Annotated in this window: 42 protein-coding genes and 1 pseudogene (1 of these 43 running past the window's edge); 36 read left to right on the top strand and 7 right to left on the bottom strand. The window is 69.4% G+C overall.

Annotation, left to right across the window (positions count from 1 at the left end; translation table 11 throughout):
- The 9 genes from ACI3KS_RS12070 to ACI3KS_RS12030 form a co-directional block, all read left to right on the top strand.
- Positions 1-536 carry the 3' portion of a LacI family DNA-binding transcriptional regulator gene (locus ACI3KS_RS12070; protein ID WP_404918587.1) on the top strand. It extends 490 nt beyond the left edge of the window, so only the last 536 of its 1,026 coding nucleotides appear in the window; the start codon falls outside the window, past its left edge; its stop codon occupies positions 534-536.
- Positions 537-742: 206 nt separating this feature from the next.
- On the top strand, positions 743-4,312 hold the full coding sequence (locus ACI3KS_RS12065) for a glycoside hydrolase (RefSeq protein ID WP_404918585.1): 3,570 nt from the start codon (positions 743-745) through the stop codon (positions 4,310-4,312).
- A gap of 157 nt (positions 4,313-4,469) precedes the next feature.
- Entirely contained in the window at positions 4,470-8,825 is a 4,356-nt protein-coding gene (locus ACI3KS_RS12060) for a family 43 glycosylhydrolase (protein ID WP_404918583.1), read from the top strand.
- Positions 8,826-8,995: 170 nt separating this feature from the next.
- A complete protein-coding gene (locus ACI3KS_RS12055; RefSeq protein ID WP_404918581.1) occupies positions 8,996-10,015 on the top strand; it encodes a LacI family DNA-binding transcriptional regulator in 1,020 nt (339 codons plus the stop codon).
- Entirely contained in the window at positions 10,015-11,547 is a 1,533-nt protein-coding gene (locus ACI3KS_RS12050) for a sugar ABC transporter ATP-binding protein (protein WP_404918579.1), read from the top strand. The genes ACI3KS_RS12055 and ACI3KS_RS12050 overlap by 1 nt, the downstream gene beginning before the upstream one ends.
- Before the next feature lie 178 nt (positions 11,548-11,725).
- On the top strand, positions 11,726-12,727 hold the full coding sequence (locus ACI3KS_RS12045) for a substrate-binding domain-containing protein (protein WP_404918577.1): 1,002 nt from the start codon (positions 11,726-11,728) through the stop codon (positions 12,725-12,727).
- A 72-nt stretch (positions 12,728-12,799) separates the two neighbouring features.
- Positions 12,800-14,431, top strand: coding sequence for a sugar ABC transporter ATP-binding protein (locus ACI3KS_RS12040; protein WP_404918575.1), 1,632 nt, complete (start codon positions 12,800-12,802; stop codon positions 14,429-14,431).
- Positions 14,428-15,507 (top strand): ABC transporter permease, encoded by a 1,080-nt coding sequence (locus ACI3KS_RS12035; RefSeq protein ID WP_404918573.1) that lies wholly within the window; start codon positions 14,428-14,430, stop codon positions 15,505-15,507. Before ACI3KS_RS12040 ends, ACI3KS_RS12035 begins: the two co-directional genes overlap by 4 nt.
- Entirely contained in the window at positions 15,504-16,541 is a 1,038-nt protein-coding gene (locus ACI3KS_RS12030; protein ID WP_404918571.1) for an ABC transporter permease, read from the top strand. Before ACI3KS_RS12035 ends, ACI3KS_RS12030 begins: the two co-directional genes overlap by 4 nt.
- 88 nt (positions 16,542-16,629) lie before the next feature.
- Here the strand turns inward: ACI3KS_RS12030 and ACI3KS_RS12025 are convergent, their stop codons facing one another.
- The gene (locus ACI3KS_RS12025; protein ID WP_404918569.1) at positions 16,630-17,475 is read right to left on the bottom strand and encodes an NAD-dependent epimerase/dehydratase family protein; all 846 of its coding nucleotides are present in this window, start codon (positions 17,473-17,475) and stop codon (positions 16,630-16,632) included.
- Between the two features lie 55 nt (positions 17,476-17,530).
- Between ACI3KS_RS12025 and ACI3KS_RS12020 the strand changes: the two genes are divergently transcribed.
- The 5 genes from ACI3KS_RS12020 (at position 17,531) to ACI3KS_RS12000 (ending at position 23,442) form a co-directional block, all read left to right on the top strand.
- Positions 17,531-18,547, top strand: coding sequence for a LacI family DNA-binding transcriptional regulator (locus ACI3KS_RS12020; RefSeq protein ID WP_404918567.1), 1,017 nt, complete (start codon positions 17,531-17,533; stop codon positions 18,545-18,547).
- Positions 18,548-18,648: 101 nt separating this feature from the next.
- Complete coding sequence (locus ACI3KS_RS12015; protein WP_404918565.1) at positions 18,649-19,383, top strand: L-ribulose-5-phosphate 4-epimerase; 735 nt, start codon at positions 18,649-18,651, stop codon at positions 19,381-19,383.
- Positions 19,380-20,975, top strand: coding sequence for a xylulokinase (locus ACI3KS_RS12010; protein ID WP_404918563.1), 1,596 nt, complete (start codon positions 19,380-19,382; stop codon positions 20,973-20,975). The genes ACI3KS_RS12015 and ACI3KS_RS12010 overlap by 4 nt, the downstream gene beginning before the upstream one ends.
- 8 nt (positions 20,976-20,983) lie before the next feature.
- Positions 20,984-22,501, top strand: a complete 1,518-nt coding sequence (gene araA / locus ACI3KS_RS12005; RefSeq protein ID WP_404918561.1) for an L-arabinose isomerase — start codon at positions 20,984-20,986, stop codon at positions 22,499-22,501.
- Positions 22,498-23,442, top strand: coding sequence for an aldose 1-epimerase family protein (locus ACI3KS_RS12000; protein WP_404918559.1), 945 nt, complete (start codon positions 22,498-22,500; stop codon positions 23,440-23,442). Before araA ends, ACI3KS_RS12000 begins: the two co-directional genes overlap by 4 nt.
- Before the next feature lie 69 nt (positions 23,443-23,511).
- Here ACI3KS_RS12000 and ACI3KS_RS11995 read toward each other — a convergent pair whose 3' ends face one another.
- Positions 23,512-24,177 carry a type 1 glutamine amidotransferase domain-containing protein gene (locus tag ACI3KS_RS11995; RefSeq protein ID WP_404918557.1) on the bottom strand — a complete coding sequence of 222 codons (666 nt, stop codon included), beginning with the start codon at positions 24,175-24,177 and terminating at the stop codon, positions 23,512-23,514.
- A gap of 84 nt (positions 24,178-24,261) precedes the next feature.
- Here ACI3KS_RS11995 and ACI3KS_RS11990 point away from each other — a divergent pair, with 84 nt between their 5' ends.
- From ACI3KS_RS11990 to ACI3KS_RS11915, 16 genes are all read left to right on the top strand, one after another.
- Positions 24,262-25,152, top strand: coding sequence for a LysR family transcriptional regulator (locus tag ACI3KS_RS11990; protein ID WP_404918555.1), 891 nt, complete (start codon positions 24,262-24,264; stop codon positions 25,150-25,152).
- Positions 25,153-25,266: 114 nt separating this feature from the next.
- The gene (rraA, locus tag ACI3KS_RS11985; protein ID WP_404918554.1) at positions 25,267-25,749 is read left to right on the top strand and encodes a ribonuclease E activity regulator RraA; all 483 of its coding nucleotides are present in this window, start codon (positions 25,267-25,269) and stop codon (positions 25,747-25,749) included.
- On the top strand, positions 25,746-26,471 hold the full coding sequence (locus tag ACI3KS_RS11980) for a GntR family transcriptional regulator (protein ID WP_404918552.1): 726 nt from the start codon (positions 25,746-25,748) through the stop codon (positions 26,469-26,471). The genes rraA and ACI3KS_RS11980 overlap by 4 nt, the downstream gene beginning before the upstream one ends.
- A 98-nt stretch (positions 26,472-26,569) precedes the next feature.
- The gene (locus tag ACI3KS_RS11975; RefSeq protein WP_404918550.1) at positions 26,570-27,880 is read left to right on the top strand and encodes an amidohydrolase; all 1,311 of its coding nucleotides are present in this window, start codon (positions 26,570-26,572) and stop codon (positions 27,878-27,880) included.
- 52 nt (positions 27,881-27,932) lie between these two features.
- On the top strand, positions 27,933-29,492 hold the full coding sequence (locus tag ACI3KS_RS11970; RefSeq protein ID WP_404918548.1) for an ABC transporter substrate-binding protein: 1,560 nt from the start codon (positions 27,933-27,935) through the stop codon (positions 29,490-29,492).
- A gap of 55 nt (positions 29,493-29,547) precedes the next feature.
- Complete coding sequence (locus ACI3KS_RS11965; RefSeq protein ID WP_404918546.1) at positions 29,548-30,570, top strand: ABC transporter permease; 1,023 nt, start codon at positions 29,548-29,550, stop codon at positions 30,568-30,570.
- Complete coding sequence (locus ACI3KS_RS11960) at positions 30,567-31,472, top strand: ABC transporter permease (protein WP_404918544.1); 906 nt, start codon at positions 30,567-30,569, stop codon at positions 31,470-31,472. The genes ACI3KS_RS11965 and ACI3KS_RS11960 overlap by 4 nt, the downstream gene beginning before the upstream one ends.
- The gene (locus ACI3KS_RS11955; protein WP_404918542.1) at positions 31,469-32,338 is read left to right on the top strand and encodes an ABC transporter ATP-binding protein; all 870 of its coding nucleotides are present in this window, start codon (positions 31,469-31,471) and stop codon (positions 32,336-32,338) included. The genes ACI3KS_RS11960 and ACI3KS_RS11955 overlap by 4 nt, the downstream gene beginning before the upstream one ends.
- On the top strand, positions 32,338-33,192 hold the full coding sequence (locus ACI3KS_RS11950; RefSeq protein ID WP_404918540.1) for an ABC transporter ATP-binding protein: 855 nt from the start codon (positions 32,338-32,340) through the stop codon (positions 33,190-33,192). The genes ACI3KS_RS11955 and ACI3KS_RS11950 overlap by 1 nt, the downstream gene beginning before the upstream one ends.
- Positions 33,189-34,277: a sugar phosphate isomerase/epimerase family protein gene (locus ACI3KS_RS11945; RefSeq protein ID WP_404918538.1), complete on the top strand. Its 1,089-nt coding sequence runs from the start codon at positions 33,189-33,191 to the stop codon at positions 34,275-34,277. The genes ACI3KS_RS11950 and ACI3KS_RS11945 overlap by 4 nt, the downstream gene beginning before the upstream one ends.
- Positions 34,278-34,339: 62 nt before the next feature.
- Complete coding sequence (locus ACI3KS_RS11940; protein WP_404918536.1) at positions 34,340-35,779, top strand: FAD-binding oxidoreductase; 1,440 nt, start codon at positions 34,340-34,342, stop codon at positions 35,777-35,779.
- On the top strand, positions 35,776-36,861 hold the full coding sequence (locus tag ACI3KS_RS11935; protein WP_404918534.1) for a sugar phosphate isomerase/epimerase family protein: 1,086 nt from the start codon (positions 35,776-35,778) through the stop codon (positions 36,859-36,861). The genes ACI3KS_RS11940 and ACI3KS_RS11935 overlap by 4 nt, the downstream gene beginning before the upstream one ends.
- A 22-nt stretch (positions 36,862-36,883) precedes the next feature.
- A complete protein-coding gene (locus ACI3KS_RS11930) occupies positions 36,884-38,149 on the top strand; it encodes a M24 family metallopeptidase (RefSeq protein ID WP_404918532.1) in 1,266 nt (421 codons plus the stop codon).
- Positions 38,146-39,411: an amidase gene (locus ACI3KS_RS11925; RefSeq protein WP_404918530.1), complete on the top strand. Its 1,266-nt coding sequence runs from the start codon at positions 38,146-38,148 to the stop codon at positions 39,409-39,411. Before ACI3KS_RS11930 ends, ACI3KS_RS11925 begins: the two co-directional genes overlap by 4 nt.
- Before the next feature lie 10 nt (positions 39,412-39,421).
- On the top strand, positions 39,422-40,693 hold the full coding sequence (locus ACI3KS_RS11920; RefSeq protein ID WP_404918593.1) for an amidohydrolase family protein: 1,272 nt from the start codon (positions 39,422-39,424) through the stop codon (positions 40,691-40,693).
- A gap of 196 nt (positions 40,694-40,889) precedes the next feature.
- Positions 40,890-41,846 carry an acetamidase/formamidase family protein gene (locus ACI3KS_RS11915; protein WP_404918528.1) on the top strand — a complete coding sequence of 319 codons (957 nt, stop codon included), beginning with the start codon at positions 40,890-40,892 and terminating at the stop codon, positions 41,844-41,846.
- Positions 41,847-41,920: 74 nt separating this feature from the next.
- On the opposite strand, the gene ACI3KS_RS11910 is transcribed toward ACI3KS_RS11915, so the two are convergent.
- Positions 41,921-44,890 (bottom strand): hypothetical protein, encoded by a 2,970-nt coding sequence (locus ACI3KS_RS11910; protein ID WP_404918526.1) that lies wholly within the window; start codon positions 44,888-44,890, stop codon positions 41,921-41,923.
- A 171-nt stretch (positions 44,891-45,061) separates the two neighbouring features.
- Here ACI3KS_RS11910 and ACI3KS_RS11905 point away from each other — a divergent pair, with 171 nt between their 5' ends.
- The 5 genes from ACI3KS_RS11905 to ACI3KS_RS11885 all read left to right on the top strand — a co-directional run bounded on the left by ACI3KS_RS11905 (position 45,062) and on the right by ACI3KS_RS11885 (position 51,456).
- Positions 45,062-47,188 carry a glycoside hydrolase family 36 protein gene (locus tag ACI3KS_RS11905; protein ID WP_404918524.1) on the top strand — a complete coding sequence of 709 codons (2,127 nt, stop codon included), beginning with the start codon at positions 45,062-45,064 and terminating at the stop codon, positions 47,186-47,188.
- 60 nt (positions 47,189-47,248) lie between these two features.
- A complete protein-coding gene (locus ACI3KS_RS11900) occupies positions 47,249-48,574 on the top strand; it encodes an ABC transporter substrate-binding protein (RefSeq protein ID WP_404918522.1) in 1,326 nt (441 codons plus the stop codon).
- Positions 48,575-48,638: 64 nt separating this feature from the next.
- Positions 48,639-49,577 carry a carbohydrate ABC transporter permease gene (locus tag ACI3KS_RS11895; protein ID WP_404918520.1) on the top strand — a complete coding sequence of 313 codons (939 nt, stop codon included), beginning with the start codon at positions 48,639-48,641 and terminating at the stop codon, positions 49,575-49,577.
- The gene (locus tag ACI3KS_RS11890) at positions 49,574-50,422 is read left to right on the top strand and encodes a carbohydrate ABC transporter permease (protein ID WP_404918518.1); all 849 of its coding nucleotides are present in this window, start codon (positions 49,574-49,576) and stop codon (positions 50,420-50,422) included. Before ACI3KS_RS11895 ends, ACI3KS_RS11890 begins: the two co-directional genes overlap by 4 nt.
- A 35-nt stretch (positions 50,423-50,457) precedes the next feature.
- Positions 50,458-51,456 carry a LacI family DNA-binding transcriptional regulator gene (locus tag ACI3KS_RS11885; protein ID WP_404918515.1) on the top strand — a complete coding sequence of 333 codons (999 nt, stop codon included), beginning with the start codon at positions 50,458-50,460 and terminating at the stop codon, positions 51,454-51,456.
- Positions 51,457-51,462: 6 nt separating this feature from the next.
- Here the strand turns inward: ACI3KS_RS11885 and ACI3KS_RS11880 are convergent.
- Positions 51,463-52,050: pseudogene (locus ACI3KS_RS11880) on the bottom strand (antibiotic biosynthesis monooxygenase).
- Positions 52,051-52,152: 102 nt separating this feature from the next.
- On the opposite strand from ACI3KS_RS11880, the gene ACI3KS_RS11875 reads away from it, so the two are divergent.
- A complete protein-coding gene (locus tag ACI3KS_RS11875) occupies positions 52,153-53,331 on the top strand; it encodes a thiolase family protein (RefSeq protein WP_404918513.1) in 1,179 nt (392 codons plus the stop codon).
- A gap of 199 nt (positions 53,332-53,530) precedes the next feature.
- Here the strand turns inward: ACI3KS_RS11875 and ACI3KS_RS11870 are convergent, their stop codons facing one another.
- From ACI3KS_RS11870 to ACI3KS_RS11860, 3 genes are read right to left on the bottom strand one after another with little or no spacing between them, the layout of a single operon-like run.
- Positions 53,531-54,496: an aldo/keto reductase gene (locus ACI3KS_RS11870; protein ID WP_404918511.1), complete on the bottom strand. Its 966-nt coding sequence runs from the start codon at positions 54,494-54,496 to the stop codon at positions 53,531-53,533.
- A complete protein-coding gene (locus tag ACI3KS_RS11865) occupies positions 54,496-56,538 on the bottom strand; it encodes a beta-galactosidase (protein WP_404918509.1) in 2,043 nt (680 codons plus the stop codon). Before ACI3KS_RS11865 ends, ACI3KS_RS11870 begins: the two co-directional genes overlap by 1 nt.
- A gap of 38 nt (positions 56,539-56,576) precedes the next feature.
- The gene (locus ACI3KS_RS11860) at positions 56,577-57,572 is read right to left on the bottom strand and encodes a LacI family DNA-binding transcriptional regulator (protein ID WP_404918507.1); all 996 of its coding nucleotides are present in this window, start codon (positions 57,570-57,572) and stop codon (positions 56,577-56,579) included.
- Positions 57,573-57,671: the final 99 nt, after the last annotated feature.

The raw sequence follows: 57,671 nt of genomic DNA, 5'->3' as shown, positions 1-57,671 counted from the left end.
TGCACTCGGTGTGCATCGACCAGCGGGCAGGCGCGGCCGCCGCGGTGCGCCACCTCATCGAGCTCGGCCACGAGCGGATCCTGCACATCGCGGGGCCGCCCGACTGGTTCGACGCCAAGGCCCGCACCGAGTCGTGGCAGGTCACGCTCGAGGCGGCGGGGCTGCCGGTCGCCCCTCCGCTCATCGGCGACTGGTCGTCGGACTCCGGCTACGCGTTCGGTCGGGAGCTCGAGCTCGGCGACGCGACCGCCGTGTTCGTCGCGAACGATCAGATGGCGCTCGGACTCATGCACGGGCTCGCCGAGCGCGGCATCCGCGTGCCCGACGACGTCAGCGTGGTCGGCTTCGACGATGTGCCGGATGCTCGGCACTACCTGCCTCCGCTCACCACGGTGCGCCAGCACTTCGACAAGCTCGGCCAGGCCGTGATCGGCGAGCTCGTCGCCGCGATCGAGGGCGAGGAGACCGAGGAGCGGGAGCTCATCCAGCCCGAGCTGCGGGTGCGCGCCTCGACCGCGAGGGTCTCCCCGGCCTGACTCCCGCCCGGGTCTGCGGTCGGGAGGAGATCTGCCTGAGGGAGGTCGGGTCCTGGGGCTTAGGTCCTCCCTAGTGCAGATGTCCTCCGCAGCGCCGGAACGCCGAAGCCCGCAGCATCCGGAATCCGGTTGACGTCAACACACCGCCTTCTCTACACTCATTGTTACCGCTCACTGTTGACGTCAACACACTCTGAGGACAGACGATGAAGTCGAAGAGAACCCTTTCCCTGCTCGGCATCGGCGCGCTTGCGAGCTGCATGCTCGTGGTCGGCAGCCCGCCGGCCACCGCGGCCGCAGCTCCGGTCACCATCACGCCCAACCCCGCCTATGCCTCGGCTCCGTTCGAGGGCTGGGGCACCAGCCTCGTCTGGTTCGCCAATGCGACCGGCGGCTACCCCGACGACGTCCGACAGGACCTCTTCGACAAGGTCTTCGGCGATGAGGGGCTCAACCTCAACATCGCCCGATACAACATCGGCGGCGGCAACGCGACCGACGTGCCTTCGTATCTGCGCCCCGGCGGCGCGGTCGAGGGGTGGTGGAACCCCGACCTCGTGAGCTCGACCTACGCCGACCGCGCCGCCTACCGCGCCGCGTGGGACGGCGACGACCCCGCGAGCTACGACTTCGACGCTGACGAGACCCAGCGCTGGTGGATCGACGCGCTCAAGGACAAGATCACGCACTGGGAGGCCTTCAGCAACTCGCCGCCCTACTTCCTCACCCAGAGCGGATACGTCTCGGGCGGGATCAACAACGCCACCAGCGAGCAGCTCGCGCCCGAGGACATGGAGGCCTTCGCGGACTATCTCGTCACCGTGGTCGAGCACATCGAGCAGGAGCACGGGATCGACTTCGAGAGCCTCGATCCGTTCAACGAGCCGAACACGAACTACTGGTCCACGAACATCGGCGCGAACGGCTGGCCGACCTCGGCCAGCCGTCAGGAGGGTGCGCACATCGGCCCCGTCGCCCAGGACCAGATGATCAAGGTGCTCGCCGCCCGCCTCGCCGAAGACGGCACGACCACCGACGTGCCGATCTCGGCCATGGACGAGACGAACCCCGGGATCTTCGCGACGAACTGGAACACCTGGACCGACGAGGCCAAGGCCGAGGTCGACCAGCTGAACGTCCACACCTACGGCACCTCCGGCCGCCTCGTCGTGCGCGACATCGCCAAGAGCGCCGACAAGCCGCTCTGGATGAGCGAGGTCGAGGGGGACTGGGACGGCACCGGCTACAACCTCACCAACATCGAGAACGGCCTCGGTATGGCCGGGCAGATCGTGAACGACCTGCGCGAGCTCGAGCCGACCGCCTGGGTGTTCTGGCAGCCCGTCGAGGACACCTACAACATGGAGAAGGTCGAGAACAAGAACTGGGGTTCGGTGTTCGTCGACTTCGACTGCAACGCCGAGGGGAACTCCGAGCGTCGCATCGCCGACGGCGAGGCCGACCCGAGCTGCCAGGTGCAGACCAACGCGAAGTACAACACGGTCCGCAACTTCACGCACTACATCCACCCCGGCGACGCGCTCATCCCCACGAACAACACGCAGACCACCGCGGCGGTCGACGCCGACGGCGAGGGCGCGACGCTCGTGCACGTGAACTCCGAGCCCTCCGAGCGCCAGGTCACGATCGACCTGTCCCGCTTCGCTGGCATCGGCGCCGGAGCGACCGTGACGCCGATCGTCACGACCCAGTCGACCGCGGCCGACCCTGAGAGCAACGCGCTCGTGCAGGGAGCCGCCGTGGCGGTCGACCCCGCCACCCGCACCGCCACCCTCACGGTTCCCGCCAAGTCGGTCACGACGTTCGTCGTCACCGAGGTCTCGGGCGTCGCCGACTCCGCCACGGCCCTGCGCGACGGCCACAGCTACCAGCTGTTCGGCGTGCAGAGCGGCAAAGCGCTGGCGGCGAACGGCACGTCCGCCGTCATCCGCACCTCGGCCACGACGACGGATGCCGCCACCGCGCAGACGTGGACCGTCGAGAGCCTCGAGGGCGAGGGCACCGACCGACACCGCTTCGCACTGCGCTCCGGAGACGGCCGCTACCTCGCCGAGTCCGCGGGAGGGGCGACCGTGGTCACCGCGACCTCCGAGGTCGCGGCATCCGACCCCGCCCTGCAGTGGATCTCGTCGACGACCGACGGCAGCACCTTCTCGCTGTTGAGCGTCTCGGGTGAGCGCGTCCTCGATGTCAACGGCCAGAGCAGCGCCGACGGTGCGAGCGTCGGCCTGTGGACCTCGAACGACGGCAGCAACCAGCGCTGGACTCTGGCCGACACCGAGCTGGTCTCGGTGAAGGACGTCGCGACCGGCACCGCTACCGGCGTCGCGCCCTCGCTGCCCGGCACGGTCACCGTCGTCTACCGCGGTGGCGTCGAGCGCCAGGCCGCCGTCTCGTGGGCCACGGCGGGCATCGACTGGACCGCACCCGGCACCCGCACCGTCGCAGGCAGCGGTACCGACCTGTTCGGCGCGGCGTTCGAGGCGACGGCGTCGGTCGAGGTCGGCGCGGTGGGGCTCACCGATCCGGTCTCGCTCACGACCTATGCCGGAGTCCCGCTCGCGACCGTGAAGGCGGCGGCACCGACGACGGCACCCGCGGTCATCGGCGCGACCGACCAGCGACTCGACGTCGCGGTCACCTGGGACTGGACCGGCGTGACCGCCACAGCACTCGCCTCCGAGGGTGTCGTGAGCGTCCCCGGCACGGCGACCGCGCCCGACGGCTCTGCGCTCACCGCGACGCTGTCGGTGATCGTCACCACGCCGGCCTCGGCGAACGTCGCCCCGACGAGCACGGCTTCCGCCACGTTCACCGAGAGCTCGAGCTATGGCGTCGACCGAACGAAGAACGGCGTGACGACCGACAAGGGCTGGTCGAACTGGCGCTCGGGCACCAAGAACACGCAGGACACCCTGACGTACGCGCTCGCGTCGAGCTCGACCATGCAGAGCGCGAAGCTGTACTTCTACAAGGACGGCTCGTCGAACAGCTGGCCGCAGTCGCTGTCGGTCGAATACCGCGCAGGCACAGGGTCGTGGACCTCGCTCGGCGCCGTCGACGTGCCGGTACCCGCCGACGGCACCGCACCGGTCGTCGAGGTGCCGATGAACGGCGTGCAGGCGGATGCCGTGCGGGTCGTGCTGAACGCCCGCTCGGCGACGCACATGATCGTGTCGGAGGTCGAGCTCTACGCGGCGGCCCCCGGTGTCTCGGCGGTCGACGCGCTCGCCGCGGTGACGCTCGACGGCGCCCCGCTGCCGGGCTTCTCGTCGGAGGTGACCTCGTACGAGGTGCCGTGGGCCGGGACGCCGGCGCCCACCGTGGGCGCCGTGGCCGTGGACCGAGCGGCATCCGTCGAGATCACCCAGGCGGATGCCGACGCCCTCGCGACGATCGTCGTCACGGCGCCGTCGGGGGCGAGCCGCACCTACACGATCGCCTTCGTCGAGAAGACGCTGCCCGAGCTGGGAGCATCCGTCGCGACGAGCGTGCGCTGCGTGGCAGGCAAGGCGCAGCTCGTGCTCTCGGTGACCAACACGGGCGAGGTCGCGACCGACATCACCGTCTCGACGCCCTACGGCACGAAGACGCTCACGGGGCTCGAGCCGGGCGCCCGATCCTCGGTCGCGCAGAGCACGAGGCTCGTCTCGTTCCCCGCAGGGTCGGTGCAGGTCGAGCTCGCGGCCGAGGCCGACGGAACGCCGCTCACGAAGAGCCTGCAGGTGGCCTACCTGGCGGGGTCCTGCGGCTGAGTCGCCGCGCCACGAGGAGGCCTCGCAGACATGCTCTGCGGGGCCTCCTCCGTCTTCTTCCGAGGCGATGATCGCCCTCGACTCCGCAAAATGTTTCCGCTAACATTTTCACTGGAACCGCACTGAGGCGGTTCGCACACGACCTGAGGACTCATCGATGACTCCGCACTCCGTCCCGCCGTCCCCCTCACGATCCGGCGCCCCTCGTTCGCTCATCGCCGGACTCGCGCTCGGCGCCGTCGTCGCCTCGACGCTGGGCGCGGTCGTGCCGGCGGCGGCTGCGGCCGACGGGCATCTGCGCCTGCACTACGCCTTCGACGAGACGACGGGAACGACCGCCCGCGACTCCTCCGGCAACGGGCGCGACGGCTCGCTCGTGGGCGGGGTCGCGCTCACCGGGGGAGAGGGCGTCTCGCTCGACGGCGTCGACGATCACGTCGCGCTCCCCGCGAACGCGCTCGCCGGGCTGACCTCGATCACGGTGAGCACCGAGGTGCTCGTCGCCCCCGCGCAGAAGACCGCGTACATGATCTGGGCGATGGGCAACACCGATGCCGCCGGGGTCGGCAACGGCTACCTGTTCGCGACCGGCGACGCGTACCGCGCGGCGATCGCCTCGGGCAACTGGACCACAGAGCAGGGCGTCAACAGCTCGGCCAACCTCACCCGCGGCGAGTGGAAGACCCTCACCTACACGCTCGACGACGCCAGCGACACGAGCAGGCTCTATCTCGACGGCGTGCAGGTCGCGCAGAACACGGGTGTCACCACGACGCCCGCTCAGATCGGATCCGGCGTCACCGCCGCGAACTACCTCGGCCGGTCCGTGTACGCCGCCGACAAGTACCTCATCGGCAACGTCCGCGACTTCCGCATCTACGACGTCGCGCTGTCGGCGGGTGAGGTCGCGGGTCTCGTCGCCGACGACGCCACGCGCGTCGATCGGGACGCCGCGGCCCTGTCGATCGGCGACACGGGTGCCGCGACCGCCGACCTCGCGCTGCCGGCGAAGGGCGTGAACGGCGCGGCGGTGTCGTGGTCGTCGAGCGATGAGGACGTCGTCTCCGCCACGGGCGCCGTCACGCGGCCCGCCGCGGGCGCCGCGGATGCCACCGCGACGCTGACCGCGACGCTCACCCGAGGCTCTGCCTCGACCACGCGTGAGTTCACGGTGACGGTCCTCGCGCAGCCGGGTGCCGACGCGAGGGCGCAGGCCGACCTCGATGCGATCGCCATCCCGGATGCCGACGACATCCGGGGCAACATCACCCTGCCCCTGCTCGGCTCGATCAACTCCTCCGACATCACCTGGAGCGCGTCTCCGGCCGGCGTCATCACGACCTCCGCGCAGGGCGGCAGGGCCGCCGGCGTCGTGACGCGGGCTGCGGCCGACCAGCAGGTCGTGCTCACCGCCACGGTCGACGGCAGCACCGCGACGCGCAGCATCCCGGTCACCGTCACGGCGGCGCCGCAGGGACTCGACACCGACTACACCGCCGGCTACCTGTGGACCCACTTCGCGGCGCAGGGCGGCTACGAGAAGATCTTCCTCGGGTACAGCGACGACGGCCTGAAGTGGTCGAAGCTCAACGAGAACGAGCCGATCCTCGCGAACCTCGCCGGTGACCTCGGCGTGCGCGACCCGCATCTCGTGCGGGCGCCCGAGGGCGACAAGTACTGGATCATCGGCACCGACCTGCACGCCGAGGGCGGCGGAGCGGGCGGCTCCGGGTGGGATCAGCTGAACGCGAGCCAGAACATCGTGGTCTGGGAGTCCACCGACCTTGTGAACTGGAGCGACCAGCGCATCGTCTTCGCGGGCTTCGACCAGGCCGGATGCGTGTGGGCGCCCGAGGCCACCTACAACGAGGAGACCGGCGAGTACTACGTGTACTGGTCCGCGCGGGATCGCAGCGAGAACGGCACTGACGACTGGGCGCTGCGCGTCTACCTCACCAAGACCCGCGACTTCGTCACGTTCACCGAACCCGAGGTGTGGCTCTCGATGAACGAGCAGGGTGACGGCGCCGGCGGCGTGAACATCATCGACAGCACGATCGCCGAGGAGGACGGGGTCTACTACCGCTTCTCGACCTCGGACTGGCACACCGTCGTCGACACCGCCACGAGCCTCGACGGCCCCTGGACGCGCGTGATCGATCGCGGCGAGGCTGCGGCCCACGGACTCAGGGCGTCGATGGAGGGGCTGACGGTCTACCCGCTCCCCGACGGACGCTGGGCAGTGATGGGCGACCAGAGCGGGTACTACGCGCACGTGACCGACTCGCTCGCGAGCCTGCAGTTCACGCAACTGAGCGTGGGCGCCGGCGCCGACCAGTACTCGTTCGACAAGGCCTTCCGTCACGGATCGGTCCTGCGCTTGTCGGCGGCGGAGCAGGAGCGCGTGCTCGCCGCCTACGGCGACAGCCCGACGGAGCCGGAGGAGCCGTCCGCCGAGCCGATCGCGGCCTACGCCTTCGACGACGGCACTCTGAAGGACTCGTCGGGGACGGCGCACCTGACGGCCTCCGGCACCGCCGCCGTCGCCACGGATGCCGAGCGCGGCAAGGTGCTGCGGGTCGACGGCTCGACGAACGGTTTCGCGTCGTTCCCGCAGGGATTCTTCGACGGGCGCAGCACGATGACCGTGTCGATGGATGTCAAGAGCGAGAAGTCGAGCGGCAACTTCTTCACCTTCGCCTTCGGTCAGGACTCGAACAGGTACTACTTCCTGCGAGCGAGGGGCGGTGACGTGCGCAGCGCCATCACCCAGTCCTCGTACCAGAACGAGTCGGCGGTCACCGGGTCGATCACCGCGGGTGCCTGGCACCACTACGACATCGTGTTCGACGGTGCCACGATGGCGGTCTACGTCGACGGGGCGAAGCTGGGCGAGAACACAGCGCTCACGTCGACCGTCGCCGACCTCGGCTCGAACCTGCTCGGCTATCTCGGCAAGTCGCTCTACGCCGCCGACGGCTACTTCCAGGGTTCCTACGACGACGTGAAGGTCTACAACCGGGCGCTGACGGCATCCGAGATCCTCACGCAGGCCGGCGCATTCGATCAGCTCACGGATGTGTCGCTCGTCGACCCGTCGGCGCTGAAGCTGGCTCCGATCGCCGACGGATCCGAGCGTACGGCGGTGCTGCCGCTCGTGAAGGGCACCGATGTCACGGCGCTCGCGCCGACGTTCACCGCGGCCGACGGCGTCACCGTGTCGCCGGCATCCGGAACCGTCGTCGACCTGTCGTCGCCCGTCGAGTACACGCTCACGGCGCCGGACGGCACCGAGGCCACGTGGACGCTCTCGGCGCAGATCGTGAACTCCCCGGTGCTGCCGGGCCTCTACGCCGATCCGAACATCGCCGTGTTCGGCGACACGTACTACATCTACGCGACGACCGACGGCTTCGCCGGCTGGAGCGGCAAGGAGTTCTACGTCTGGTCGTCGAAGGACCTCGTGGACTGGACGCGCTCCGACGAGCCCTTCCTCACCCTGGACGGAGCGAACGGGAACGTCCCGTGGGCGACCGGCAACGCGTGGGCGCCGACGATCATCGAGCGCGACGGGAAGTACTACTTCTACTTCTCGGGGCACAACCCGACCTACAACCGCAAGACGATCGGCGTGGCCGTCGCCGACAGTCCGACGGGCCCCTTCGTCGCGCAGCCGACGGCGATGATCCTCAACAACGAGGCCGTGACCTCCGGCCAGGCGATCGACCCGGCGGCGTTCCACGACCCGGTGACGGGGAAGTGGTACCTCGCGTGGGGCAACGGCAGTCCGGTGATCGCCGAGCTGAACGACGACATGATCTCGATCAAGGCCGGCGCCTACCAGCGGATCAACGGGCTGACCGACTTCCGTGAGGGCGTCTTCCTCAACTACCGCAAGGGCCTCTACCACCTGACGTACTCGATCGACGACACCGGATCCGAGAACTATCGCGTGGGCTACGCCACGTCGACGAGCATCAACGGCCCGTGGACATACCGCGGCGTGATCCTGCAGAAGGACCCGTCGCTGGGGATCCTGGCCACCGGGCACAGCTCGATCATCAACGTTCTAGGCACCGACGACTGGTACATCGCCTACCACCGCTTCGCGATGCCCGGCGGTGACGGACAGCACAGGGAGACCACGATCGACCGCGTGCCGATCGGTGCGGACGGGCTGTTCCAGACCGTGCAGCCGACTCTCACGAGCGTCGCGCCGCAGACCGTCGCCGCGCAGCTCGAGATCACGGCGACCGCCACCACGCGGTGCGTCGCCGGCAAGGTCGTCCTCGTCGCGACGGTGGCGAACGACTCCGACCGGGCGGTCACCGCGTCGATCGGCAGCGCCTACGGTGCCAAGACCGTCACGATCGCGGCGGGCGCCTCGGCCTCGGCCTCGTTCAGCACTCGTCTGACCACGGTCCCGGCCGGTACGGTCGACGTGGTCGCGACCGCGGACGGAGCGACGGATGCCGTGACGCAGGCGGCCGTGGATCCGAAGACCTGCGGCTGAGCATTCACGTCGAGTGCACGGCTCGTCGTCGAACGCACGGGTTGTTCACGCGAATGACCCGTGCGTTCGGCGAGTGCACGTGAACTCGGCGCAGGTGCTCAGGACGCCCGATTGCACGCTCCGAGCTGTTCTCGGTAACATCTCTCCAGGCGAGACCGAAGGAGGTGCGCATGGCCAGCCTCGGTTCCGACAAACCCGGCATCCGCCACGTCGCGGATCTCGCCGGCGTCTCGCACATGACCGTCTCGCGGGTGCTCAACGACCACCCGAACATCAAGCCCGACACCAAGCGTCGCGTGCTCGAGGCGATCGAAGAGCTCGACTACCGCCCGAACATGGTGGCGCGGGCCCTCGCCACCCAGCGCACCCGCCGCATCGGCGTGATCATCGAGAGCGCGGTGTCGTTCGGGCCCACCAGCATCCTGCGCGCCGTCGAGATGGCCGCGCGCACCTCGGGTTACTCGGTCAGCGCGGTCGCGTTGCACGAGGGCGACACGCTCACCCCGCAGGACGCGGTCGACAACCTCACCACGCAGGGCGTCGACGCGCTGTGCGTGATCGCGCCGCGCTCGTCATCGGTCGCCGCCCTCCGTCGCATCTCCCTGAGCGTCCCGATGCTCGTGGTCAAGGCGGACGCTGACCCCACGTTCCTCACGGTGTCGATCGACCAGCACGCCGGCACCTCGCTCGTCGTGGATCACCTGGTGGCACTCGGCCACCGCGACATCCTGCACATCGCGGGTCCCTTGGACTGGCTCGACGCGCGAGCGCGCGAGCGCGCCTTCCACACGCGGGCGAAGTCGTGGGGCATCCGCGAGCGGCCGATCGTGGTGGGCGACTGGACCGCCGACTTCGCGTACGACTTCGCGAAGGGCCTGACCCGGCTGCCCGACTACACCGCCGTCTTCGTGGCGAACGACGACATGGCCATCGGTCTCATCCACGGACTGCACGACCGGGGCTTCGAGGTTCCCAAGGATCTCAGCGTCGTCGGCTTCGACGACGTGCCCCTGGCCCGGCACTTCCTCCCGCCGCTCACGACCGTGCGACAGGACTTCGCCGCGCTCGGCAGCGCGGTGGTCGAGATGCTCCGCGCGGCGCTCGAGGAGCGCGAACTGCCGCAGCTGACGCGCATCCCCACCGAGCTCGTCGCCCGCGGATCGAGCGCGGCACCGCGGCAGGTGCGCTGATGACTGCCCCGATCGTCGAACTGACCGGCATCCGTGTCGAGTTCTCCGACCAGGTCACGGCGCTCGACGACGTCGACTTCCGCCTGTTCCCCGGCGAGGTGCACGCCCTGATGGGCGAGAACGGCGCCGGCAAGTCGACCCTGATCGGCGTGCTCACCGGAACCTGCACGCCCGTCGCGGGGCGTGTCGTCGTCGCAGGCTACGAGCGCCGGTTCTCTGGCGTCGCCGATGCACGCGCCGCCGGCATCGCCACGGTGTTCCAGGAGACCCAATTGGGCCCGACGCTGAGCGTCGCAGAGAACGTCATGCTCGGGCGGGAACGCCGCGGACGCTTCGGCATCGACTGGAAGCGCACCAGGGCGGACGCCGGAGACGCGCTCGCTCGTCTCGGACTGCACGACCTCGACCCGAAGACGCCGATGACGATGCTGTCGCCCGCGCAGAAGCAGCTCGTCGCGCTGGCCCGATCGGTCGTCGACGATCCGCGCATCCTCGTGCTCGACGAGCCGACGTCGAGCCTCGATCAAGCCGAGGTCGACCTGCTCATGCGCGTCATCCGGGGCCTGCGCGATCGCGGGGTCGCGATCCTCTTCGTCTCGCACTTCCTCGAGCAGGCGTTCGCGATCAGCGACCGGATGACCGTGCTCCGCGGCGGTCGTCGGATCGCCGAGACGCCGACGCGCGAGCTTGAGCGGGCGGATCTCATCTCGCAGATGCTCGGCAAGGATCTCGAGGCGCTGCGGACCCTCGGCTCGGAGCGCAGGGCGCATCACTATGCGGCCGACGGCGAACCGGCGCTGCGGGCGACGGGTGTCGGTCGCAGAGGAGAGCTGGATCCGACCGACCTCGACGTGCACCGCGGCGAGATCGTCGGCCTCGCGGGCCTGCGCGGGTCGGGGCGCACCGAGCTCGCCTCGCTGCTGGGCGGATCGATCCGTGCCGACGGCGGGCAGGTGCAGGTCGACGGCGACCGCGTGCAGTTGCGGACCCCCTCGACCGCGCTGCGCAACCGCATCGCGATGACCGTCGAGAACCGGCGTATCGACGGAATCATCGGCGACCTGACGGCGCGCGAGAACATCGTGCTCTCGCTGCAGGCGCTGCGGGGATGGACCCGACCGCTGTCGCCCTCGGAGATCGCCGCGCTCGCCGACACGTACGTCGAGACCCTGCACCTCGATCCCGCGGATCTCGCCCGCCCGGCGAAGAACCTGTCGGGCGGCACCCAGCAGAAGCTGCTGCTGGCCAGGGCGCTCGCCATCCGGCCGCACGTGCTGATCCTCGACGAGCCCACGCGCGGCATCGACATCGCGGCGAAACTCGACATCCAGCGTCGGGTGAGCCAGCTCGCCGGCGACGGGGTGGGGGTGGTGTTCATCTCGTCCGAGCTCGAGGAGGTGGTGCGGCTCAGCGACCGCATCGTGGTGCTCAAGGATCGCGACAAGATCGGCGAGCTCAGCAACGGCCCCGGTGTCACGGTCGACAGCGTGGTGGAGATGATCGCGGCGGAATCGGGTCCTTCTGCCGACTGATGTGTGTCCGGTAACAACGAATTGATCACGAAGATGATCTGATTTCCGGAACATGCTTGTGTTCCGAATTTTGTTCCCGGTAACATCATGCTCACGACGCACCGACGTCGACCTGTAATCACAACGGACCGGGTCAGGTCCACCCCGGGGACGACCCGGTATCTCGAGGAGGAGATCAATGTCTGCAATGAAGCGCACTCGTACCGTTCTGGGGCTCGCCGCTGTCGGCGCCCTCGCGCTCGGTCTCGCCGCGTGCTCGAGCGGAGGAACCAGCGACGCCGGTGACTCCGGCGACTCGGGCGACCTCACCACGATCGGCTTCGTCGCCGTCGGCCCCGAGGGCGCATGGCGTCAGGCGAACGAGAGCAACATCCAGGACACGTTCACCGAGGAGGCCGGCTACAACCTCAAGTACGCGCCGGCCACGAACCTCGACCAGAAGTCGCAGATCGACGCGTTCACGTCGTTCGTCGACGAGGGCGTCGACGTGATCCTGCTGTCGGCCACCGAGGCCAGCGGCTGGGAGGACTCGCTCAAGCTCGCGCAGGAGGCGGAGATCCCCGTCATCCTCCTCGACCGCGGCATCGAGCCCGACGACGACAGCCTCTACGTCACCCGCATCGCCCCCGACAACATCGAGGTCGCCAAGGAAGTCGGAACCTGGGCTGCGGCCGAGTTCCCCGAGGGCGGCAACTACGTCGTGCTCGAGGGCCCGGCCGGAGTCGGCGTCGTCAACGAGCGCAACGAGGGCTTCGACGAGGGCCTCGGCGGCTCTTCGCTGACCAAGCTCGACTCGCAGACCGCGAACTGGTCGGCCGAAGAGGGCAAGAGCGTCTTCGAGACCATGCTCAAGGCCAACAACAACGACATCCAGTTCGTCTTCGCACAGAACGACGAGATGGGTCTCGGCGCCGCGCAGGCCGCTGAGGAGGCGGGCCTCGTCATCGGCACCGACGTCAAGATCGCCACGATCGACGGCACGAAGAACGCCATGCAGGCCCTCGCCGACGGCGAGCTGAGCTACGTGCACGAGTACAACCCGCTGTTCGGCGAGACCGCGCTCGACGTGGTCGAGAAGACCCTCGCCGGCGAGTCGGTCGACTCGTACATCATCGTCCCGAGCGAGGCGTTCGACTCGGCCGAGGCGGCCCAGGCCGTTCTGGCGGACCGCAAGTACTGAGCAGGACCCCGTAAGGCCCCGGGGCGGCGCACGGCGCCGCCCCGGGGTTTCGGGACAGACGGAGAGACAGCGATGAACGAAGAACTGCCCATCGTCCAGATGCGCGGGATCACCATCGAGTTCCCCGGGGTGAAGGCGCTCGACGGTGTCGACTTCCGCCTCTTCCCCGGTGAGGTGCACGCGCTCATGGGTGAGAACGGCGCCGGCAAGTCGACGCTGATCAAGGCCCTCACGGGCGTGTACCGCATCGACAGCGGATCGATCGTGGTCGTCGGCCAGGAACGCAGCTTCGCCGGCACGGCCGACGCGCAGGCGGCCGGGATCTCGACCGTCTACCAGGAGGTCAACCTCGCGCCGAACCTCACGATCGGCGAGAACGTGATGCTGGGACACGAGGTGCGCGGCCCCTTCGGCGTGAACTGGCGCGCGACCCACCGCGCGGCCACCGACGCCCTCGCCCGGCTCGGGCTCGACCACCTCGACACCCACAAGCCGCTCTCCACCCTGTCGATCGCGATGCAGCAGCTCGTCGCGATCAGCCGGGCCATGGCGATCAAGGCCAAGGTGCTCATCCTCGACGAGCCGACCTCGAGCCTCGACGCCGCAGAGGTCGAGGGACTCTTCACCGTCATGCGCACCCTCCGCGACCAGGGCGTGGCGATCCTCTTCGTCTCGCACTTCCTCGACCAGATCTACGCGATCAGCGACCGCCTCACGGTGCTGCGCAACGGTCAGTATGTGGGCGAGTACCTCACCCGCGACCTCGACCGACACGCCCTCATCTCCAAGATGATCGGCAAGGACCTCGACGCGCTGAAGTCGCTCGGCGGCAACCGCCGCACCGCACCCCGCGAGGCCGACGAGGCCGCCTTCCTCTCGGCATCCGGCATCTCCCGCACCGGCGCCGTCAACGAGACCGATCTCGACATCCGCCCCGGCGAGGTCGTCGGATTCGCGGGCCTCCTCGGCTCCGGTCGCACCGAGCTCGCACGCCTGCTCTACGGAGCGGACCGCTCGGAGTCCGGACAGATCACCGTCAAGGGCCGCAGGGTCGACCTCACGTCGCCCTCGGCCGCTCTTGCCCAGCGCATCGCGTTCTCGACCGAGAACCGTCGCGACGAGGGCATCATCGGCGACCTCACGATCCGCGAGAACATCATCCTCGCCGTGCAGGCGAAGCGCGGTTGGGCCAGGCCCATGCCGCGCAAGGAGCAGGACGCGATCGTCGAGAAGTACATCGCCGAGCTCAACGTCCGCCCGGCCGACCCCGAGCGGATGATCAAGAACCTCTCCGGCGGCAACCAGCAGAAGGTGCTGCTCGGCCGCTGGCTGGCCACCGAGCCCGAACTGCTGATCCTCGACGAGCCCACCCGAGGCATCGACGTCGGCGCTAAGGCCGAGATCCAGGAGGCCGTCGCCGAGCTCGCCGACCAGGGCGTCGCCGTCGTGTTCGTCTCGTCGGAGCTCGAAGAGGTCGTCCGACTGTCCGAGCGCATCGTCGTGCTCAAGGACCACAGCAAGATCGGCGAGATCCAGAACGGCCCCGACGTGACCGCTCAGGAGATCGTCGACGTCATCGCCGCGCACGGCGTCGACGCCGCCGCGCATACGCTCGAGGAGGAGCTCGACCCGATCGAGGTCGTCTCCGTGCCGGCATCCGCGTCGCCCGCTCCGGCGGAGACTCTCGAGGAGGAGATCCGATGAGCACCGCTGCTCGCGCGTCCGTGTGGCGCGACCTGATCCACAAGCCGTTCTTCTGGGGCATCGTCGCGATCGTCGCGCTGCTCGCCCTCAACGTCGTCAAGGACCCCACGTACCTGGCGATCTCGATCAACCCGAACAACGGCAACCTCGTCGGCAACCTGATCGACATCCTCCGTCAGTCCGCGCCGATCATGATGATCGCGATCGGCATGTCGCTCGTGATCGCCACCGGCGGCATCGACCTGTCGGTCGGATCGCTCATGGCCGTCGCCGGCGCCGTGTCGATGGAGTTCCTCGCTGCGGCGAACGAGTCCGGATCCGTGGGTGCCGCGCTCGCCGCCGTCGGGCTCGCACTGCTGGTCACCGCGATCCTCGGTGCCGTCAACGGCATCCTCGTCGCCTATGTCGGATTGCAGCCGTTCATCGCCACGCTGGTGCTGATGCTCGCGGGTCGAGGCATCGCGAAGGTGATCACGGGCGGCCAGAACACCGCTGCGAAGAACGACCCGTTCCGGTGGATCTCGAACGGCTTCGTGATCGGCATCCCCGTCGTGTTCATCCTCGCCGTGGTGCTCGTGCTGGTCGTCGCCTGGGTCGTGCGCCGCAGCGCCCTCGGCCTCATGATCGAGGCGATCGGCATCAACCCGAAGGCGAGCCGCATGGCCGGCATCAAGCCCAAGGGCCTGCTGCTGACGACCTACGTGCTCAGCGGCATCCTCGCCGGCATCGCCGGGGTGATGTCGGTCGGAAGCGTCATGACCGTCGACATCTCCCGCACCGGCTACCAGCTCGAGCTCGACGCGATCCTCGCGGTCGTCATCGGCGGCGCCTCGCTCGCCGGCGGCAAGTTCTCGCTGAGCGGCGCCTTCGTCGGCGCGCTCCTGATCGCGACCCTCGACAAGACCGTGCTGTTCCTCGGCGTCTCGTCGTCGGCGACCCCCGCCTTCAAGGCGATCGTGATCGTCGCCATCTGCCTGCTGCAGTCCGAGCGGGTACGCAGTTGGTTCCAGGGACGCCGCCGAGCCAAGACGCCCGCACCCCGTGTCGAGATCGTGAAAGAGGAGGCGACGGTATGAGCGCCATCGCAACGGCACCCGTCCAGAGCAAGGACTCGACGATCGTCGATCGCCTTCGTCGACTGATCAGTGCGAACCCGTCGGTGGTGCCGACGATCGCCTCGGTCGTCATCTTCATCGCCATGATCGTCTACGGCGAGATCGCCTACGGGCGCATCGTGCAGATGAGCACCATCTCGAACCTGCTCATCAACAACGCGCACCTCATCGTGCTCGCGGTCGCCCTGACCTTCGTCATCCTCACCGGCGGCATCGACCTGTCGGTCGGATCGATCATCGCCTTCTCCTCGGTCGCCGGAGTCATGCTCTCGAACGCCGGGTGGAACCCGCTGGTCGTGATCGTGGTGATGATCGGCATCGGCTCGCTGTTCGGCCTCGTCTCCGGCGTGCTCATCCGGTACTTCAACGTGCAGCCGTTCATCGCGACGCTGGCCATGATGTTCCTCGGACGCGGCCTCGCCTCGCTGCTCAGCACCAAGCCGGAGCAGTTGCCGGAGAACTCGCCGATCCGGCTGATCTCCGAGAAGATCAAGATCGTCGACGGCCCGAAGGTCAACGACCTCACGATCACCCCGGCCGTGATCATCGCGATCATCGTCGTGCTCGCCGCGTTCTTCGTGCTGCACCGCACCCGCACCGGGCGCACCGTCTACGCGATCGGCGGGTCCGAGAACTCGGCGCTGCTCATGGGCCTCGCGGTGCCGCGCACCAAGGTGCTCGTGTACGTCATCAGCGGATCGCTCGCCGGTCTCGCCGCGGTGCTCTACACCGCCCGCCTCGGCACGGCGCAGAACATCACCGGCATCGGCTGGGAGCTCGACGCGATCGCCGCGGCTGTGATCGGCGGCACGGTGCTCACGGGAGCATACGGCTACGTGCTCGGCTCGGTCGTCGGGGCGCTCGTGCTCGGACTCATGACCGTGCTCATCACCCGTGATGGCGGTATCCCGCCCGAGATGACGACCATCATCACCGGCGGCATCCTGCTCGTGTTCGTGCTGCTGCAGCGCGCGGTGACCCGCAAACGCGAGTAGCGCGCCCATCGCGCAGGCGATGATGGATCGAGAATGCCTCTCGGATGCTGTCCGCAGAGGCGTTCTTGATCCATCACCCGCTCAGAAGTCAGGACCCGTCGCGCCAGGAGTGCTGTGGCTCGAAGCCCAGCACGCGGCGGGCCTTGTCGATCGACAGCAGCGTCTCATTCGGGCCGACCTCGCGGGTCACCGGGACGTCGGGGAAGACCTCGGCGATCAGCTCGGCGTTCGGCCGCGACATCACGGTGTCGGCCGCGGCGATGATGAACCGGTCGAACCCCGGGCCCGCGGTCTCGAGTGCGCGCTCGATGGCCTGCGCGCCGTCGCGGGCGTCGATGTAGCCCCACAGGTTCCACTTGCGCAGCCGGGCATCGGAGTCGAAGGACGGGAACTCGGCGTAGTCCTCCGGGACCATGACGTTCGAGAACCGCAGCGCCGTGATCGACAGCTCGGGGTTCCACCGCACGAGCTCGACGGCGAGCTGCTCCTCGAGGGTCTTCACCAGCGAGTAGACCGATTCGGGGCGCGCCGGATACTCCTCGTCGACCGGGATGTAGGGCGGCGCAACGTCGAACGGCAGACCGAGCACGGTCTCGCTCGACGCGGCGACGATCCGGCGGATGCCGAGGCGCGCGGCCGCCCAGAACACGTTGAACGTGGCAGGCATGTTGTTGTGGAAGGTCGCGACATCGCTGCGGATGCCGGGCGCGGGGATCGCGCCGAGGTGCACGACGGCGTCCACGCCGTCATGGGTGTCGCCGACGGCCGTGAGAGCGTCGACGACCTGGCCGTAGTCTGTGAGGTCGACCTGCACGAAGTCGGGGGAGCGGGCGCCCGTGACGTCCATGCCGATGACGGTGTGGCCCGCGGCCCTGAGCTCGCGCGCGACGACGCTGCCGAGCTTGCCTGATGATCCGGTGAGTGCGATGCGCATGCGACCAGACTGGCACGGCGCTGAGCCCCTCGGTGCTGCTGCTAGCGTGTCGCGGGTGACCGAAGAGAGCGCCGCTGCCGCCGCCCGCGCCGTGGGCGTGCGCGACGTCGCCGCCCGCGCCGGGGTCTCCCGGCAGACGGTGTCGCGGGTGCTCAACGACCACCCGGAGGTCGCCGCCGACACGCGGGAGCGGGTGCTCCTGGCGATGGACGAGCTCGGATATCGCATGAACAACGCGGCCCGGGCGCTCGGCACGCGGCGTTCGCGCACGCTCGGAGTGCTGGCCTCGGATGCGCTGCAGTACGGACCTTCGCGATCGATGGCCGCGATCGAGGCCTCGGCCCGCGACGCCGGTTACTGGGTGAGCGCGGCCTTCGCGGATGCCGGAGATGCGGATGCCGTCGTCGCCGCGGTCGACCACCTCATCGCGCAGGGCGTCGAGGGCATCGTCGTGGTCGCCCCGCACGCCCGCACCCTCGATGCGCTCGACGCGGTGAGCGTCGGCGTGCCGATCGTGACCCTGCACTCGGCGGGCCGGGGTCTGCGCGGACTCTCCGTCGACCAGATGGCAGGAGCCCGCCTCGCGGTCGGCGCCCTCGCCGACGCCGGGCACACTCGCATCGCGCATCTCGCGGGTCCTGAGGACTGGCTCGAAGCCGAGTCGCGCGCCGACGGCTTCGCGGCCGAGTTGGCCGCTCGCGGGCTGCCCGGGGGTCCGGTGTTCGCGGGGGACTGGTCGGCGGGATCGGGCTATGCCGCCGCCGCCGACATCCGCGCCTCGGGAGTCACCGCGGTCTTCGCCGCGAACGACCAGATGGCCCTGGGCCTGCTCGGCGGACTGCACGAGGCCGGCATCCGGGTGCCCGCCGACATCAGCGTGGTCGGTTTCGACGACGTCCCGGATGCCGCGTTCTACTGGCCGCGGCTGACGACGATCCGGCAGGACTTCGACGAGCTGGCCCGACGCGCCGTCGCAGCGATCATCGGGGGAGCGGATGCCGCGGCCTCCGGCCTCGCTCCGGTCGCCCCGGTGCTCGTGGCGAGGGCGTCCATCGCCCCTCCGCGCGGCTGAGACCGAACTCCCGAGCCCCGCGCCTTGACGCTCACCGCGGCCCGTGTCAGACTTTCTGTGACCGGTCACAGTGACCGTCCGAGAGCGCGACGAGGTACCCCGTGAGCAACGAAGCCCCCGCCTACACCCCTGAGGTCGAGGCGTCCATCCAGAAGGTCCGCGAGGACGTCGCCCGACTGCACGGCGAGCTCGTGCGCTACAACCTCATCGTCTGGACGGGCGGCAACGTCTCGGGCCGTGTCCGCATCTCTGAGGACGGGAGCGCCGACCTCTTCGTCATCAAGCCGTCCGGGGTCAGCTACGACGACCTCGACGCCTCGAACATGATCCTCTGCGACCTCGACGGCAACGTCATCCCGGGCACGGCCGGCAGCGAGCGCAGCCCCTCGAGCGACACCGCCGCCCACGCCTACGTGTACCGCAACATGCCCGAGGTCGGCGGCGTCGTGCACACGCACTCCGACTACGCCGTCGCCTGGGCCGCCCGCGGCGAGGAGATCCCCTGCGTGATCACCGCCATGGCCGACGAGTTCGGAGGACCGATCCCTGTCGGCCCGTTCGCCATCATCGGCGACGACTCGATCGGCCGCGGGATCGTCGAGACTCTGCGTGGGCACCGCAGCCGTGCGGTGCTCATGCAGAACCACGGACCGTTCACGATCGGCGTGGATGCGAAGGACGCCGTCAAGGCCGCGGTCATGGTCGAGGACGTCGCCCGTACGGTGCACCTCGCACGGCAGGCGGGCCCGGTGATCCCGATCCCGCAGGAGGCGATCGACAGCCTCTTCAACCGGTATCAGAACGTGTACGGCCAGAACTCGGACGCCCGCCGATGACCGGCGACAACGCGACCCGGGCCTCCGCCGACATCACCGCCGGCCGCACGAGCCTCGGCATCGAGTTCGGCTCAACCCGCATCAAGGCGGCGCTGATCGGCTCCGACGCCACCGACGTGCTGGCCACCGGCTCGTACTCCTGGGAGAACCGCCTCGAGGACGGCCTCTGGACCTACGACCTCGCCGAGGTCTGGACCGGCCTGCAGACCGCGGTCGCCGCCCTCATCGCCGATGCCGAGCAGCGCCACGGCGCGCGGCCCACGACCTTCGGCGCCATCGGAGTCTCGGCGATGATGCACGGCTACCTCGCGTTCGACGCGAGGGGCGAGCTGCTCGCGCCGTTCCGCACCTGGCGCAACACGAACACCGGTGTCGCAGCATCCGAGCTCACCGACCTGTTCGGCGTGAACATCCCGCTGCGTTGGTCGATCGCGCACCTGCATCAGGCCGTCGTCGACGGCGAGGCGCACGTGTCGCAGCTCGCCTCCGTCACGACGCTCGCGGGCTACGTGCACTGGAAGCTCACGGGTGAGCGCGTGCTCGGCGTCGGCGACGCATCCGGCATGTTCCCGATCGACTCCGCGACCGGCGGATACGACGAGCGGATGCTGCAGAAGTACGCGGATCTCGCGGGCGACCGCCTTCCGGCTCCCGCCACGTCCCTGCTCCCGGCGGTCCTCCCGGCGGGTGCTGCCGCCGGCGCGCTGACCGCCGAAGGCGCCCTGCTGCTCGACCCGACCGGCACCGTGCCGGCCGGCATCCCGCTGTGCCCGCCCGAGGGTGACGCCGGCACCGGCATGGTCGCCACGAACTCGGTCGCTCCCCGCACCGGCAACGTCAGCGCCGGCACGAGCATCTTCGCGATGGTCGTGCTCGAGCGCCCGCTCGCCGAGGTGCATCACGAGCTCGACCTCGTCACCACCCCGGCGGGCGACGCCGTCGCGATGGTGCACTGCAACAACGGCGCGAGCGAGCTCGCCGCCTGGGCCGGACTCTTCACGCGGTTCTCCGCGGCGGCCGGTCGACCCATCGATGACGACGCGGCGTTCGACGCGCTGTTCCGCGAGGCGCTCGCGGGGGAGCCGGATGCCGGCGGCCTGCTCGCCTACAACCACTTGGCGGGCGAGCCCATCGCCGGCCTCGACGCCGGTCGTCCGCTGTTCGTCCGGACGCCCGACAGCGCCTTCACCCTGGCGAACTTCATGCGCGCCCAGCTCTACGGGGTGTTCGGCACCCTGGCTCTGGGCATGCAGGTGCTCACCGCCGAGGGCGTCGAACTCGACCGCATGTTCGCGCACGGCGGCATGTTCCGCACCGCGGGCGTCGCGCAGCGCTTCCTCGCGGGCGCGCTCGGAGCTCCCGTGACCGTCGGAGAGCTCGCGAGCGAGGGCGGGGCCTGGGGCATCGCGGTGCTCGCCTCCTACCTCGGGCGCAGCGAATCGCTGGGCGAGTACCTGGCCGCGTCCGTGTTCGCCACGGCATCCCTCACCACCGCCGACCCCGACGCCGCCGACGTCGCCGGCTTCACCTCTTATCTCGACCGCTATCGCGCGGGTCTGGCCGTCGAGGCCGCCGCCATCACCGCACTCTAAGGATCGACATGCCGAAGCTCACCACCTCCCTCGACCAGTACGAGGTCTGGTTCCTCACCGGAAGCCAGCACCTCTACGGGCCCGAGACGCTCGCGCAGGTCGCCGAGCAGTCGCAGGAGATCGCCCGCCTGCTCGACGACGCAGGCGACGTCCCCGTGAAGATCGTCTGGAAGCCGGTGCTCACCGACTCCGCGGCGATCAAGCGCACCGCCCTCGAGGCGAACGCCGACGACAACGTCATCGGCCTCATCGCCTGGATGCACACGTTCAGCCCCGCCAAGATGTGGATCGCGGGTCTCGACGCGCTGCAGAAGCCGCTCGCGCATCTGCACACGCAGGCCAACGTCGAGCTGCCGTGGGCCGACATCGACTTCGACTTCATGAACCTCAACCAGGCCGCGCACGGCGACCGCGAGTTCGGGTACATCCAGACCCGTCTCGGCGTGCCGCGCAAGACGATCGTCGGCCACGCCAGCGACCCGCGCGTGCAGCGCGAGCTCGGCGTCTGGCAGCGCGCGGCCGCCGGCCTCGCCGCGAGCCGCGACCTCAAGCTCGCCCGCTTCGGTGACAACATGCGCTTCGTCGCCGTCACCGAGGGCGACAAGACCGAAGCCGAGCTGCGCTTCGGTGTGCAGGTCAACACCTGGGGCGTCAACGAGCTGGCGGATGCCGTCGCTGCGGCATCCGAAGAGGCGATCGACGCTCTCGTCGCCGAGTACGAGGAGCTCTACGAGGTCGTCCCGGAGCTCCGCAAGGGCGGCGAGCGTCACCAGTCGCTGCGCGACGGCGCGGCGATCGAGATCGGCCTGCGCTCGTTCCTCGAGGAGGGCGGCTTCGGTGCCTTCACGACCTCGTTCGAGGACCTCGGCGAGCTGAAGCAGCTCCCCGGGCTCGCCGTGCAGCGCCTCATGGCCGAGGGTTACGGCTTCGGTGCCGAGGGCGACTGGAAGACGGCTGTGCTCGTGCGCATCGCGAACGTCATGGGCGCGGGGCTGCCCGGAGGCGCGAGCCTCATGGAGGACTACACCTACGACATGACCCCGGGCGATGAGCTGATCCTCGGCGCGCACATGCTCGAGGTCTCGCCGTCGCTGAGCTCGGCGAAGCCGACGCTCGAGATCCACCCGCTCGGCATCGGCGGCAAGGACGACCCGGTGCGCCTGGTCTTCACCGCCGACCCCGGCCCGGCCGTCGTGGTCGCGCTGAGCGACATGCGCGACCGCTTCCGCCTCACCGCCAATGTCGTCGAGAACGTCGAGCCCCGCGCGTCGCTGCCCAAGCTTCCCGTGGGCCGCGCGGTCTGGAAGCCGGCCCCCGACTTCACCACGAGCGCCTCGGCCTGGCTCACCGCTGGCGCCGCGCACCACACGGTCATGTCGACCGCGCTGGGCATCGAGGCGTTCCGCGACTTCGCCGAGATGGCCGAGGTCGAGCTGCTCGTGATCGACGAGGACACCACGCTCGGGGAGTTCCAGAAGCAGCTGCGCTGGAACCAGGCGTACTACCGCCTGGCCCAGGGCCTGTGAGCGGTCTGCCCCGCTCAGGGCGGCAACTGACGATCGCGGCGCACGGCTACCGCGCCGTCGTCGCGAGCGTCGGTGCCTCGCTGCGAGTGCTCGAGTTCGAGGGGCGTGACCTCGTCGTGCCGTTCGACGCCGATGAGGTGCGCCCAGGGTACCGCGGCGTCACGCTGGCACCGTGGCCCAACCGCATCGTCGACGGCGCCTACTCGTTCGCCGGTGCCGACCACCAGCTTCCGCTGACCGAGCCCTCCCGCGGGCACGCGCTGCACGGTCTGCTCGCGTGGGCGGAGTTCGCCGACCGCGTCGTCGCCGACGATCGCGTCGTGCTCGCCGCCGTGATCGAGCCGCAGTCGGGCTACCCGTTCCGCGTCGAGGTCGAGGTCGAGTACCGTCTGGCCGAGAACGGCCTCACCCAGACGGTGACCGCGCGCAACCTCGGCACGGATGCTGCGCCCTGGGGCACCGGGCCGCACCCGTACCTCGTAGCCCATTCGGCAGGCTCAGGGACCGAAGGCCGAGGCCGCGTGGACGACTGGACGCTCACGCTTCCGGCATCCGACGTCCTCACCGTCACCGATGATCGGCTCAGCCCGATCGCGGTGGAGCCCGTGTCGCAGCATCCGGAATGGGACTTCCGCGAGCCGCGGGTGATCGGCGACGTGTTCATCGACCACGCGTTCACCGCGCTCGATCGCACCGACGGCATCGCCGAGGTCCGCCTCGTCGATGCCGAGGGCACGGGCGTCGCGCTGTCGTGGGACGAGGGCTGCCCGTGGGTGCAGATCCACACCGCCGACGTGCCGACCGACGCTGCGGTGCACCGCAGCGGGCTGGCGGTCGAGCCGATGACCTGCCCGCCGGACGCATTCAACACGGGCATCGACCTCGTCGTCGTCGAGCCGGGTGCCGCGCACGCGGCGTCGTGGAGGTTCTCGGCGATCTGACCGACGTCGGCCCCTGTGTTCGAGGCGCTCATCCCTCCCGGATGAGCGCCTCGAACGCGTCGGGAGTCGTCACGCCAACGCGGCGACCAGGGCATCGGCGGCGGATGCCGACGACTGCGGGTTCTGGCCCGTGATGAGCAGCCCGTCGACGACGGTGTGATCGCTCCATGGTGCGCTCGCCGAGACGTCGGCCCCGAGCTCGCGCAGCGCCGACTCGAGCAGGTAGGGCGCACGGTCGGCCAGTCCACCGAGCCGCTCTTCCTCGTCGGTGAACGCGGTCAGGGTGCGGCCGGCGACCACCGGCGCACCCGCAGCCGTGCGGGCGGGCAGAAGCGCGGCGAGGCCGTGGCACACTGCGGCCAGGGGCCGACCGGCCTCGACCGTGTGCGCGATGAGCGCGGCCGAGTCCGCGTCGATCGCGAGGTCCTGCATGGGCCCGTGGCCGCCGGGGTAGTAGACGGCGTCGTAGGCCGCGGCGTCGACGTCGGCGAGCACGAGCGGCGCGGAGAGCCCGGGCACGGATGCGATGGCCTCGGCATCCCCCTCGTTCAGGCTGGCCGGGTCGGCGACCGGCTGGACCCCGTTCGGCGTCGCGAACACGACCGTGTGGCCGGCGTCTGTCAGCCGGCGGAACGGCGTGAGCAGCTCCTCGGCCCAATAGCCGGTGGGGTGCGCTGTGCCGTCGCTGAGAGTCCAGGTGCGGGCGCCGGTGACGACGAAGAGGACGGTGGACATGAGGGTCTCCCTGATGATCGATACGGAGGTGTGCACAGGGAGAGAACCCGCTCCCAGACTGCGTGATTCCGATAGATTCCCGATATGGAGAATCGGAATACCGATGGGTTGCGAGACATCGCACTCTGGCGGACGTTCCTCGCCGCGCACCGCGCGGGCTCGGTCTCGGCGGCCGCACGGATGCTCGGACTGGCGCAGTCGTCCGTGACCGCCCACCTGCAGACGCTCGAGCAGGTCGTCGGCGAGCCACTGTTCGTCCGGCACGCCCGCGGGATCCGCCCGACCGCGCGGGCGGACCGGTTCGCGGCGGGACTCGGCGAGCACTTCGACGCACTCGGACGGGCGCTGGGTGCCCACGAGGCCGATCTCCCGGCGACGATCCGCATCGGAGGTGCGGCCGAGTTCCTCGCGCGCGTCGCGATCCCCGCCCTCGCGCCCGCGATCGCTGACGGCCTGCGGGTGGAGGCGACGTCCGGGCTGGCCGAGGATCTGCTCGACCTGCTGCGCGCCGGGAGCCTCGATCTCGTCGTCGCGGCGGTGCGGCCTCGGGGCCGGTCGCTGCCCGCCGCGGCCTTCGTGGATGAGGAGTTCGTGCTCGTCGCCGCGCCGAGCGCCGGCGTCCGTCCGTCCTCCGGTCTGGCGCCGCACGCTCTCGACGAGGTGCCGCTCCTCGCCTACGCGCGCGACGTGCCGATCCTGCGACGCTACTGGCGACACGTGTTCGGGGTGCGCCTCGAGCGCGAGCCGGCGCTCATCGCACCGGATCTTCGAGCGCTCGCGGCAGCGGCTGTCGCCGGTGCCGGTGCGACCGTCCTGCCGAGCTATCTGATCGCCGATGAGCTGGCAGACGGACGGCTGGTGATCCTCCGTGAGACCGACGACCCGCCCATCAACACCCTCTACCTCGTGCGCAGGCCCGGTCCGTTGGGTGCCGAGGTCGCCGCGGTGGATCGGGCGCTGCGCTCGGCCGTGTGAGCCCGTCGGCATCAGACCCGTGCGGCTGTCGAAACGACGGCGAAACACGGTGATGCCACAGTTGGCATACCAAAGATGCGACGTCCGCCGTCGCGTCCGTACCGGAGGAGCCCCATGAACATCACCGCTGACATCTCCGACGAACGCGGCGACGCCGCGCAGGTGGTCCCCCTCGTGCTGCGCGACTACGGCGGCCGCATCGCGTTCGGCGGTCCGGCTCGCACCCTCCGGTGCGACGGTGACAACGCGCTGCTCGCCGGCCTGCTCTCCGCACCGGGGGAGGGGGCGGTGCTCGTCGTCGACGGCGGCGGCCGGCTCGATGCGGCCCTGATGGGAGATGTCTTCGCCTCCGCGGCCGTCGAGAACGGCTGGAGCGGGGTGATCATCCACGGTGCCGTGCGCGACGCCGCGGTGCTCGCAGAGCTTCCGCTCGGGGTCAAGGCGACCGGTACCTGCCCTCGGCGCGGAGCGAAGGCGGGCACAGGGCAGGTCGGCGTCGATTTGGTGTTCGGTGACGTCCGCGTCGTCGACGGCGACCGGATCCACGCGGATGCCGACGGCGTGCTCGTGATCGCCGCAGAGGGCGTTATACAGTGAACGGAATTCCAGAACCCGCGCTCAGGGAGCCCATCATCACCCCGAACGACGTACCCCTCGGCGATGCCGATCGGCCGCTGTCCACGCAGATCTACGAGGCGCTGCGCGAGCGGATCATCGAGGGCGATCTGCCGCCCGGTTCCCGCATCAGGGAGCGCGATCTCGCAGAGGAGTTCAATGTCTCGCGCATCCCGATCCGTGAGGCGATGCCTCGGCTCGAGAGCGAGGGTTTCATATCGACACTGCCCCGACGTGGCGCTGTCGTGACGGAGATGCGCCTGGAGGACGTCAAGGAGCTCTTCGCCGTGCGCGCGAGCCTGGAGGTCCTCGCCGCCCGACTGGCGGCGGCGGCGTGCGCGGCGGGCGCCAGCACGACCGAGCTGTTCGCGCGTCTGGCCTCGGCCGAGAGCGCGCTGGACACCGGTGACGACCGACGCATCGCGGCGGCGAACTCCGCGCTGCACGAGGAGATCCTGAACCTCTCGGGCAACCGCCTGCTGATCTCCACGATGGTCCCGATCAACGGGCGCGTCCGGCGTCTCTTCCGCCTCGAGGCCGCGCGCGACCAGCGCGTCCTGTGCGCCGAGCATTCACGGCTGGTCCGCGAGATCGCCGAGGGCAACGAAGAGCGTGCGGCGTCGATCGCCAGCGCCCACGTCGAGCACAGCCGCGTCGAGTCGATCGAGTTGTTCCGCAACGCGCTGGCGACCGAATCCGAGTGAGGCCGAACTTGTAACACCGCGGTAACCGGGGAAGGCCCTTCGACGAAACATCGCATCGGCATTCTGTATACCAAATAGCCCTCCACAAAGGACTCACGGTGTACGACTCCCTCACTCTCGCGAACGCGACTCTCCCGACCGGCGAACTGGCGGATATCCGGGTAGAGAACGGCGTGATCACGGCGATCTGCGCAGTGACCCAGCCGGTCGCCGCAGCGCGCGCCGTACACGACGGAGAGGTCTCCACCGATCCGTTCGCGCTGTTCGATGCAACCTCTGGTATGCCGAATCTCGACCTTCGCGCACGCCTGGTCCTTCCCGCTCTCGTGAACGGACACGCCCACCTCGACAAGACCTTCCTGGGTGCGCCCTGGCAGCCGCATCGTTCGGGCATCGGAGTGCCGGCGCGGGTCGCGGCCGAGCGGGCCATCCGCGCCGGCGTGGCCACGGGCGTCTCGCAGCGGGCACTGGCTCTCGCCGAGGAGATGATCCGCTTCGGCACGGGCACCGTCCGCACGCACGTCGACATCGACGCCGAACTCGGCCTCGCGTCCCTGCATGCGCTGCTCGAGCTGCGCGAGCGGCTGTGCGATCGGCTCGACGTGCAGATCGTCGCGTTCCCGCAGAGCGGCATCCTCGCCTCTCCCGGTGTCGCCGATCTGCTCGACGCGGCGCTCGCCGACGGGGCCGATGTCGTCGGTGGGCTGGACCCGTTCGGGTTCGACGGCGATGCCGATGCCCACCTCGACGTGGTGTTCGGTCTGGCCGAGAAGCACGGTGCCGCCGTCGACATCCACCTGCACGATCTCGGCGACGCCGCTGTCAGTCAGGTCACGCAGATCGCCGAGCGCACGCGCGTTCTCGGGCTCGGCGGTGCGGTGACCCTCAGCCACGCCTACGGTCTCGGCTCGATCGATCTGCCGCAGGCCCGGCGTCTCGGCGCGGTGCTCGCGGCCGCCGGCGTCGCGGTGATGACGAACGGCCCAGCGGGGCCCATGCCCCCGGTGCTCGCGCTGCGCGAAGAGGGCGTGACCGTGTTCTCGGGATCCGACAACATCCGCGACGCCTGGTGGCCCTACGGCGACGGCGACATGCTGGGCGTCGCGCGGACCGTGGCCTACCAATCCGATTTCCGCACCGACGAGGAGCTGGCTGTCGCGCTGGACCTGGTGACGGATGCCGCGGCAGCGGCCCTCGCCCTGCCGGCCCATGGCCTGCGGGTCGGCGCAGCCGCTGACCTCGTGATCCTCGACGCCGCCAGCGCCGCGCAGGTCGTCGCCTCGCCTCCCGCACAGCGGGCGGTGCTGCACCGCGGACGCCTCGTCTCGAGCTCACGGCTCGTGACGAGATCGCCCGCCTTCCCTCGTCCGATCGAGAGATCGGCATCCTCCGCGGTCATGGCCCGCTGAGCCCGCACCATCCCTGCCCTCGCACCATTCCCGACACCCTCTGGAGAGATCCATGAAGCACTCGCTGTCCCGCACGACCGCCGTGTTCGCCACCCTCGCGGTCGGCGCGCTCGTCTCCGGCTGCGCATCGACCGGCACCTCGCCGGCGCCCGCCCGTGACGAGACCGTCATCATCGGCACGGGCGCCGTGCCCCAGTCGCTCGATCCCATCCTCGCCTCCGACGTGCAGACCGACTTCACCACCGGGGCGCTCTACGACAAGCTCGTCGACTACGACGCCAACGGCGAGCTCGTTCCGCTGATCGCGACCGAGTGGGAGTACAACGCGGACGCCACGTCCGTCACGCTCACCCTCCGCGACGACGTCGTATTCCACAGCGGCACCCCGCTCACGGCGGCGGACGTCGTCTACACCCTCGACCGCGACGCCCGGCTCGGGCTCGGAGTCGCCTCGTTCCTCTCGTCGTACGCCTCGGCCGAGGCGATCGACGACACCCACGTGACGATCACCCTCAACTCGCCGAACACGACCTTCGTCGGCGCGCTCAGCAAGATCTACGTCGTGGATTCCGCGCTGGTCGCCGAGAATGCGGGCAGCGACGACGCGCAGTCGTGGCTCGCGAGCAACGACGCGGGCTCCGGCGTGTACTCCCTGGAGGACTACACGGCGAACCAGTCCGCTGAGCTGGTGCGCTTCGACGACTCATGGCGCTTCGACGAGGCGCGTCCCACGAACCTCGTCTACCGCTACATCACCGAGAGTTCGACGCTGCGCGATGAGCTCGCTTCGGGCGGGGTCGATGTCGTCACCGGCCTCACCGCCACCGACCAGACCGGCTTCGAGGGCAAGGACGGCTTCGCGCTCGTGCCGCTGCCGACCATGATGCAGCTGTACTTCATGATGAACACGGCGTCCGGCATCACCGCCGACCCGGCCGTGCGCGAGGCGATCCAGCTCGCCTACGACTACGAGGGGCACATCTCCTCGATCCTCTCCGGCAAGGGAGAGATCGCCTCGGGCATCGCCTCTCCGGCGGTGACCTGCCGCGTCGACTCCGGCACCAGCGAGCAGGACGTCGCGGCGGCGAAGGCGATCATCTCGGATCTCGGTCTCGAGGGGTCGACTCTCACTCTGGCGTACCAGTCGGTGATCCCCGAGCACCAGAAGGCGGCGACCCTGCTGCAGTCCAATCTCAAGGACATCGGTCTCACCCTCGAGCTGAAGACCGTCACGTACCCCGAGTACATGGCGCTCATCAGCGACCCGGCCACCGTGCCCGACATCGGCGTGCTGTGGGACTTCCCGTACTACCCCGAGATCGGCCCGATGCTGCACCGCGTCTACGACTCCGTGTTCATCGGGCAGTCCAACTACGGCCTGTACTCGAACCCCGAGGTCGACTCGCTGCTCGAGTCCGGCATCGCGAGCACCGATCCGGAGGCCGCATGCGCCGACTTCACCGCCGCTCAGGAGCAGATCATCGCCGACCGGGTGAGCGTGAACGTCTCGAACCCGACGACCACCGTCGTCACCTCGTCCGACGTCACGGGCATCGAGTACCGCCCGACGTACCAGCTGTTCGACCCGACGCTGCTCACCCTCGCCGAGTAGCAGCCACCGGTGGGGCGGCCCGCGCCGCCCCACCGCCGACAGAAGGAGGTGAATCATGCCGAAGTTCCTCGCTCAGCGCCTCGGCTTCGCACTCGTGAGCGTGTGGGGGGTGCTCACCCTGGTGTTCTTCCTCACCAAGCTCATCCCCGGCGACGCCGCGCGCGTCGCCGCAGGCCGCACTGCGACGCCCGAGCAGGTCGAGCAGGCCCGGCTCGCACTCGGCCTCGACAAGCCCGTGCTCCAGCAGTATGTCGACTTCCTCGTGAAGGCGGTGGGCGGCGACCTGGGGACGTCGGCGTCCACGCATCAGCCCGTCGTCTCCGACCTGGCGAACACCCTTCCGGTGACGCTGCAGCTGGTCGTGGTCACCATGATCCTCACGATCCTCATCGCCGTTCCTCTCGGAGTGCTGTCGGCGGTGAACCGAGGCAGGGCCGGCGACATCGCGACCCGCGTGGTCCTCGTGCTGGCCGGCGGCGTGCCCGTGTTCTGGCTCGCGATCCTCCTGCAGTGGCTGCTCGCCTCGAACCTCGGTGTGCTGCCGATCTCGGGATCCAACTCGTTCGGCATGGATGCCCCCCGGGTCACCGGGTACACGCTCGTCGACTCGCTGCTCGCAGGCAGCGTCCCGGGCTTCCTCGACTCGCTGGCGCATCTCATCCTCCCCGCGCTCGCTCTCAGCGCCCCGTTCCTGTCGACGGTAGCCCGCAACGTCCGATCGAGCATGATCGGCGTGCTCGGCAGCGACTACGTGACCTTCGCCGTCTCGAAGGGCGCCTCGCCGCAGCGCGTCGTCGTGCACCATGCGCTGAGATCTTCGTTCACCTCGACCCTGACCATCCTCGGCATGCAGTTCGGCTGGATGATGGGCGCCGCACTCCTCGTCGAGACGGTGTTCGCCCTACCCGGCATCGGCGTGTATCTCAACGCCGCGGTCTTCAACCAGGACACGTTCGCGGTGCTCGGCTGCGTGCTCGTGATCGGCGTGGTGTTCATCGTCGCGAGCCTCGTCGTCGACCTCCTGCAGATCTGGATCGACCCCCGCGTCCGCGTGTCCCACCTGGCAGGAGCATCATGACCGTCTCGACCGCCTCCCGCACCGGCGCCGTCCTCTCGCCCGGCGCGCTCGGCTCGGCCATCGGCCGCAGCGCACGCGGGCTCTTCGGAGGCCGCACGCCGTGGATCGATCGCGTCGCGGCCGGTCTCGCCCTCGCGCTGGTGCTCGTCGCCGTGATCGGCCAGTTCGTGCATCCGCACGACCCCTACGCCGCGAACCCGGCGGCCGCGCTGCTGGCCCCCAGCGCCGCGCATCCGATGGGCACCGACGACGCAGGGCGCGACGTGCTGTCGCGGCTTCTCGTCGGCGCGGGGACGACCCTGCTGGCGGCGATCGTCGTGGTCGTGCTCACCACGATCGTCGGGGTGATCGTCGCCTGCATCGCGGCCATGTCGCCCCGGCCGGTGGACGAGGCGATCATGCGCATCTGCGACATCTTCATGGCGATCCCCGGCATGGTGCTCGCGCTCGGCATCGCCGCGGCGCTCGGTGCCTCGCTGCCCTCCGTGATCATCGCCATGGTCGTCTCGATGTGGCCGGGCACGGCCCGGCTGGTGCGCGGCATCCTGCGCGAGACCATGTCGGCCGCCTACATCGAATCGGCGACCGTCACGGGCGTCTCGCGGGTGCGCATCCTTCTGCGGCACGTGCTGCCGAACTCGCTGGACTCGGTGTATGTGCAGGCCAGCATGGAGATCTCCGGGTCGATCGTGCTCATGGCCGGACTCGCCTACCTCGGCGTCGGTGCTCCGCCGCCCAGCGCCGACTGGGGCGCGATGGTCGCCCAGGGGCGCGAGTACATCACCACCGCCTGGTGGGTCACGACCTTCCCCGGCCTCGCGATCACGGTCTCCGCCGTCGCGTTCGGCCTGCTCGGCGACGCCATCCGTCTGCGTCTCGACCCGAATGCGAGGAACGCATGAGCTCCGATGACCTCGTCGACATCCGCGGCCTGACCGTCACAGTGCCGGAGCGGCGCCGCATCGACGGCGCGGTCGGCGACCTCGAACTCGTGCACGGCATCGATCTCGCCATCGCTCCGGGGGAGCGGGTCGCCCTCGTCGGCGAGTCCGGATCCGGCAAGTCGATGACCGCCAAGGCGATCCTGCGGCTCGAGCCCTCGCTCCGCCTCGGCGGGTCGATCAGGTTCGACGGCAACGAGCTGGTCGGCGCATCCGAGCGCACGCTGCGCAGCATCCGCGGAGCGGAGGTCTCGATGGTGTTCCAGGACCCGATGACGGCGCTCAACCCGGTGCTGACGATCGGTGCGCAGGTCGCCGAGCCGCTCATCATCCGCGGCACGCCGCGCGCCGAGGCCAAGCGCCGTGCGATCGACATGCTCGATCGGCTGGGCGTTCCGCAGCCGGCGCGACGCTTCGACGCGTACCCGTCGGAGTTCTCCGGCGGCATGCGGCAGCGGGTCGTGATGGCGGCCGCCCTGATCGCAGAGCCCCGTCTTCTCATCGCCGATGAACCGACCACCGCGCTCGACGTCCGCGTGCAGGAGCAGGTGCTCGACCTCATCGAGGAACAGTCCAGGGAACTCGGCCTGTCGGTGCTGCTCATCACGCACGACCTCGGCATCGTCGCGGGCCTGGCCCATCGAGTGTCCGTGATGTACCGCGGCTCCCTCGTCGAGGACCGCGGCGTCGACGAGCTGTTCGCCGCCCCCGAGCATCCGTACACGAAGGCCCTGCTCGGCTCGATCCCCCGGATCGACGCCGACCCCGACATCCGACTGACCACGGTGGACGACCTCATCGCGGCCCCGATCGAGGAGGTGGCGTGATGGCCGAGGTCCTGCTGCGCGTCGAGAATCTGACCAAGAGGTTCGGCTCCGGACGCCACCCGCACACCGCGGTCGACGATGTGTCGTTCGAGTTGCGCGAGGGCGAGGTCCTCGGGATCGTCGGCGAGTCCGGCTCGGGCAAGTCGACCACCGTCCGCTGCATCATGGGCCTGGAGCGCCCCGACGCCGGGCTGCTCGACTACCGGGGGATCAATCTCCGACGGATGCCGTGGGCCGGACAGCGCATCTTCCGCTCCGAGGTGCAGATGGTCTTCCAGGACCCCTACTCGAGCCTCGACCCGCGGATGACCGTGGAGCGCATCGTCGGCGAGCCGCTCACCGTGCACGAGCGCGGGCTCTCCGCATCCGCTCGGAGGGATCGCGTGGTCGGCATCCTCGAGGAGGTCGGTCTCGGCGCCGAGCATCTGGCGCGGCACCCGCGGTCGTTCTCCGGAGGCCAGCGTCAGCGCATCGCGATCGCCAGGGCGCTGGTCGCCGATCCTCGCGTGCTCGTGTGCGACGAGCCGGTCTCGGCACTCGACGTCTCGGTGCAGGCGCAGGTGCTGAACCTGCTCAAGGACCTGCAGCGCCGCCGCTCGCTCACCGTGCTGTTCATCGCCCACGACCTGGCGGTGGTGCGCTACCTGTGCGACCGGGTCGTCGTGATGGAGCACGGCCGGGTCGTCGAGTCCGGCACACGTGAGCGGGTCTACGACGACCCCAGGGCCGCCTACACCCGCTCGCTGCTCGAGGCCATCCCGCGCACCGATCCCGCAGGGGAACGCGAGCGCCGCCGGCTGCGCCGCGCCCGTGCCGCAGCATCCGCCACCGACCTGGAAGAGGTTCCGTCATGACAGCCAACCACCCCCGCATCGGCACCGACGTGAAGTTCATGGGCGGCACCACCGTCTGGGGAGACGGCGTCGCCGCGCTGCACGCCGTGAAGGCGGCGGGACTCGACGGCGTCAACCTGCGAACGCTCGACGAGCTCTCGCCGACCCTCGACCGCGGCGAGCTCGACGACTTCGCCGCCGCCGCGCGCGACCTCGACCTCTACGTCGAGATGGGGGTGGGCAAGGTGAACCCCTACATGACGGCCGAGCTGCCGCGCGTCCGCGATCTCGGCGACGGCAGCTACGTGGCGGGCATGGAGCGCATGATCGAGGTCTGCGCGGCCTACGGATGGACCGAGACGTGGACGGCGATCGGCGGTTTCAAGCCCTACCCCGGTCTGTTCTTCACCGACCGTTTCCGCACCGACACCGACTGGGCGGACCAGCTCCGCGCCACCGAAGGGCTGCTGCACAGGCTCGCTCCGGCGCTGCGCGCCAACGGGGTGCGCTTGAACCTCGAGACGCACGAGGAGATCACCACCTTCGAACTGCTGCGCCTCATCGAGTCGGTCGGCGACGATGTGCTCGGGGTCTGCCTCGATCCCGCGAACCTCGCCGTCCGCGCCGAGGTGCCGCTCGAGGCGATCACGCGCATCGCTCCGCATGTGCGCACCACGCAGCTCCGCGATGCCGCCCTCCTGCACACCGAGGACGACGTGACCGGCACCCGGGTGATCTCACGCTTCATCGCCCCCTGTGGCGAGGGGGTCATCGACTGGGATGCCGCCCTCGGCATCCTCCTCGCGCACACCCCCGACGTGAACCTCACGATCGAGGGCATCGGTCCCGTGCGCGCCGAGATGCGTCTGCACACCGAGCTGCCGGTCTGGCTCGACGGGCATCCGGATCTCACCGATGATGCGCTCGCCGAGCTGCATCGTCTCGCCGACGCCTACGAGCAGCGCGCGCTCGCCGGTGAGGCCGAGACTCTCGCCGAGCTGCGGGCGTTCCGCCCCGAGCCGGGCGAGCACGACCGCTTCGTCGCCCGGTGCGCCGCGCACCTGCGCGAGCGACTCGCCGCCCGGGCGTTCGCGGCCGTCGTCTGACCCGCGACCCCGTCGTCGGCACCACCTGCGTCAGCATCCGCCATCCGAAGAAGAGAGACACCATGACCACCGTCACCGAGACCGCCCCCATCGCCGACCTCGTCACCGCCGTCGACTGCGACGTGCTGCTCCCCGAGCGCCCGGACTACGACATGCTCCGTCGGGTCTGGAACGCCGACATCGACCGCTTCCCGGCTGCGATCGTGCGCTGCCGCACCGCGCAGGACGTCTCGGACGCTCTCGTCTGGTCGACGGCGAACGGCCACAGGGTGACGGTCCGCTCCGGCGGGCACAACCTCGCGGGCACCTCGGTGGGCAACGGAGCCGTCCTGATCGACACGGCACTCCTGAACGACGTCGTGTTCGACCACGAGGCCCGCACCGTGACGGTGGGGGCCGGATGCCGCTGGGGCGATGTCGACCGTCCTGCCGCGGAGTTCGACGTCGCGGTCCCCGCCGGTGCCGTGTCGCACACGGGAGTGGCCGGACTCACCCTCGGCGGAGGATTCGGGTACCTCGGGCGCCTGTTCGGGGCCACCGTCGACCACGTCGAGGAGATCGAGGTCGTGGTCGCCGACGGGCGCATCCTCACGGCGAACGCCGAGAACCACCCCGACCTGTTCTGGGCGCTGAAGGGCGCGGGCCACAACTACGGCATCGCCACGAGGTTCACCTTCCGCTACGTCGACCTGCCGGGTCTGGTCACGGTCCGGCAGGGGCTCTACGCGGCCGCCGACCGGGAGAAGCTCATCACCCGATTCGCGGAGTGGGGCCTGCACGCGCCCAAGAACATCGGCACGTACATGCGACTGCTGCGGGCCCCGGAGTACTGGTCGCAGATCCCCGCCGCGCACCGCGGCGAGCCGATCCTGTCGGTCGCCACCGTGCACTACGGCGACGTCGAGGCCGAAGAGGCGGCGACCGCCGGCATGTTCGCCGATGTCGAGCCGATCTGGTCGGTCGTGCGCACCATGCCCCACGTCACGCTGCAGCACGCCGCCGACGACGAGTTCCGCTACGGCATCGCGCACTACTGGAAGCACATCTTCCTCACCGAGATCACCCCCGAGGCGATCGCCACCATGATCGAGAAGTCCGACGCGTATCCCGGCCGGGCACTGAACTCGAGCTCCCACATCTCCCACCAGACGATGTGCCCGTTCGAGATGATCGCCGGTTCGCTCGAGCCCCGCGACTCGTCGAACGACGCCACCGCCGGCGTCGGCGCGCCGTTCAGCGCGAACATCGGCGCCGACTGGGAGTACCCCGGCGAGAAGGCGCCGCTCGTGGCATGGGCGCGCGACTTCGATGCCGCCCTCGCCCCCTACAAGAAGGGCACCTACATCAACTTCACCTCGGTGCAGGGCGATGAGGACGTGGCTCGCGCCGTGTACGGGGACAAGTACGACCGGCTCGTCAGCGTGAAGAAGGCGTACGACCCCGCGAACGTGTTCGCCCGCGGTCTCGTCGACCTGAGCGACAACGCGGCGGTGGAACGATGACCCTGCGGGTCGGCACCGACACCAGCAAGCTCCCCGGTGCGGCCGGTGCCCCGGCGACCGAGACGCTGCAGCGGGTCGCCGCGCTCGGACTGGACGGTGCGTTCTTCCGGTCGGCGTTCGAATTGAGCCCGACACTGGATGCCGCGGAGCTCGAGGACGTCGCGCAGACGGCGTCCGATCTCGGGCTGTACCTCGAGGTCGGGGCGGCCAAGGTCAACCCGTTCGCGACCCCCGAGTTCCCCGAGATCCGGGCGCTCGGTGACGGCGACTACCTGCTCGGCCTGGAGAGGATCATCCGGGCGACGACCGCCGTCGGCATCACCGAGCTGTGGACAGCGACCGCGAACTACCAGTTCCGGATCCGCGGGCTCTACGCCTGCGATCGCTTCCGCACCGACGTGACCTGGCCGGAGCAGCTCGCCGCCACGGCCAAGGTGCTGGTGCGCCTCGCCCCCGTGATGCGCGACGCCGGAGCGCATCTGAACATCGAGACCCATGAGGAGATCACCTCCTTCGAGGTCGTCCGACTTGTGGAGGAGGCGGGGCCGGATGCCTTCGGCATCACCTTCGACACCGCGAATGTGCTCGTGCGTGCCGAGGACCCGGTCGCTGCGGCTCGCCGCGTCGCCCCCTATGTGCGGATGTCGCACGTCCGCGACGTGGATCTGCGCTTCTCGGACGAGGGCATCACCCGCTACCTCGCTCCGGTCGGTGCCGGGGTGATCGACTGGACCGCCGTGCTCGGCGAGCTGGTCGCGAATGCTCCGCAGCTGAACCTGTCGATCGAGGGCATCATCGGCGGCTACGCCGGAATGCCGCTGTTCATCGACGACCCGGTGTGGCAGGCGGGGCACCCCGATCTCACCGTCGCCGAGTTCGCCGAGATCGTGCGGCTGACCCGCACCCAGGAGGCGCGCGCCGCCGCAGGCGCGGCACCCGAGGCGAGTGTGCTGAACGGCCCGATCGACGACGCGACCTCGCTCGCGTTCATCACCGACAGCGCCGCTGCGCTGCGCAGCATCCTGGCGTCGCTGCCGCACGCCCCGACCTCCGCCCCGGCAACCTCGCCGGTCGCGGCCTGAACGACACGAAAGGAATCGCACCATGACGCTTCTCACCATCCCCAACACCTTCGAGATCGACTCCGATGTGTTCCCCACGCTGAGCCTGACCGAGCGCGACCGCCGCTGGGGCAACGTGCGCGAGTTCATCAGCTCGAACGGCCTGGACGCGCTCGTCGTCTTCGGGTGGGACCGCAACGCGAACGACTCGTACCTCACCAACGAGGCGCAGCACTCGATCGTGCTGATGACCCCGACCGAGGATCCGCTGGTGTTCCTCGGCGACGTGCCGATCAATCGCTACGACGGTGCCGGCGCGCGCTACGAGCGCTGGACGGACAACTGGCGCAGCGGCAACCCGGTGGGCGGCCTCGTCGACGCCCTGGGCGAGTACGGTCTCACCGGTGCGACGATCGGCGTCGTCGGCCTCAGCAGCCGCGCGGTCGGCCAGTGGTCTGGCGTCATCCCGTTCTCGACGTGGAGCACCGTGCTGCAGAAGCTGCCCGGCGTCACCTGGGTCGATGTGGCGGACGCCTACGAGACCCTCACCCTCGTCAAGAGCGCCGAGGAGCAGGAGATGATCCGCAAGGCGGCCTCGCTCGGAGAGGCGGCCAGCGCCGCCTACGTCGCCGCGGCCGGCGTCGGTGTGCTCGAGAGCGTCGTCACCGCTGCGGCGATCGACGCGATCGTGGGCGGCGGCGGATGGATGCGTGCGCCGTTCATCCTGGAGCGCGCGGGTTCGCATCGCTTCGGCTGGGGTCAGCCGGAGTGGTTCTCGATGGGCGGCAGGCCCTACGCGCTGCAGAAGGGCGACAGCATCGCGAGCGAGCTGTTCGCGTACTACGGCGGCTTCGAGAGCCAGCAGCAGATCGACGTCGTCATCGGTGAGCCCGACGCGCTGCTGCGCGAGCTCGAAGAGGTCTGCCTGGAGTCGTACCACGCCGGAATCGAGGCGCTCAAGCCCGGCATCCGGTTCGCGGAGCTCGCCGCGATCATGGACGAGCCGCTGGCGCGCTCGAAGACCTGGAACACCGGACCCATGGTGCAGACGGTCTCGCCGGTGATCTACAACAGCGCGACCCGCATCGACCCGGGGGTCGATCCTGCGCTCGCGCACCTGCCGAAGCTGCCCGGCGGCGTGGGCCTGGACGGCGACTTCGTCATCACGGAGGGCGTCGCCTTCGCCTTCGAGCCGAACGCGCTGCGCGATGGCAAGCGGGTCTGCATCGGCGGTACCGTCATGCTCACCGACCGCGGCGTCGAGGAACTCAACACGATCGCCAACCGCCTCCAGGTGGTGCCGGCATGACCGTGACGGATGCGGTGGTGACGGATGCGGTGACGGATGCCGTGCTGCCGGATCCCGCGCTCGCGCGGGAGATCCGCGCGCTGCGCGTGGGGCCCGAGGTGCTCGCCCGCGGCGCGGCATCCGGCCCCCTCGCGGGAACGACCACGGTCGTGAAGGACCTGTTCGAGGTCGCAGGGCATCGCGCCGGTGCTGGCAACCCCGACTGGCTCGCCGACGCCCCGATCGCGGAGTCGAGCGCCTGGGCGGTGCAGCGGTGGGTGGATGCCGGGGCCACGGTCGCGGGCATCTCGCACAGCGACGAGCTCGCCTTCAGCCTGTCGGGCACGAACGTGCACTTCGGTACGCCGCTGAACCCGGTCGCGCCCGATCGCATCCCCGGCGGCTCGTCGAGCGGTTCGGTGTCGGCGGTCGCGGCGGGCCTCGTCGAGTACGCGCTCGCGACCGACACCGGAGGATCGACGCGGGTGCCGGCCTCGTACTGCGGGGTGTTCGGCATCCGCCCCACGCATGGACGCATCCCCCTCGACGGCGCGGTCGCGCTCGCACCGCACTTCGACACCGTCGGGGTGCTCGCCCGGAGCGGCGACACGCTGCGCGCAGCGGCGGGCGTGCTGCTGGCGTCATCGGCCCAGGCGGAGGCAAGCGAGCCCGCCGCCGCGACGGCCCTGGTGCTCGCCGAGGACGTACTCGCCTTGGCGGACCCGGCGACGTCCGTCGCGGTCGCGGACGCGGCCGAGCGGCTGGCCGAACTGCTCGGTCTGCCGCTGCAGCGCGGCGAGCTCGCCGGCGCCGAGACGCTGGCGGCGTGGAAGAGCGCGTTCATGGCGCGGCAGCTGGCCGACATCTGGGCCACCCACGGCGAGTGGGTGTCGCGCCGCTCGCCGTCGTTCGGCCCCGGCGTCACCGCGCGCATGGCCGATGCGAAGGCGGCGGATCCGGCCCGGGCCGTGCTCGCCGACCGGGCGGGCGACGAGGTGCGCGCCGCGCTCGAGGCTCTGCTGCCGTCGGGCGGCGTGCTGGCCTTCGCCACGGCATCCGGTCCCGCTCCGCTGCTCGACCTCGACACCGAGGCGAAGGGCAGGCTCCGCGGGCAGACGATTGGCATGACGTGCATCGCGGGGCTCGGCGGGCTGCCCGCGATCTCGCTGCCGCTCGCCGAGGTCGACGGTCTGCCCGTCGGACTCTGCATCGTCGGCCGGCAGGGCGATGACGAGCTGCTGCTCGACATCGCTGCCCGCGCCGACGTGCTGATCGGAGGCTGAGGTGTCGGCGATGCTCCTGCGGTCGGGGCTGCTCCGCGGACGCGGACCGGTCGACGTGCTCATCCACGGCGAGACGATCGCCGCCGTCGAACCCGCAGGGAGCATCGCCGAACCCGAGGGCGCCGTCGTGCACGAGCTCGGCGGCAGCGTGATCGTGCCGGGCTTCGTGGAGCCCCATTTGCATCTCGACAAGGCCCACCTCGGCGCCTCCGCGGGCGGGTTGGCCGAGGCGATCGCCGCGACCGCACGCCGCAAGGCCGGGTTCACCCGCGACGACGTGCGTGCCCGCGCCGCGCGCACCCTCGCCGCGGCGGTCGCGCACGGCACGACCGCCGTACGTGCGCAGACCGAGGTCGACCCCGGGGTCGGCCTGCTCGGCATCGATGTGATGACGGAACTCGCGGAGGACCTGGTCGGCGTCGTCGAGTTGCAGACCGCGGTCTTCCCGCAGGAGGGCATCCTGTCGCGTCCCGGAACGCTGCCGCTGATGCGCGAAGCGCTGTCGAGGGCGGGGACGATCGTCGGTGGCTGCCCGTACTCCGAGGTCGACGTGGCCGATGCGCGGGCGCATGTCGATCTCGTGCTCGATCTCGCCGTCGAGTACGGCGTGCCCGCCGATCTGCATCTCGACCTCGCCGACGACACCTCCGACGGGCGGTTCGCCCTCGCCGAGCACGTCGCCCGTGCCACGGTCGCCCGGGGGCTCCAGGGGCGGGTGAGCATCGGCCACGCGACGACGCTCGCCTCGCTGCACGGCGCGACGCGAGGGCGTGTGCTCGCCGCGCTCGCCGAGGCGCGCATCACCGTCGTGCTGCTGCCCGCGACCGATCTGTTCCTCGTGGGGCGCGCCGACGAGGCGAACGTGCGCCGCGGGGTGGCGCCGCTGCGTGCGCTGTGGGAGGAAGGTGTGCCGACCGCGCTGTCGTCCAACAACATCCGCAACGCCTTCACACCGAGCGGCACCGCCGATCCCCTCGACATGGCGCTGCTGCTCGGGCGGGTCTCGCACCTCTCGGCGGATGCCGACTTCGATCGCCTGCTCGAGATGATCACGGTCGCGGGGCGACAGGTGATCGATCCGGGGTCCGTCGGCGGCATCCGCACAGGAGCGCGGGCTGACGTCGTCGTGCTCGACCAGACGCTCGACGTCCCTCCGGTGATCGAGCAGCCGTCTCGACGACTCGTCATCTCCCGGGGGTCGGTGGTCTCCGCGGAGACCAGGGATCGCACCCTCGCTCCCGCGCTCGAGCGCCTGGCCGCGCTCGCGCCGGCATCCGTCTGATCTGAGAGAAGGACACATGACCGACCGATCGAACGTCTCCCCGCCGACTGTCGCCCGTTCCGAGCGCGCGGAGGCGGTCGGCGCATGAGCCGCAGCATCCTGCAGCCGAGTCGGGACCTGCCCGACGGCATCCGCTATCTCGCCGCCGACGACGGGACGCCTGTGGGGACGCCTGCCCTGCGCGACCGATGAACCGGTGCTCACGGTCGAGGCGGGGGAGAGCGTGGTGATCGACACGGTCAGCCACGAGGGTCTGCTCGATGATCAGGGGGCAGACCCGATCGGGTTCTTCGGCGCGCATGGCGTCGCCCGTGAGGGCGTGCTGACGGATGCCGTCGCGATCGCCGCCTCGGGCGGCCGGGACGCGGCGGTCGATGGTCCGCACGTCGTCACCGGGCCCGTGCGCGTGCGGGGCGCCCAGCCGGGGGACGTGCTCGCGATCCGGGTGGACGCGCTCGATCAGCGCGTGCCGTACGGGGTGATATCGAACCGGCATGGCCGGGGAGCCCTCCCCGAATACCCCGCCGGTGAGGGGAACGTGAGCGTGTTCGCATCCGTCGACGACGCCGGGCGCGGGGTCGTCCCGCTGCGCGAGGGGTCGACGCGGTCGGCGCGATTCCCGCTCGCGCCGTTCCTCGGCATCATGGGCGTCGCGACGCCGGGATCCGAGCGGGTGCACTCGGTGCCGCCGGGTGCGCACGGAGGGAACATCGACGTCAAGCTGCTCACCGCGGGCAGCACCCTGTACCTGCCGGTCCGCGTCGAGGGAGCTCTCGCCTACGTGGGCGACCCGCACTTCGCGCAGGGGGACGGCGAGGTCTCGCTCACGGCGTTGGAGGCGTCGCTGCGCGCGCGGCTGCGGTTCGATGTGATCCCGCGCGAGCGGGCGCTCGCGGCCTTCGGCGAGCTGGCGGGACCGATGGGCGAGACCGCCGAATACTTCGTGCCGACCGGCATGCACGAGGACCTCGACGAAGCGGTGCGCGAGTGCGTCCGCGCATCGATCTCACTGCTCGTCGCGCGCTACGGGATGCAGCCGCACCTCGCCTACGCCTATCTCAGCGCCGCGACCGATGTGAACATCTCGCAGGTCGTCGACATCGTGAAGGGAGCGCACGCGCGGATCCGCAAGAGCGACTTCGACGAGGGGTGACGCTCGGATCGGACACGAAACGCCCGCTCGGCAGTTCCCCAGGGAGGAGTGCCGAGCGGGCGTCCCGACCATGATCAGCCGCAGCTGCGAGCGTCGATCCCTGCGGTCGCGGCGACCGGTGTTCCTGTCACCTCACCGCGGACGACGGCGGTGCCGGCGTCGATCGACGTCTGGCGGGTCGAGAAGCTCGTGCTCACCGTCTTTCCTGCACCGATGGCGACGTTCTGCTTGATGCCGTAGGACGTCTCCACCTGCACGATCGCCTCGCTCTGCTCCTCATTCGAGACAGAGACGAGCAGGACGACCTTGCCCGCGACACAGCGTGACGACGTGGTCGCGGTCACGGCTGCCGTCGCCGCGACCGTGCTCGGATCGCCGATCGTGAGCGGAGCGATCACGATCCGATCGATATTCGGCGCCCAGGCAGCGCTGTTGTAGAGACGCAGCGACTGGTCATCCGTCGTGAGGGTGACAGGGATGCTGCGCTGCGAGAAGGAGTTCCACGAATAGGTGTACCGGAAGTACCCGTGGCCCACGGACGCGTCACCCTCATCGATGTCCAGTCGACGATCGACGACCTGCGGGTTGTAGTCGTGATTCCCGACGAGCTCGGCGTTCGAGTAGTGGATCTCCACGTCGTACTCGCCGGGTGCTGAGAAGCCCGCTTGCCGGGAGATCTCGATCGCGTTCCCGCGGCCCTGCCCGACGTTGCCGACGAAGGCGCTGCCCGAGGCATTGGTGCCGGTGCTCGCCGCGAGCGTCGTGACGGATGCCGCGCCGAGCAGGCTCGTGCTCTCCGCCTCGATCGTCACGGCGCTGCTGTCAGCCTCTGCCGTCCTCGTCGTCGTCACACCGCTTACGACGGCCCCGTCCGCAGAGCGCAGCACCAGCTCGCTGATGCCCTCGCTCAGCCGCACGCGCGACGTCGAGATCCAGGACCCGGCGGCGTCCGACTCGAACGCGGCGACGGCACGGCCGTTCACCTCGAGCGAGAGGCCCGATGCCGCGGAGGAGGCCCAATCGATCGACACGTCGTAGTAGCCGCTGTCCATGGCGGCCGCATAGAGCGTCGCCGTCGCATCATCCGTGAGTGCGGCGGCGCCCTTCACGCCGCCGTCCCAGTCGAGTGCAGCGCCTCCGTCCAGACGGAATCCCGTCGAGGGATAGTGCACGGGCTCTCCCGCCGTCACGTCGGTGAGGCTGACCTTGTCGAGGGTGATGTCGGAGTTCGGCAGACGAGTCGCACCGTCCGCACTCGCGCGGATCGAGAGCACATGCTCGCCGGCGGTCAACTCGACGAGCACCTCCGCGCTCCCTCGGTACTGCCACCGCGACCTGTCGTTCAGCGCGAGATCTGCCGCGTACTGAATGGTCCCGGCATCCGATCCGTCGACGAACAGTGCATGTCGCCCCGGGACTCCGGGAGCGCCGCCGATCACCTGCAGCCGATAGGTGCCGTCGTGCGGTGCGGTGATGGCCCACTCGGCCTTCGACGTGGGGCGGTTGAACGAGCCCACATCCTTGCCACCCGATGCGAGGAACTTCCATCCTCCGCCGGCGAGCGGATCCTGCGCGTAGACCTGCGCGTCCGTGAGGGCGAGGTCCTCCGCTTCGGATGCGATCGACCAGGCCTGCGCATGGGCTTCGGCGGTGACGTCCCGGCTCTGCGCCGGTGTCACGATGAGCTGGTATCCCGCATAACGGTCGTATGTCGGCACCGAGAGCGTGGTGCTGCCGCTCGACAGCGCCACACCGGACTTCGCAGTGATGATCCGAGGTGTGCCTGCGAGGCCCTCTGCTCCGGTCAATGCGACCTCGCGCACCTCGATGTCGACCGTGTCGCCGAAGATCTCGGACGACAGGCCGCTGAGATCCAGCGTGACGTCGCTGTCGGTGCCGCCCCAGAGCACGGTCGCCCTGCGGTTGGCTTCATCGATCGCGCCGATGCCCTGCAACGTGTCGACTGTGCTCGGTGACGGAGGGGTGACCCGGACGGTCTCGCTTCCAGCGAGATCGCCATACCACTTGAACATCCACCATCCGCCGTTCGCACCGTTCGGTCGCGCCGTGTTGTCCGACAGGTTGCCCGCGTAGTTCCAATATGCGGTCTGAGCGTCGACCTTCGTGTCTTCGAACATCGTGAACCACTGGATCAGCTGTCCGGGAACACCCATGTCACGGAGCATGCCGTACTCGGTGATGTTGATGGGCAAGGGGTCGATGTCGAGAGACTCCTCGAGCGCCCGGTAGTCCGCGTAGTGCGAGCGGTACGTGGCGAGGTTGTCGATTCCGAGCTCGTGCCAGATGAAGACGTCGGGCAGCGAGCCGTTCTCTTTCGCGAAGGAGAGGATGTCTGCGCTGCGCTCGGGCTGCCAGCGGGTGTCGCCAGGGCCACCGATGCGCGCGTGTCCGAGACCGTGGCGATCCCAGACCTCCTGGATCTTCTCGTACGAGCTCTGCCAATCCGCGAGGAACTGGTTCTTCTGCGTGCTCCAGTTCGGGTACCAGTTGCCGCCGTCCGGCTCGTTGAACGGGATGAACACGTACTTGTCCGGATGCTCGGACCCTGTGGCGACGGCATCGGCGACGAACTCCACGACCTCGAGGTAGTCCCAGACCCCGTTCGGCGAGTTGGTGAATGTGCCGTTCGTCAAGTCATACGAGCGGGTGTCGCCGGGGCGTGCTCCGGCGTTGTACGCCCAGTCGGGGTAGTAGTCCTGCACGTAGATGTACATGTCCTGGCCGTGCTCTGCGAAGAACCCGTCCTCGACGGCGAGCGCGTCTCCTGACGGATGCTGGGTTCCGTACGGAGCCTTCTGCGACGTGTTCGTGATGCGGGCCCCGTTGATCAGTGCCTGGGTGGGCGCGCCCTCGTCACCGAACCCGTACAGAGTCCCGGTCGCACCGCCGCGGAAGTCGCCGGTCCGCTGAGAGAAATCGACCGACAGCACCGGCTCCTGCGCGGATGCCGGAGGTACTGCGACGAAAGCTGACATGACCACGGCCGCGGTCGCGCCGAGCGCTGCGACTCTCTTCTTCTTCACGGGAAACCCTTCTCCTCATTGAGAGCGCGCCGATGCACGCCGAATGCGACTCACGGTAGCAGCGCTCTGATACCGCTTTCAAGAAAATCTTGATAACGCTTTCAAGAAAGGTTGATAGCGGTTTCAGAATCGTGTAGCGTCAGGCCGGGCAACGAGAACGACGGAGATCCCATGACACTGCTGCACACACCTGGCGACAGCGCGACGCGAGAGATCGCATGGAACGCAGGCGGAGTGGAACTCGTCTTCGGCTGGGACGCCGAGACTGCGGTCCGGGTGGAGCGGATCCGCGTCGGAGGCGTGTCAGCGCCGACCCACCGGATCCCGCTCGTGGAGCCGCTGCTCGTCGATGGAGGACACACTCCGGCATCCGATCGACTGGCCCACACCGCATCCGGCTCGCGATTGCGATTCTCTGAAGCGCGCGATAACGGCGACGTCCTCGAGATCGAGCAGCGCGGGGGCGGGGCCCTCGCCGTGACGCGCATCGAGAGCAGAGGATCGGCTTCGTCGGTCCGCTTCACCACGACACTGACCAACGACTCTCCGGACGTGCTCGTTCTGCGCGCGCTGCCCTCGGCGGTGATCGGGCTGCCGCTGTCCACCGGTGTGGAGTCGCTGTCCGGTTGGACGCTCACCGCCGGCCGCAGCGAATGGCTGGGCGAAGGCCGATGGACGAGCCGGCCGCTTCCCGGCGCGGAGTTCCCCGGACTCGCCGAAGAGCTCACCGGTCACAATCCGCGCGGCAGTCTCAGCGTCGCATCGACCGGCACCTGGTCCACAGGTCGAGCACTGCCGGGAGGAGTCCTCGCTCACGACGGCCTCGGCATGGCTCTCGCGTGGCAGATCGAGCACAACGGTTCCTGGCGCTGGGAGATCGGTTCGGACACCGCCGGGGCGTACCTCGCCCTTTCGGGGCCGACTGACACGGAATCCGCCTGGACACAGCCGCTGGCCCTCGGCGAGAGCTTCACGACCGTGCCGGTGACGATCGCGTTCGGGGCGGACCTCGCCGGAGCCGTCGCCGCCCTCACCGCGCATCGCCGTGAGGTCCGTAGACCGCACATCGACAACGCCGCGTCGCCGGTCGTGTTCAACGACTACATGAACACGCTCGACGGCGACCCGACCACCGACAAGCTTCTGCCGTTGATCGCCGCAGCCGCCGAGGTCGGCGCCGAGATCTTCTGCATCGACGCAGGCTGGTACGACGACAGCGGGCATTGGTGGGACAGTGTCGGACTGTGGCAGCCCTCCACCTCGAGGTTCCCCGGCGGGATGGGTGAGGTGATCGAGGCGATCAGAGCGCACGGTATGGTGCCGGGGCTCTGGCTCGAGCCGGAGGTCATCGGTGTGCGGAGTCCCGCCGCCGACGCCCTTCCCGCCGAGGCGTTCCTGCAACGCCACGGAGCCCGCATCGTCGAGCACGACAGATACCACCTCGACCTTCGCCACCCCGCGGCGGTCGCGCACCTCGACGGAGTGGTCGATCGGTTGATCGCGGACTTCGGCATCGGCTTCTTCAAGTTCGACTACAACATCGACCCGGGCAGCGGTACCGATCTCTCCGCCGTCAGCACCGGGGCGGGCCTCCTCGAGCACAACCGCGCGCATCTCGCGTGGCTCGACCGGTTGCTGGACCGTCATCCGCATCTCGTGATCGAGAACTGCGGCTCCGGCGCGATGCGGGCGGACTTCGCCATGATGTCCCGTCTCGCGATGCAGTCGACTTCGGACCAGCAGGACTTCCGCAGGTATCCCCCGATCGCAGCATCCGCTCCGATGTCGATGCTCCCGGAGCAGGCTGCCAGTTGGGCGTATCCGCAACCGGAAATGGATCCCGAGGAGGCGTCGTTCGCTCTCGTCACGGGCCTGCTCGGGCGCTACTACGTCTCGGGGCACCTGAACCGGATGACGACAGAGCAGCGCCACCGGGTCGCGACGGCGATCACCGTCGCGAAGCGGTTGCGCGAGGACATCGGCGGAGGCTCGCCCTACTGGCCGATCGGACTGCCGGGATGGGACGACGAATGGGTCGCTCTCGGCCTCACCGGCGCCGACGCGGACGTGCTCTCGGTCTGGCGGCGTGGCGCGAGGGAGCGCGTCGAACTGCAGCTGCCGCACCTCACCGGGAAGGACGTCACGATAGAGACGGTCTTCCCCCTCGACCTCCCCGAGTGGCAGACCGACTGGGATGCCGCGACGGGAACACTGCGCATCCGGACGGACGGGCCTGAGACGGCCGCCCGCACGCTGCGTATTCACCACACCCTGCCCGATTCACCACACCGTGCCTGATTCACCACACCCTGCCCGATTCACCACACCCTGCATGATCCATCTCGAAGGAGCAATTCAATGAAGAAGCGGTTCCGCGCCGCGGCCCTCGTCGCCGCCGTCGCCACCTCTGCCATCGTCCTGGCCGGCTGTTCCGATCCGGGAGCCGGTTCCGGGGGAGACGCAGCCCCCGCGGATTGGCCTGCACAGGACGCTGACCTGAACGGGGTCTCACTCACGATCTGGGCCGCGCAGAACTCGAACACGGTGCCTGACAGCGTCGTTGCCGGCTTCGAGGAGCTCACCGGCGCCGACGTGGAGGTCGTCACCATCCCCGACCCCTATGAGCAGAGTGTGCAGACCAAGGTCGCGTCGGGTGACAAGCCCGACCTCGCGTTCTGGCAGCCGACGGCGTCGATGCTCACGGCGCTGAATGCGTCGACCAACCTGCAGCCCCTCGACGGAGCGCCGTTCATCGACTCGTACACCTCGGACGTCCGGGACATCACCGGCATCCTCGATGACACGCGATACGCGGCGCTCATCTCCACGCCTGCCGTGCAGGGCGTCTACTACAACAAGCAGGTCTTCGCCGACGCCGGCATCACCGAGCTCCCGACCGACTGGGAATCCTTCCTCGAGGTCGCCCGTACGCTCAAGACGAGCGGCGTCACGCCGTTCTTCGACTTCGGTGGCGGCACTCCCTGGGCCACCCAGTGGTGGGTCCAGGTGCAGCTGGCAGACGCCGCGAAGGACGGTCTCTGGGATCGCGTGAACTCCGGTGAGGAGAAGTTCACCGACGCGACCATTCAGGGCGCGATCGACGAGTACGCCGCGCTGATCGATGAGGGTCTCTTCAACGCCGACCTCAAGACCGCGACGTTCGAGGATCAGGGAGCCGCGATCCTCGACGGATCCGCAGCGATGGCCGTGCAGGTGAACTCCTTCTTCGGACAGTTGCAGTCGCTCGCCGACACGGATGAGCTCGACGAGAAGATCGGATTCTTCCCGATCTCGCCCACGGGCAACGTCGGCACGTTCATCCCCGACCAGTCGAACGCTCTCGTCGCCTTCAAGACCGATGATGCGAAGCGCGAAGCCGCAGCGCGTCAGCTGCTCACGTACTGGCTCGGCGACGGATACTCCGACTTCGTCGAGGCGCAGGCCACGCCCTCTCTGCAGGACGGCGTCGACACACCGGCCGGCGTCCCGCAGGCGCTGCTGGACGTGAGCGCGTCGCTCGGAACATCGGTCGGTTCGATGCAGGCGCTCGCGATCGTCAACCCCGATCTCTATCTGAACCTCGGGGACATGATCCAAGGAACAAAGACGCCCGTGGAGGTCGCGCAGACCTCGCAGGACCAGTTCGCTCAGCTCGCGAAGGCCATCGGCGCCGCCGGGTTCTGATTCCTCTGGGGCGGCGGCGTCGCCGCCGCCCCACCCCCATCACCATCCGAGAAGGCAGCAGGCGATGACCGCTACACTCGACCGCCCCACCGACACGACGCGCGCTCTCGTGACCAGGAAGTTCGTCACTGACCGACGAGCGAAGAAGGACCATCCGCTGTGGTTCCTCGTGCCTGCACTGGTCGTGCTTGTGGTGTTCTTCTTCATCCCGACGTTGTTCAACTTCGTCTACGCGTTCACCGACTGGTCCAGCTTCAAGTCGGAGATCGGCTTCGTCGGTGCGGGCAACTTCGTCGAGTTGTTCTCGAGCGGCACGCTGCTGGGCAGACTCTGGATCACCATCGTCTACGCCGTGCTGGTGGCCGTGTTCCAGAACCTCTTCGGGCTGATCCTCGCGCTGCTGCTCGAACGCGATACACGCGTGAACCGTGCAGTGCGTGTCGCGTTCTTCATCCCGGTGATCATGTCCGCGCTCGCCGTGGGCTATGTGTTCCAAGCACTGCTCAAGCCCGACGGGGCGCTCAACGGCATCCTCGGGTTCGTGTTCGGCCGCGACATAGACATCGCGTGGCTCGGCAGCACGACATGGACGATCGTCGTGGTCGCGCTGATCCACTCCTGGAAGTGGATGGGGCTGTCGATGCTGATCTATCTGGCTGGGCTCAAGACCATCAACGAGGACGTCATCGAGGCGGCACGTCTCGACGGCGCCGGCTGGTGGACGACGCTGCGCACCATCCGCTTCCCGCTGCTCGCTCCCGCGGTGACCTTCAACGTCGCGACCTCGCTGCTCGGTTCCATGAACGGCTTCGACATCGTGCAGGCGACGACCGCCGGCGGCCCTGGTGGCACCACGGAACTCGTCAACATCTTCATCTTCCGGACCTTCGGCCAGGGGCTCTTCGCACAGGCGACGACCATGAGCCTCGTGCTCTTCCTGATGGTCATGATCCTCGCCTTCCCCGTCATCCGTTTCCTGCGTAAGCGAGAGGACGTCCTGTGAGCGTCTCCACCCCGATGCGAAGCCGCATCCGCCCCCACCGTGTCATCCAACCGATCGTCGCCGTCGCCGCTGCCGTCATCCTGCTGGGTGTGCCGTTCTGGATCGTCCTGATGACAGCCGGCAAGGATCAGGCATCGGCGCTGCGGCCCGACCTCACCCCGCCCACGGAGTGGCATCTGTTCGACAACTTCGCAACGGTGATCACGGATGGGCGCATGCTCGCCGCTCTGGGAGGCAGTCTCCTGGTCATGGTCCCCGCCGTTATCGGCGTCCTCATCCTCGGCTCCATGGCTGCCTGGATCCTCGGACGGCGGTCGTCGAAGGGGCTCGCGATCGTCTACGCCCTCGCCATCAGTGGCATCGTCCTGCCGCCCGCCGTCGTGACGATCGTGCTGCTGCTGCGCCAGCTCGGTCTCGCCGGTACCGCGGTCGGCATGATCGGCGTCTATATGGGCATGTACCTGTCCACCGTGATCTTCTTCGTGACCGGGTTCGTGCGTACGATCCCGGTGGAGCTCGAGGAGGCCGCGCGAGTCGACGGAGCCTCGCCGATCCGGGTGTTCATCAAGATCATCCTTCCGCTGCTCATGCCGGTCCTGGCCACGGCGACGATCCTCATCTGCCTGTACATCTGGAACGACGTGTTCTACGCGCTCTTCGTCGTGGGCGGGCGACTCGACACTCTGCCGCTGAACCTCTACCAGGTGGCGAGTGCCGGACTGTACCTGCAGAACTGGCACCTGATCTTCGCCTATATCATCCTGATGAGCCTTCCCCTGCTGATCACCTTCGTGGTCGCGCAGCGGAAGATCATCTCCGGCATCACCAGCGGGGCGGTGAAATGAGCACTGCCGTCGCGCCCCGACGGACAGGAGCGGCCATGACCAAGGTGGCGACGATCACCGATGTCGCCGAGCGCGCGGGCGTCTCCGTGCCCACGGTCTCGCGCGTCCTCACCGGCGCGGCCAAGGTCAGCGCGGCCAAGCGCGAGGCCGTCGAGGCCGCGATCCTCGAACTCAATTACCGGCCGAGCGGTGCCGCCAGGGTGCTGGCGTCACGTCGACCGATGGTGATCAGCGTGATCGCTGGCGACACTTCACGCTACGGATATGCCGAGGCGATCCGAGGGGTCGAAGAGGCGGCGCGCGCCGGCGGCTACACCGTCATGATCACGGTGGTCGAGAGCACGGATGCGGAGGAGGTCGAGCGGGCCATCGACGCCGCGCTCAGTCAGCCGCTCGCCGGAGTCGTCGTCCTCAAGTTCGATCCGCCCGGCGTGGTCGCCCTCCAACGCATTCCTCCGGAACTGCCGGTGGTCGCCCTGTCCGGCATCCGCGATACGTCCGTTCCTCAAGCGCTGCTGGATGAGACCAGGGCGGCGGAGGAGGTCACCGATTTCCTTCTGTCGCTCGGCCACCGCACTGTGCACCACGTGCGTGTGCCGCCCTCGCGCAAGGAGGACGGTCGCACGACCGGATGGCGTCGGGCGCTGCGTCGCGCGGGCGCGGAGATCCCCGAGCCGTTCGATGCGTCGTGGGAAGCGCGCAGCGGCATAGCGATCGGTGAGGCGCTCGCTGCGGACGCCGACGTCACCGCCGTGTTCTGCGGCAATGACGAGATCGCGATGGGGGTGATCCGCGGCATCGTGATCGCGGGAAAGAGTGTGCCGGCGGACATCTCGGTGATCGGCTTCGACGACCACCCGCTCGCCGAGCTCTGGTCGCCGCCGCTCACGACGGTGCGTCAGGACTTCGCCGGTATGGGCAGACGGGGCTTCGACCTGCTGCTCGCGGAGATCGAGGGGCGCGAGGGCCGGAGACTTTCCTCCGAGCGCCCGCGTCTCGTGGTGCGGGAGAGCACCGCGCCGCCTTCTCGGTGACCCGGCTCAGCGCGCGAGCCATCCGCGCAGCATCCGGGTGACCCTAGGCAGTACCCAGTACGTCATGATCGGCGTGAGCACCAGGGTGGTCGCGAGCACGCGCAGCCAGATCGGCAGGCCGTCCCACCCCGGCACAGGGCTCATCGCGTAGCTGAACGCGACGTTCACCGGGAAGAAGCCGAGCCAGATCGACACCGCCTGCTTCCACCGCGGCGGTGTCTGCACCATCGCCACCGTCGTGGTCGTGCCGTCGGCGCGGGGAAGCGTGATACTTCCGGTCGTCGGCTCGTCGAACCAGCCCTCGATGCCGCTGCGACGTCGGGAGCGCTCGCTGCGCACGAACTGGTCCCCGGTCGAGCGCCACCACTCCCGCTCGTCGGAATCCTCCCAGGCGAGGAGGGACTTCTCGTCGGCGAACCGATACAGCATGTGCCAGACGTGCGACTCCTCGCCGTCGCGCACTCACCCCGACCCCAGGAAGCCCGGATACCGGTGTGCGAGATTCACCCCGGTCTGCACCCAGGCGGTCGCTTCGGCGACGCGCTCGGGATCGACTTCTCGGCGGATCGACACGGTGATGGGTTCGCTGGACATGGTGGGTCCTCAGGAAGCTGTGGCCCGGATCGCGGGCGCATCGGCGGGGGAGTGCGCCAGGGTGGCGGCGCGTCATCGATTGTAGTTTGTGAGAATGGCGGCATGAGCAATGACGCCGTCCTCATCGATGTGGTCCGCACCCCGGTCGGGCGGGGCAAACCCGGAGGGATGCTCTCGGGCGTGCATCCGGTCGATCTCGCCGCCGGCGTGCTGACGGCCGTGCTCGACCGCACCGGGCTCGACTCGCGTCAGATCGACGATGTGCTGCTCGGCTGCGTGAGCCAGGTCGGCGAGCAGTCGTCGAACATCGCCCGCCAGGCCGTGCTCGCCGCGGGCTTCGACGAAAGCGTGCCTGGCGCGACGATCGACCGCCAGTGCGGCTCGAGCCAGCAGGCTGTGCACATCGCCGCCCAGGGGATCATGGCCGGCGCCTACGACGCCGTGCTCGTCGGCGGCGTCGAGTCGATGAGCCGTGTGCCGCTCGGGTCGTCGGCCGCGGGTGGCAGCCCGATGTCGCCCCGCCTCCGCGCCCGCTACCCGGAGGGGCTCGTGAATCAGGGGGTCTCCGCCGAGCTCATCGCGCACCGCTGGGGGTTCGACCGCGAGGCGCTCGACGCCTATGCCGCCGAGTCGCATCGCCGAGCGGCATCCGCCTGGTCCGAGGGGTTCTTCGACCGCGCTGTCGTCGCGATCGATGAGGCACCGGACGCCGTCGCCGACGAGACCGTACGCGCGGGCACGACCGCCGAGGGGCTCGCCGGTCTCACGCCCGCCTTCCGGACGGAGGCTCTCGCCGCGCGCTTCCCCGAGCTCGACTGGCGCATCACACCCGGGAACTCGTCACCGCTCACCGACGGGGCGTCGGCCGCGCTGCTCATGAGCGCCGAGCGGGCCTCGGCTCTCGGGCTGCGTCCGCGGGCGCGCTTCCACTCCTTCGCGGTCGTCGGCGATGACCCGCTGATGATGCTCACCGGGCCGATCCCGGCGACCAGGCGGATCCTCGAGCGCTCCGGACTCTCGATCGACGACATCGACGCCTACGAGGTCAACGAGGCGTTCGCGTCGGTGCCGCTCGCCTGGGCCGCGGAGCTCGGAGCGGATGCCGCGAGGCTCAACCCGCGGGGCGGCGCGATCGCGCTCGGCCATGCGCTCGGCTCTTCGGGGACGCGCCTGCTCGGCACGCTCGTCGACCATCTCGAGGCCACAGGCGGCCGCTACGGTCTGCAGACCATGTGCGAGGGCGGCGGCATGGCCAACGCCCTGATCGTCGAGCGGCTGTAGGCCGCGCTGAGAGAAAGGGGATCCCCGCCGACCCGATTCGGCGGGGATCCCTGCGGCGCATGGCACCGCCACGGGAGCAGAGCTCACCGTGTCGCGCGGAGGTCGTGACTACCCGATCCGGTCTGCGTCTCAGTCCGCGCATCTGCAGTTGTAGTCACCGGACATGGACGGGCGGTGAACTCCGTGGGAACGGCGGACGCTACCAGGCGTACGCCTCGGGTGCCGTGCCGCCGGGGCCGGGCCAGATGCGGTCGAGCTCGGCGAGAGCATCCGCGTCGAGGGTCACGTCGAGCGCCTCGATGGCCGAGTCGAGCTGGTCGATCGTGCGCGGCCCGATGATGGGCGCTGTGACGGACGGCTGGTGGAGCAGCCAAGCGATCGCGACGACGCCGGGGCGGATGCCGAGCTCGGCGCAGAACGCCTCGTAGCGCTCGATCGCCGGTCGGCGATCGCCGAGAGCATCCAGGCTCGAGCGCGAACGGTCGGTCTTCGACAGCACGCCGCCGAGCTGTCCGCTCGCGAGCGGCGACCACGGCAGGATGCCGACGCCGTACTGCTCGGACGCCGGGACGACCTCGAGCTCGATCGTGCGCTGCGCGAGGTTGTAGAGCGACTGCTCGGTCACCGGAGCGGGGAAGCCCGCGGCGGCGGCCACCTCCTGCACGCGCGCGATGTGCCAGCCGGCGAAGTTCGAGCTGCCGAGGTAGACGATCTTGCCCTGCTCGCGCAGCGTGGCGAACGCGCCGAGCACTTCGTCGAGCGGAACCTCCCGGTCGATGTGGTGCATCTGGTAGAGGTCGATGCGGTCGGTGCCGAGCCGCCGCAGCGAGGCGTCGACAGCCGCGCGGATGTGCACCGCCGACAGGCCCCGATCGTTGCGCCCCTGGCCCATCACGCCGTACACCTTGGTGGCGACGATGAGGTCGTCGCGGTTGCCGCGGTCGCGCATCCAGCGTCCGAGGATCTCCTCGGACTGCCCGGGGTGATCGCCCCACATGCCGCCGCCGTAGACGTCGGCGGTGTCGATGAAGTCGACGCCCGCCTCGACGGCGCGATCGAGGATCGCCGTCGAGGCCGCCTCGTCGATCACCGGTCCGAAGTTCATGGTTCCTAGCGCCAGCCGGCTCACCTTCGCGCCGGCCCTGCCCAATCGTGTGTACTGCATCAGATTCCCTTCTGTCCTGTTGCCTGAGTATCGACGAACGCCCAGCCGAACGCCCCGAGCTCGCGCACGGGCTCGGTCGAGCCGCTGAGCAGGTCCGTGCCGATCACCGTCACCGAGAACGGCTCGGCGCTGTGGTTGATCACCGTGAGGATGCTGCCGCGTCGGGCGATCTCGACGTGTTCCGGCAGCCCCTCGATCTCCGGGCGGATGCCGGCCTCGGCGGTGAGCCAGCGCAGCACCTCCCACATGCCGTCATCGTCGGGGATCGTCGCGAGGTAGTACCCGGTGCCTGCTCCACTGCGTTTGCGGGTGAAGGCTGCGCGGCCCGCGGTGCGCCCATCGGTGAAGCGGCCGAGCACCTCGGCGTCCTGCACCAGCAGCTCTTCTGCGAGGTACTGGCCGACGATGCGTCCGGCCGGGCCGTCGAGCGGCGCCTCCGACTGACCAGGACCCTCGGGCACGGCGTGGGTCGAGATCTCGCCCGCCGAATCCGCAGAGGTGAGGGCCTCGGGCGGCACGAGAGCGCCGAAGTCCTCGATCGCGACGCCGAGCACGTCGCGGAGCCCGACGAGGAAGCCTCCCTCACGGAAGGCGTCGTCCTCGTCCACGACGTCACTGAACGCCGAGACGAACAGGTTGCCGCCGGCCTGCACGTAGGCCGACAGGTTCGCGGCGCCCTCGTCGGTGAGCAGATACTGCTGCGGCACGACCACGAGGGCGTAGCCGCTGAGCTCGGCGGTGGTGTTCACGATGTCGATCGCGAGGTGCTGACGGTGCAGTGCCGCGTGCCAGCGGTGCGCCAGACCCAGGTAGTCGAGGCCGATCGGATGGTCTCGGCCGCCGATCGCCCACCAGTTCTCCCAGTCGAACACGAGAGCGACGCGCGCCCCCGACGACACATCGGGCAAGGAGGGCAGCTGCGCGAGCTGCCCGCCGAGCTCGACCACCTCGCGCCAGGTGCGGGTCTCGAGTCCCGCCTGCGGCACCATCGCCGAGTGGAACTTCTCGCTGCCGCGGCGCGACTGCCGCCATTGGAAGAACATGATCGCGTCGGCACCTCGACCGATCGCCTGCGCGCTCAGCGCCGCCATCTGGCCGGGTGCCTTGGGCGGGTTGGTGGGGCGCCAATTGAGGGCGTTGGTCGACTGCTCGGTGAGCAGCCAGGGCACTCCCGGCTTGAGGCCCCGCATGAGCTCGCGCGCGAACGCGGCGCCCCGGAAGGACTCCGGGTCGTTCGGGTCGGGGTAGTTGTCGTCGCTGATGACGTCGACCTCGGCCGCCCATTTCCAGTAGTCCGCGGGTGGGAAGGCGCCCATGAAGTTCGTGGTGATCGGCTGCGCGGCGCCCGCCGCCCTGATGATGTCGCGCTCCATGACGAACAGCTCGAGCAGTGTGTCGGAGGTGAAGCGCTTGAAGTCGAGCACGCTCGTGGGATTGATGCTGTACGGCGCCTTGCGCGGCGGCTGGATCTGGTCGAACCCGGTGTAGCGCTGCGACCAGAAGTCGGTTCCCCAGGCATGATTGAGGCGGTCGATCGTGGCGTACTTGCGCTCCAACCAGGCGCGGAACGCGTCGCGCGCAGCATCCGAGAAGTCGTAGTGCAGATGGCATCCGTACTCGTTGTTGACGTGCCAGAGCACGACCGCCGGATGCTGCGCGTACCGTTCCGCGAGAGCGGTGACGAGCTCGGCGGCGAGGCGGCGGTAGATCGGCGACGACGGGGCGTACGCCTGACGGCTTCCCGGCCAGAACGTCGAGCCGTCGGCATCCTGCGGCAGCATCTCGGGGTAGGCGGCGGCCGCCCACGGGGGTGGGGATGCCGTCGCGGTGGCGAGATCGACCTGGATGCCGCCCGCGTGCAGCAGGTCGATGATCTCGTCGAGCCACTCCCAGTCGAACACTCCCTCGGCGGGCTGGATGCGCGACCACGAGAAGATGCCGAGGCTGACGAGGGTGACCCCGGCCTCCTGCATGAGGCGCACGTCGTCGGGCCACACCTCCCGGGGCCACTGCTCGGGGTTGTAGTCGGCGCCGTAATGCATGGGACTCCTGTGTCGTGGGATGGGTGTGTCTGGCGTGGTCAGGCGGTGCGTGTCGACGAGCGGACGACGAGTTCGGGCGTGAAACGCGCCTCGACGACCTCGTCGGACCCGCTGAGGTGGGCGAGCAGCAGGTCGACGGCGCGTGCGCCCATGTCGGTCGCCGGTTGGCGGACCGACGTGAGCGGGATCACCGCGGCTCCGGCGAACTCGATGTCGTCGTAGCCGACGAGGGCGATGTCCTCTGGGACCCGGATGCCGCGCGCGACGAGGCCCTGCAGCATCCCGATGGCGAGATGATCGTTGCCGGCGAAGATGCCGTCGGGGCGATCGGATGCCGGGAGGCCGGCGATCCGGTCGGCGATCTCCCGGCCGAGGCGCGTGTTCAGGGTCGTGGTGTCGATCACGGTCGTCCGCACGGGCAGGCCGTCCGTGGCCTCGCGGAAACCGCGCAGTCGCTCGACCATCTGCGGTCGCGACTCCGGTCCGCCGACGAAGGAGAGATGGCGGCATCCGCTGTCGAGCAGCGACTGCGTCGCCAGGCGGCCTCCGAGCCGGTGATCGATCGAGACCGAGGAGAACTGCGGATGCCGGTGGTCGATGAGCACGACCGGGACACCGCGCTTGCGGAATCGCTGGAGCTGTTCCGGAGCGGCCTCGACCGGGGCGAGGAGTACGCCGTCCATGCGCTGCCGCTCGAACAGGTCGAGCGAGCGCGCTTCGCGGGCGACGGAGTCGAGGCCGTTGCCGACGATGATCGAGTAGCCCGAGGCGAGCGCACGTTCCTCGGCGCCGAAGGCGATGTCGGCGAAGAAGGGGTTCGCGATGTTGATCACCGAGAGACCGAGGGCGTCGCTGCGTCCGGCCTTGAGCTGGCGGGCGGCCAGGTGGGGCACGTAGCCGAGCTCTTCGACCGAGGCGGCGACGAGGGCCGCCGTCTTCGCGGACACGACACCGGGGCGATTGAGCGCGTTCGAGACGGTGCCGATCGAGACGCCCGCGTGGGCGGCGACGTCTCGCAGACCGATGTCCGGCATCGTGGCTCTCCTGCGTCTTCGGTGACGATGGTTCTTTAAACGTTTCAACCGTAGTGCGGGCGGATGGGGAGTGCAAGGGCGGCTGCGGGGTGCGGGGTG

Origin of the sequence: Microbacterium sp. ZW T5_45 (genome assembly GCF_044987415.1) — a bacterium.
Taxonomy (GTDB): domain Bacteria; phylum Actinomycetota; class Actinomycetes; order Actinomycetales; family Microbacteriaceae; genus Microbacterium.
This window is presented reverse-complemented; position numbering and strand designations above follow the sequence as displayed.

Excerpts from the sequence above, each read along its gene's own strand:
- ACI3KS_RS11950 (WP_404918540.1), top strand. The coding sequence starts at position 32,338 with ATGGCCGAGGTCCTGCTGCGCGTCGAGAATCTGACCAAGAGGTTCGGC.
- ACI3KS_RS12010 (WP_404918563.1), top strand. The coding sequence starts at position 19,380 with ATGACCGGCGACAACGCGACCCGGGCCTCCGCCGACATCACCGCCGGC.
- ACI3KS_RS12065 (WP_404918585.1), top strand. The coding sequence starts at position 743 with ATGAAGTCGAAGAGAACCCTTTCCCTGCTCGGCATCGGCGCGCTTGCG.
- ACI3KS_RS11900 (WP_404918522.1), top strand. The coding sequence starts at position 47,249 with ATGAAGAAGCGGTTCCGCGCCGCGGCCCTCGTCGCCGCCGTCGCCACC.
- ACI3KS_RS11905 (WP_404918524.1), top strand. The coding sequence starts at position 45,062 with ATGACACTGCTGCACACACCTGGCGACAGCGCGACGCGAGAGATCGCA.
- ACI3KS_RS11990 (WP_404918555.1), top strand. The coding sequence starts at position 24,262 with ATGGAGAATCGGAATACCGATGGGTTGCGAGACATCGCACTCTGGCGG.
- ACI3KS_RS12055 (WP_404918581.1), top strand. The coding sequence starts at position 8,996 with ATGGCCAGCCTCGGTTCCGACAAACCCGGCATCCGCCACGTCGCGGAT.
- ACI3KS_RS12050 (WP_404918579.1), top strand. The coding sequence starts at position 10,015 with ATGACTGCCCCGATCGTCGAACTGACCGGCATCCGTGTCGAGTTCTCC.
- ACI3KS_RS11955 (WP_404918542.1), top strand. The coding sequence starts at position 31,469 with ATGAGCTCCGATGACCTCGTCGACATCCGCGGCCTGACCGTCACAGTG.
- ACI3KS_RS12030 (WP_404918571.1), top strand. The coding sequence starts at position 15,504 with ATGAGCGCCATCGCAACGGCACCCGTCCAGAGCAAGGACTCGACGATC.
- ACI3KS_RS11930 (WP_404918532.1), top strand. The coding sequence starts at position 36,884 with ATGACGCTTCTCACCATCCCCAACACCTTCGAGATCGACTCCGATGTG.
- ACI3KS_RS11895 (WP_404918520.1), top strand. The coding sequence starts at position 48,639 with ATGACCGCTACACTCGACCGCCCCACCGACACGACGCGCGCTCTCGTG.
- ACI3KS_RS11965 (WP_404918546.1), top strand. The coding sequence starts at position 29,548 with ATGCCGAAGTTCCTCGCTCAGCGCCTCGGCTTCGCACTCGTGAGCGTG.
- ACI3KS_RS11935 (WP_404918534.1), top strand. The coding sequence starts at position 35,776 with ATGACCCTGCGGGTCGGCACCGACACCAGCAAGCTCCCCGGTGCGGCC.
- ACI3KS_RS11925 (WP_404918530.1), top strand. The coding sequence starts at position 38,146 with ATGACCGTGACGGATGCGGTGGTGACGGATGCGGTGACGGATGCCGTG.
- ACI3KS_RS11960 (WP_404918544.1), top strand. The coding sequence starts at position 30,567 with ATGACCGTCTCGACCGCCTCCCGCACCGGCGCCGTCCTCTCGCCCGGC.
- rraA (WP_404918554.1), top strand. The coding sequence starts at position 25,267 with ATGAACATCACCGCTGACATCTCCGACGAACGCGGCGACGCCGCGCAG.
- ACI3KS_RS12025 (WP_404918569.1), bottom strand. The coding sequence starts at position 17,475 with ATGCGCATCGCACTCACCGGATCATCAGGCAAGCTCGGCAGCGTCGTC.
- ACI3KS_RS11875 (WP_404918513.1), top strand. The coding sequence starts at position 52,153 with ATGAGCAATGACGCCGTCCTCATCGATGTGGTCCGCACCCCGGTCGGG.
- ACI3KS_RS11995 (WP_404918557.1), bottom strand. The coding sequence starts at position 24,177 with ATGTCCACCGTCCTCTTCGTCGTCACCGGCGCCCGCACCTGGACTCTC.
- ACI3KS_RS12045 (WP_404918577.1), top strand. The coding sequence starts at position 11,726 with ATGTCTGCAATGAAGCGCACTCGTACCGTTCTGGGGCTCGCCGCTGTC.
- ACI3KS_RS11945 (WP_404918538.1), top strand. The coding sequence starts at position 33,189 with ATGACAGCCAACCACCCCCGCATCGGCACCGACGTGAAGTTCATGGGC.
- ACI3KS_RS11920 (WP_404918593.1), top strand. The coding sequence starts at position 39,422 with ATGCTCCTGCGGTCGGGGCTGCTCCGCGGACGCGGACCGGTCGACGTG.
- ACI3KS_RS12060 (WP_404918583.1), top strand. The coding sequence starts at position 4,470 with ATGACTCCGCACTCCGTCCCGCCGTCCCCCTCACGATCCGGCGCCCCT.
- ACI3KS_RS11860 (WP_404918507.1), bottom strand. The coding sequence starts at position 57,572 with ATGCCGGACATCGGTCTGCGAGACGTCGCCGCCCACGCGGGCGTCTCG.
- araA (WP_404918561.1), top strand. The coding sequence starts at position 20,984 with ATGCCGAAGCTCACCACCTCCCTCGACCAGTACGAGGTCTGGTTCCTC.
- ACI3KS_RS11970 (WP_404918548.1), top strand. The coding sequence starts at position 27,933 with ATGAAGCACTCGCTGTCCCGCACGACCGCCGTGTTCGCCACCCTCGCG.
- ACI3KS_RS12040 (WP_404918575.1), top strand. The coding sequence starts at position 12,800 with ATGAACGAAGAACTGCCCATCGTCCAGATGCGCGGGATCACCATCGAG.
- ACI3KS_RS11865 (WP_404918509.1), bottom strand. The coding sequence starts at position 56,538 with ATGCATTACGGCGCCGACTACAACCCCGAGCAGTGGCCCCGGGAGGTG.
- ACI3KS_RS11940 (WP_404918536.1), top strand. The coding sequence starts at position 34,340 with ATGACCACCGTCACCGAGACCGCCCCCATCGCCGACCTCGTCACCGCC.
- ACI3KS_RS11870 (WP_404918511.1), bottom strand. The coding sequence starts at position 54,496 with ATGCAGTACACACGATTGGGCAGGGCCGGCGCGAAGGTGAGCCGGCTG.
- ACI3KS_RS12035 (WP_404918573.1), top strand. The coding sequence starts at position 14,428 with ATGAGCACCGCTGCTCGCGCGTCCGTGTGGCGCGACCTGATCCACAAG.
- ACI3KS_RS11885 (WP_404918515.1), top strand. The coding sequence starts at position 50,458 with ATGACCAAGGTGGCGACGATCACCGATGTCGCCGAGCGCGCGGGCGTC.